The sequence below is a fragment of the Pseudomonas sp. YuFO8 genome, assembly GCF_035065025.1.
Lineage (GTDB): Bacteria > Pseudomonadota > Gammaproteobacteria > Pseudomonadales > Pseudomonadaceae > Aquipseudomonas > Aquipseudomonas putida_AE.
Genome location: NZ_JAXDEQ010000016.1, coordinates 1 through 57,671 on the forward strand (window position 1 = coordinate 1; position 57,671 = coordinate 57,671).

At 53.9% G+C, this 57,671-nt stretch carries 49 protein-coding genes and 4 pseudogenes (1 of these 53 running past the window's edge); 19 read left to right on the plus strand and 34 right to left on the minus strand.

Features of this window, described 5'->3' with window-relative positions; all coding sequences use genetic code 11:
* From SOP95_RS15945 to SOP95_RS15960, 4 genes are all read right to left on the minus strand, one after another.
* A partial coding sequence (locus tag SOP95_RS15945; RefSeq protein WP_323607560.1) for an MFS transporter occupies positions 1–332 on the minus strand: 332 nt, incomplete at its 3' end.
* A gap of 179 nt (positions 333–511) precedes the next feature.
* Positions 512–1,420, minus strand: a complete 909-nt coding sequence (locus SOP95_RS15950) for a formylglycine-generating enzyme family protein (RefSeq protein WP_323607561.1) — start codon at positions 1,418–1,420, stop codon at positions 512–514.
* Positions 1,404–3,125, minus strand: a complete 1,722-nt coding sequence (locus SOP95_RS15955) for an arylsulfatase (RefSeq protein WP_323607562.1) — start codon at positions 3,123–3,125, stop codon at positions 1,404–1,406. The genes SOP95_RS15950 and SOP95_RS15955 overlap by 17 nt, the downstream gene beginning before the upstream one ends.
* Positions 3,126–3,176: 51 nt before the next feature.
* Positions 3,177–4,598, minus strand: a complete 1,422-nt coding sequence (locus tag SOP95_RS15960) for an alginate export family protein (protein ID WP_323607563.1) — start codon at positions 4,596–4,598, stop codon at positions 3,177–3,179.
* A 318-nt stretch (positions 4,599–4,916) separates the two neighbouring features.
* On the opposite strand from SOP95_RS15960, the gene SOP95_RS15965 reads away from it, so the two are divergent.
* The 4 genes from SOP95_RS15965 (at position 4,917) to SOP95_RS15980 (ending at position 9,489) form a co-directional block, all read left to right on the plus strand.
* Positions 4,917–5,819 (plus strand): LysR family transcriptional regulator, encoded by a 903-nt coding sequence (locus SOP95_RS15965; RefSeq protein ID WP_323607657.1) that lies wholly within the window; start codon positions 4,917–4,919, stop codon positions 5,817–5,819.
* 130 nt (positions 5,820–5,949) lie between these two features.
* The gene (locus SOP95_RS15970; protein WP_323607564.1) at positions 5,950–7,845 is read left to right on the plus strand and encodes an oxidoreductase; all 1,896 of its coding nucleotides are present in this window, start codon (positions 5,950–5,952) and stop codon (positions 7,843–7,845) included.
* Complete coding sequence (locus SOP95_RS15975) at positions 7,842–8,384, plus strand: VOC family protein (RefSeq protein WP_323607565.1); 543 nt, start codon at positions 7,842–7,844, stop codon at positions 8,382–8,384. The genes SOP95_RS15970 and SOP95_RS15975 overlap by 4 nt, the downstream gene beginning before the upstream one ends.
* 178 nt (positions 8,385–8,562) lie before the next feature.
* Positions 8,563–9,489, plus strand: a complete 927-nt coding sequence (locus SOP95_RS15980) for a helix-turn-helix domain-containing protein (RefSeq protein ID WP_323607566.1) — start codon at positions 8,563–8,565, stop codon at positions 9,487–9,489.
* Here the strand turns inward: SOP95_RS15980 and SOP95_RS15985 are convergent.
* Both SOP95_RS15985 and SOP95_RS15990 read right to left on the minus strand, forming a co-directional pair.
* Positions 9,472–9,846, minus strand: coding sequence for a hypothetical protein (locus SOP95_RS15985; RefSeq protein ID WP_323607568.1), 375 nt, complete (start codon positions 9,844–9,846; stop codon positions 9,472–9,474). The two genes, SOP95_RS15980 and SOP95_RS15985, sit on opposite strands and share 18 nt — an antisense overlap.
* A 537-nt stretch (positions 9,847–10,383) precedes the next feature.
* Complete coding sequence (locus tag SOP95_RS15990) at positions 10,384–11,259, minus strand: LysR family transcriptional regulator (protein ID WP_323607569.1); 876 nt, start codon at positions 11,257–11,259, stop codon at positions 10,384–10,386.
* A 103-nt stretch (positions 11,260–11,362) separates the two neighbouring features.
* Between SOP95_RS15990 and SOP95_RS15995 the strand changes: the two genes are divergently transcribed.
* Positions 11,363–12,742: an MFS transporter gene (locus tag SOP95_RS15995; protein WP_323607571.1), complete on the plus strand. Its 1,380-nt coding sequence runs from the start codon at positions 11,363–11,365 to the stop codon at positions 12,740–12,742.
* 555 nt (positions 12,743–13,297) lie between these two features.
* On the opposite strand, the gene SOP95_RS16000 is transcribed toward SOP95_RS15995, so the two are convergent.
* Positions 13,298–13,801, minus strand: coding sequence for a cupin domain-containing protein (locus SOP95_RS16000; protein WP_323607572.1), 504 nt, complete (start codon positions 13,799–13,801; stop codon positions 13,298–13,300).
* A gap of 432 nt (positions 13,802–14,233) precedes the next feature.
* Here SOP95_RS16000 and SOP95_RS16005 point away from each other — a divergent pair, with 432 nt between their 5' ends.
* Together SOP95_RS16005 and SOP95_RS16010 are read left to right on the plus strand one after the other, a co-directional pair.
* Positions 14,234–14,458, plus strand: coding sequence for a hypothetical protein (locus tag SOP95_RS16005; RefSeq protein WP_323607574.1), 225 nt, complete (start codon positions 14,234–14,236; stop codon positions 14,456–14,458).
* A 363-nt stretch (positions 14,459–14,821) separates the two neighbouring features.
* Positions 14,822–15,613 (plus strand): IclR family transcriptional regulator, encoded by a 792-nt coding sequence (locus SOP95_RS16010; protein ID WP_323607576.1) that lies wholly within the window; start codon positions 14,822–14,824, stop codon positions 15,611–15,613.
* A 56-nt stretch (positions 15,614–15,669) separates the two neighbouring features.
* Here SOP95_RS16010 and SOP95_RS16015 read toward each other — a convergent pair whose 3' ends face one another.
* The 6 genes and pseudogenes from SOP95_RS16015 to SOP95_RS16040 all read right to left on the minus strand — a co-directional run bounded on the left by SOP95_RS16015 (position 15,670) and on the right by SOP95_RS16040 (position 23,029).
* Positions 15,670–17,016 (minus strand): OprD family outer membrane porin, encoded by a 1,347-nt coding sequence (locus SOP95_RS16015; protein ID WP_323607578.1) that lies wholly within the window; start codon positions 17,014–17,016, stop codon positions 15,670–15,672.
* Between the two features lie 141 nt (positions 17,017–17,157).
* Positions 17,158–17,928 carry an SDR family NAD(P)-dependent oxidoreductase gene (locus tag SOP95_RS16020; RefSeq protein WP_323607579.1) on the minus strand — a complete coding sequence of 257 codons (771 nt, stop codon included), beginning with the start codon at positions 17,926–17,928 and terminating at the stop codon, positions 17,158–17,160.
* Between the two features lie 37 nt (positions 17,929–17,965).
* Positions 17,966–19,279 (minus strand): MFS transporter, encoded by a 1,314-nt coding sequence (locus SOP95_RS16025; protein ID WP_323607580.1) that lies wholly within the window; start codon positions 19,277–19,279, stop codon positions 17,966–17,968.
* 141 nt (positions 19,280–19,420) lie between these two features.
* Positions 19,421–20,960: pseudogene (locus tag SOP95_RS16030) on the minus strand (3-hydroxyacyl-CoA dehydrogenase).
* 10 nt (positions 20,961–20,970) lie between these two features.
* Positions 20,971–22,206, minus strand: coding sequence for a CaiB/BaiF CoA transferase family protein (locus tag SOP95_RS16035; RefSeq protein WP_323607581.1), 1,236 nt, complete (start codon positions 22,204–22,206; stop codon positions 20,971–20,973).
* On the minus strand, positions 22,196–23,029 hold the full coding sequence (locus SOP95_RS16040) for an FAS1-like dehydratase domain-containing protein (protein WP_323607582.1): 834 nt from the start codon (positions 23,027–23,029) through the stop codon (positions 22,196–22,198). Before SOP95_RS16040 ends, SOP95_RS16035 begins: the two co-directional genes overlap by 11 nt.
* Before the next feature lie 308 nt (positions 23,030–23,337).
* On the opposite strand from SOP95_RS16040, the gene SOP95_RS16045 reads away from it, so the two are divergent.
* From SOP95_RS16045 to SOP95_RS16065, 5 genes and pseudogenes are all read left to right on the plus strand, one after another.
* On the plus strand, positions 23,338–23,757 hold the full coding sequence (locus SOP95_RS16045; protein WP_003411016.1) for a VOC family protein: 420 nt from the start codon (positions 23,338–23,340) through the stop codon (positions 23,755–23,757).
* A 230-nt stretch (positions 23,758–23,987) separates the two neighbouring features.
* Positions 23,988–24,185 (plus strand): annotated as a pseudogene (locus tag SOP95_RS16050) (hypothetical protein); the annotation flags it as partial.
* Positions 24,186–24,763: 578 nt separating this feature from the next.
* The gene (locus SOP95_RS16055; protein WP_323607583.1) at positions 24,764–25,654 is read left to right on the plus strand and encodes a hypothetical protein; all 891 of its coding nucleotides are present in this window, start codon (positions 24,764–24,766) and stop codon (positions 25,652–25,654) included.
* A 2-nt stretch (positions 25,655–25,656) separates the two neighbouring features.
* Complete coding sequence (locus SOP95_RS16060; RefSeq protein ID WP_323607584.1) at positions 25,657–27,981, plus strand: UvrD-helicase domain-containing protein; 2,325 nt, start codon at positions 25,657–25,659, stop codon at positions 27,979–27,981.
* 1,698 nt (positions 27,982–29,679) lie between these two features.
* Positions 29,680–30,114: a hypothetical protein gene (locus SOP95_RS16065; protein ID WP_323607585.1), complete on the plus strand. Its 435-nt coding sequence runs from the start codon at positions 29,680–29,682 to the stop codon at positions 30,112–30,114.
* Here the strand turns inward: SOP95_RS16065 and SOP95_RS16070 are convergent.
* A pseudogene (locus tag SOP95_RS16070) lies at positions 30,095–30,581 on the minus strand (heavy metal translocating P-type ATPase); the annotation flags it as partial. The gene SOP95_RS16065 and the pseudogene SOP95_RS16070 overlap by 20 nt on opposite strands.
* A 49-nt stretch (positions 30,582–30,630) precedes the next feature.
* A complete protein-coding gene (locus SOP95_RS16075; protein ID WP_323607586.1) occupies positions 30,631–33,003 on the minus strand; it encodes a phosphoketolase family protein in 2,373 nt (790 codons plus the stop codon).
* Positions 33,004–33,226: 223 nt separating this feature from the next.
* Here SOP95_RS16075 and fnr point away from each other — a divergent pair, with 223 nt between their 5' ends.
* Both fnr and SOP95_RS16085 read left to right on the plus strand, forming a co-directional pair.
* Positions 33,227–33,973 carry a fumarate/nitrate reduction transcriptional regulator Fnr gene (gene fnr / locus SOP95_RS16080; RefSeq protein ID WP_323607587.1) on the plus strand — a complete coding sequence of 249 codons (747 nt, stop codon included), beginning with the start codon at positions 33,227–33,229 and terminating at the stop codon, positions 33,971–33,973.
* A gap of 13 nt (positions 33,974–33,986) precedes the next feature.
* Positions 33,987–34,968, plus strand: a pseudogene (locus tag SOP95_RS16085) (zinc-dependent alcohol dehydrogenase family protein).
* Between the two features lie 37 nt (positions 34,969–35,005).
* On the opposite strand, the gene SOP95_RS16090 reads toward SOP95_RS16085, so the two are convergent.
* From SOP95_RS16090 to SOP95_RS16110, 5 genes are all read right to left on the minus strand, one after another.
* The gene (locus SOP95_RS16090) at positions 35,006–35,665 is read right to left on the minus strand and encodes a c-type cytochrome (protein WP_323607588.1); all 660 of its coding nucleotides are present in this window, start codon (positions 35,663–35,665) and stop codon (positions 35,006–35,008) included.
* Positions 35,666–36,019: 354 nt separating this feature from the next.
* Complete coding sequence (locus tag SOP95_RS16095) at positions 36,020–36,937, minus strand: universal stress protein (RefSeq protein WP_323607589.1); 918 nt, start codon at positions 36,935–36,937, stop codon at positions 36,020–36,022.
* A 102-nt stretch (positions 36,938–37,039) separates the two neighbouring features.
* A complete protein-coding gene (locus SOP95_RS16100; protein WP_323607590.1) occupies positions 37,040–37,555 on the minus strand; it encodes a hypothetical protein in 516 nt (171 codons plus the stop codon).
* Between the two features lie 74 nt (positions 37,556–37,629).
* Positions 37,630–39,015, minus strand: coding sequence for an MBL fold metallo-hydrolase (locus tag SOP95_RS16105; RefSeq protein WP_323607591.1), 1,386 nt, complete (start codon positions 39,013–39,015; stop codon positions 37,630–37,632).
* A gap of 98 nt (positions 39,016–39,113) precedes the next feature.
* Positions 39,114–40,034, minus strand: a complete 921-nt coding sequence (locus SOP95_RS16110) for a universal stress protein (protein ID WP_323607592.1) — start codon at positions 40,032–40,034, stop codon at positions 39,114–39,116.
* A gap of 298 nt (positions 40,035–40,332) precedes the next feature.
* Here SOP95_RS16110 and SOP95_RS16115 point away from each other — a divergent pair, with 298 nt between their 5' ends.
* Positions 40,333–40,758 carry a potassium channel family protein gene (locus SOP95_RS16115; RefSeq protein WP_323607593.1) on the plus strand — a complete coding sequence of 142 codons (426 nt, stop codon included), beginning with the start codon at positions 40,333–40,335 and terminating at the stop codon, positions 40,756–40,758.
* Positions 40,759–40,856: 98 nt separating this feature from the next.
* Here SOP95_RS16115 and SOP95_RS16120 read toward each other — a convergent pair whose 3' ends face one another.
* Together SOP95_RS16120 and SOP95_RS16125 are read right to left on the minus strand one after the other, a co-directional pair.
* Positions 40,857–41,741: a universal stress protein gene (locus tag SOP95_RS16120; RefSeq protein ID WP_323607594.1), complete on the minus strand. Its 885-nt coding sequence runs from the start codon at positions 41,739–41,741 to the stop codon at positions 40,857–40,859.
* 52 nt (positions 41,742–41,793) lie between these two features.
* Positions 41,794–42,699 carry a universal stress protein gene (locus SOP95_RS16125; RefSeq protein WP_323607658.1) on the minus strand — a complete coding sequence of 302 codons (906 nt, stop codon included), beginning with the start codon at positions 42,697–42,699 and terminating at the stop codon, positions 41,794–41,796.
* Positions 42,700–42,923: 224 nt separating this feature from the next.
* Between SOP95_RS16125 and SOP95_RS16130 the strand changes: the two genes are divergently transcribed.
* On the plus strand, positions 42,924–43,487 hold the full coding sequence (locus tag SOP95_RS16130; protein ID WP_323607595.1) for a GNAT family N-acetyltransferase: 564 nt from the start codon (positions 42,924–42,926) through the stop codon (positions 43,485–43,487).
* A gap of 53 nt (positions 43,488–43,540) precedes the next feature.
* On the opposite strand, the gene SOP95_RS16135 is transcribed toward SOP95_RS16130, so the two are convergent.
* The 4 genes from SOP95_RS16135 to SOP95_RS16150 all read right to left on the minus strand — a co-directional run bounded on the left by SOP95_RS16135 (position 43,541) and on the right by SOP95_RS16150 (position 47,209).
* The gene (locus SOP95_RS16135; protein WP_323607596.1) at positions 43,541–44,464 is read right to left on the minus strand and encodes a universal stress protein; all 924 of its coding nucleotides are present in this window, start codon (positions 44,462–44,464) and stop codon (positions 43,541–43,543) included.
* 104 nt (positions 44,465–44,568) lie between these two features.
* Entirely contained in the window at positions 44,569–45,807 is a 1,239-nt protein-coding gene (locus SOP95_RS16140; protein WP_323607597.1) for an MgtC/SapB family protein, read from the minus strand.
* A gap of 45 nt (positions 45,808–45,852) precedes the next feature.
* Positions 45,853–46,095, minus strand: coding sequence for a hypothetical protein (locus SOP95_RS16145; RefSeq protein WP_323607598.1), 243 nt, complete (start codon positions 46,093–46,095; stop codon positions 45,853–45,855).
* A gap of 40 nt (positions 46,096–46,135) precedes the next feature.
* The gene (locus SOP95_RS16150) at positions 46,136–47,209 is read right to left on the minus strand and encodes an NAD(P)-dependent alcohol dehydrogenase (protein ID WP_323607599.1); all 1,074 of its coding nucleotides are present in this window, start codon (positions 47,207–47,209) and stop codon (positions 46,136–46,138) included.
* A gap of 272 nt (positions 47,210–47,481) precedes the next feature.
* Between SOP95_RS16150 and SOP95_RS16155 the strand changes: the two genes are divergently transcribed.
* Together SOP95_RS16155 and SOP95_RS16160 are read left to right on the plus strand one after the other, a co-directional pair.
* Positions 47,482–48,402, plus strand: a complete 921-nt coding sequence (locus SOP95_RS16155) for a universal stress protein (RefSeq protein WP_323607659.1) — start codon at positions 47,482–47,484, stop codon at positions 48,400–48,402.
* Positions 48,403–48,515: 113 nt separating this feature from the next.
* The gene (locus SOP95_RS16160; protein ID WP_323607600.1) at positions 48,516–48,704 is read left to right on the plus strand and encodes a hypothetical protein; all 189 of its coding nucleotides are present in this window, start codon (positions 48,516–48,518) and stop codon (positions 48,702–48,704) included.
* Positions 48,705–49,123: 419 nt separating this feature from the next.
* On the opposite strand, the gene SOP95_RS16165 is transcribed toward SOP95_RS16160, so the two are convergent.
* The 8 genes from SOP95_RS16165 to SOP95_RS16200 form a co-directional block, all read right to left on the minus strand.
* Positions 49,124–49,315 (minus strand): hypothetical protein, encoded by a 192-nt coding sequence (locus tag SOP95_RS16165; RefSeq protein WP_323607601.1) that lies wholly within the window; start codon positions 49,313–49,315, stop codon positions 49,124–49,126.
* Between the two features lie 52 nt (positions 49,316–49,367).
* On the minus strand, positions 49,368–50,276 hold the full coding sequence (locus tag SOP95_RS16170) for a LysR family transcriptional regulator (RefSeq protein WP_323607602.1): 909 nt from the start codon (positions 50,274–50,276) through the stop codon (positions 49,368–49,370).
* 35 nt (positions 50,277–50,311) lie between these two features.
* A complete protein-coding gene (locus tag SOP95_RS16175; RefSeq protein ID WP_323607603.1) occupies positions 50,312–51,037 on the minus strand; it encodes an SDR family NAD(P)-dependent oxidoreductase in 726 nt (241 codons plus the stop codon).
* A 24-nt stretch (positions 51,038–51,061) separates the two neighbouring features.
* Positions 51,062–51,985, minus strand: coding sequence for an NAD-dependent epimerase/dehydratase family protein (locus SOP95_RS16180; protein WP_323607604.1), 924 nt, complete (start codon positions 51,983–51,985; stop codon positions 51,062–51,064).
* A 9-nt stretch (positions 51,986–51,994) separates the two neighbouring features.
* Complete coding sequence (locus SOP95_RS16185; RefSeq protein WP_323607605.1) at positions 51,995–52,825, minus strand: polysaccharide deacetylase family protein; 831 nt, start codon at positions 52,823–52,825, stop codon at positions 51,995–51,997.
* Positions 52,826–52,835: 10 nt separating this feature from the next.
* A complete protein-coding gene (gene speB, locus SOP95_RS16190) occupies positions 52,836–53,792 on the minus strand; it encodes an agmatinase (protein WP_323607607.1) in 957 nt (318 codons plus the stop codon).
* 62 nt (positions 53,793–53,854) lie between these two features.
* Complete coding sequence (locus SOP95_RS16195) at positions 53,855–55,279, minus strand: APC family permease (RefSeq protein WP_323607609.1); 1,425 nt, start codon at positions 55,277–55,279, stop codon at positions 53,855–53,857.
* Positions 55,280–55,644: 365 nt separating this feature from the next.
* Positions 55,645–56,556 carry a LysR family transcriptional regulator gene (locus SOP95_RS16200; RefSeq protein ID WP_323607610.1) on the minus strand — a complete coding sequence of 304 codons (912 nt, stop codon included), beginning with the start codon at positions 56,554–56,556 and terminating at the stop codon, positions 55,645–55,647.
* A 101-nt stretch (positions 56,557–56,657) separates the two neighbouring features.
* On the opposite strand from SOP95_RS16200, the gene SOP95_RS16205 reads away from it, so the two are divergent.
* On the plus strand, positions 56,658–57,671 hold the 5' portion of the coding sequence (locus tag SOP95_RS16205; protein ID WP_323607611.1) for an aspartate aminotransferase family protein. 333 nt of this gene lie beyond the right edge of the window; only the first 1,014 of its 1,347 coding nucleotides appear in the window; its start codon is at positions 56,658–56,660; its stop codon lies off the right edge, out of view.

Sequence of the window (57,671 nt, forward strand, 5' to 3'; positions counted from 1 at the left end):
GCCTCGGGGCTTTGTGCCAAGCCGTTGATCGCCGTAACCCCGCTGAAGATGGCGACGCACATCATGATGGTTTTGCGTCGGCCTATCCGATCCGACAATGAACCGAAAAACAACGCACCCAGCATCATGCCCACCAGCGCGCAACTACCCAGCGCACCCGCCTGCAATGAACTGAGGCCCCACTCGGCCATCAGTGAGGGCAACACGACCCCATAGATGACCAGATCATAACCGTCGAAAATGATGATCAGCGCGCACCAGAACAGCACGCGCGCATGGAAGGAATTGAAACGTGCCCCGTCAATCAGGGCTGATACATCTATCGTACGCATGGCATCGCTCTTCTTGTCATTGTTATAGAGCCGGAGGATCTGCCGCCTCCGGTTATTGCGCGGTGCCCAAGGGTTTACGCATTGCGTTCAGGAATGGGCATGGCTTCGATCATGGGCAAAGGATCGACCCCGATAAATGCAGCCAGACGCATACACACTATTTCGAGGCTGAATAAAGGTCAGCGGCGTATGCATCTAAAACCGATGTGTGAGCTGGTGGTATCCGCGGCTTGTGGTGAGCGAGCAGGTGCGCGGTAGCGCTGGCAGTAACCCGGGGCGCAAAGATGGGAACCGCCTTTGAGCACCTTCAGCGTTGTCCTGCCACCACCGCTGGCACAACAGGAAGGCTTCCCGCTGCCCTCCCCGGCATTACGAAATGGCGTGGTTGTCCATTCCCAGACGTTACCGATCATGTCCCGCAGACCGTAACCATTGGCAGGAAATGCGCCCACCGGAGAAGTTCGGTCGTACCCATCCAGAGCAAGGTTTTGCCAGGGAAACTCCCCCTGCCAGATATTGGCCATATGGCGTCTATCCGGCACAAGTTGATCCCCCCAGACAAACTCGCTGCCGGTATGACCTCCCCAGGCTGCAAATTCCCATTCTTCCTCGGTGGGCAGTTCGCAACCCACCCAGTCGGCATAAGCATGCGCATCCTCAAGGCCAACGTGGACCACCGGATGTAGGTCGAGGCCTTGCAGATTCGAGTCCGGCCCCAGGGGGTGGCGCCAGTCGGCCCCCGGGACCAACGACCACCAACGACTCACATAGTCCAGTTCAACGGGGCCGTTGGGCGGCGTGAACACGAGCGATGCTGGCTGCAACAGGCCCGGCGCCACACCGGGATAGTCTTCAGAGGCCAGACTTCGCTCTGCCTGAGTCAGATAACCTGTGTCAGCGACAAACGCTGCGAACATGGCATTTGTGACGGGAGTGGCATGTATGGAAAACCCTGCGACCTCCTCCCAGCGCACGGGGCTTTCTTCAGGGTAGTGATGTTGAGACCCCATCAGAAACCGCCCTTCAGGTATTCTGATCAGCGCGGCCCCATTGCGATCAACCACACAACTATCAATGTGACTGTTCATCTGCCGTCTCGTAATGTTTGATCTCATTGCCGAATCGTATTTTTGTAGCCAGATCCGTATCCCATTCGATCCCGTTGCGCGCCTGACAGTCTTGCCATTGGCTCAAGAGCGAGCGAGTGACCTGAGGCTCTTGTGCCGCAAGGTTGTGTAACTCGGTGGGATCTCTTCGGATGTCAAACAACTCCCATTTACCTGTGCCCCAGGGCGCATTGCTGAAGGTCATCTTCCAATTCCCCTGGATCAACGAGACACGGCCAAACAACTCAGTGCACTGGACTTCGTCTGCAGGGTGAACGGTGGCCTGGTTTTTTCTCAGAAAGTCCAATGCGGAGCGTCCCTGCATCTTCGCAACGCTCGCATCCTCAATGGATGGGTGCTTGATCTGCGCAAGCTCGAGAAACGTGGGAGCGATGTCTTTGACACTCATGTAGGTATCGGAAATTTCTCCGTGACGCATGCCTGGCCCCATGATGAAAGCAGCAGTGCGAATGCCACCCTCATAGGTGAATGCCTTGTACATTCTGAAAGGTGTGGAACCGACACGTGCCCAGTTAGGGCCGTAACCGCTGAACGAGCCGGGTTTGCCAATGTTGTCGAGTGAGTTGTCGAAGTTTTCGGCAATCCACTTGGCATTGTTTGGCGTCACGTCTTCGGGGTTGCTTCCTTCCGCACCGTTATCGGAAAAAAACACGAACACAGTGTTTTCGTACTGGCCGGTGTCTTTCAGATGTTTGACCAGGCGCCCGATGTTGTCGTCCAGATTGGCGATCATGCCAGCGTAGATTTCCATCCGGCGAGCTTCCAACTGTTGCTCCTTGGTCGACAGTTTCTCCCACCCTGGCCAGACATCGGGTCCCGGGTTGATCTGCACATCGCCAGCCACCAGGCCCTTGGCCTTCATCCGCTCAAGTCGGGCCTGCGCGACAGATGCATACCCTTTATCGTAAAACCCACGATACCGCTCCTGATAAGCCGCTGGCACTTGCAATGGCCAGTGGGGCGCGGTGTACGCCAGATAGGCAAAGAATGGCTTATCGTTTTTTTCTGAGCCGATTTGTTTGATAGCCGTCGAAGTGAAGTAATCTGACGAGTAACCAAAGTCCCTTGGCAGTTCTATTTCTTTGCCATTGAGTCGATAGGTCGCCTTGGGATTCTTATCCGTTGTTCCGCCTTGGGTGAAGTGATCGGCCGAACCTTCAATGAGGGCGAAGGACTGGTCAAATCCGCGCGCCAAGGGGCTGAGTTCCGGGGTTTTGCCCAGATGCCATTTGCCGACCATCATTGTCCGATAGCCGTTTGCTTGCAGTAATTTGGGAAAGGCAACCACTCGATCGGACAGATAGCCCTCATAACCACGCTTGCCCTTTTGTTCAGGGAGAACCAGCTCAGCCATGGTACCGACACCGGCAATATGGTTATCGGTTCCGCTCATCAGCATGGAGCGCGTGGGTGAACAGGTAGGCGCCGTGTGGTAATTGCTGAGGATGACACCCTGGTTGGCGATGGCATCGAGATTAGGCGTCTGAATCTCACTGCCAAAGGCGCTCAGGTCTGAATACCCCATGTCATCGGCAACAATCAAAAGGATGTTCGGCCGCGGAGTTTTATCGATTGGAGCGGCGTGACTTGCCGCAACCGTGAGAAGGCTCAAGCCGCCCGCCAAAGCCAGTGAGCAGATTAAATTTGGTTTGAATACTTCACGCATTGCATGTCTCCATTGTTATTTTAATTAGGTTGTTCAGCGCCTGGACGACTATCAAAATACAAACTGGGTGTAGACCCCGAAATAATCAGAGTTTTTGCCACCCACATCCTCCAGTGCCCGGCCCGCCTGCACGTGGGTATACATGGCATGCACCGTAGTGAATCGATTAAGCCGCCAATCGAGAATAAAGTTTGTATTCGTAGCCACGTGCCGCGCATCACCTTGCGTAGGCGCGTAAGGTGCGCTGGTCGGCAAATAATAAATGCCGTCCCTGGTACTCTCGCGCATCAAGTAGTCAACATTGATTTCTGCTTTTACGTTCGAGGAAAACTTTAGAGAAAATACAGCAGGTGCGATATTGATCATGTTGGTGGCCGTGAACCAATTCGCATCGGTGAACACAAGACCGGAGGCAAGCGCAGGCGCCACGAAGTCGCCCAATGTGTTGTCCTTGGGATCATCATCACCACTGAATGCATTCGCCCGGAAACCGAGTCGTGGCGAATACTTCATGTCATTGAAGGTATACCCGGCTTGGGACATGACGCCCCAAGCGCGAATGCTTTGCCCGGCGCTGCTCCCCCCTTGCACTACTGCCTCTACGTCATAATCCCACTGAGACTGTTGGCCATAGAAACGCGCGCCATAGCTATTGCGTCGTTCGCTACCGGAGGTGCTGGTGTAGGTCGCTCTGTCGCGCCCGAATGTGTAGGTATACAAGTCGACCTGGCCACCTGCCGTGCTCCATACCTGGGTGCCATACAACCCGGAGAAGTCCTGGGTTTTATCTCGTTGATCGTCGAATTCCAGCGGATCAATCTGCGTAGGGCTGACGGAGAACAGCTCCCAACGCGATTTGCTCGGAGTGGTCCAGGTGACCTTGGCCCCGTCATAGGTGTATCGAACGTTGGCCCCCTCACGCAGACCGACCAATCGAATGCTTCCAAGAGGCATCACGAATCGGCCGGCTCGCAGCTGAACGGTACCGTAGGCGGAGTCACCTGAAGTGAGTTCGACAAACATCTGCTGAACATCCGTCTTGTCCCGGTTGAATCGACTGACGCGCTCTGCTTGAAACTCGCGGTTATCGCCAAGTTCAGCAAACACCCGCAAGCCATTACTCAAGTTGAGATCACCGCTGATTCTCAAGCGTTGCTGAAGCATGCTGTTGGGGTTACTGACGCCGCCAACGCCTAACAGGGCATGTTCATAGTCCTGATATTGGTAGCGAATTTCTCCACCAATGGACAGGTAATCCTTGGCGTTATGAGAAAGAGGGATATAGCGAATTTCACCGAGGAAATCCGAGTCACGTATTTCAGGGTCGGCGAGATAAACAGGGTTGTCTGCCCATGGAATACTGGCTGCAGGCGGCAGGACTACTTTGTTATCGGCTTGTGCAATCGCCGCTGAAGCAGCTACGAAAAAGCAAGGAATTGAGCGGTGAGCTAAAGCTCTTGTTAGTATATGCATACAAAGCCTTTATTATTTTTTTTATTGCGTTTTGGATGTCCGAGTCCTTTCATTCAATCAATGTGAATATCGATCTGCGCTCCTGTATCTCTGATAATGGCCAAACCATCTTCAGTGATAAATGCAGCGAACCGAATACCCTTTATTTCGATCGTGAATAAAGATCGAAAATGGCTCCCCTCCTTGGCTCAGGTGATGGACGCGACGGTGCGGCACTTGTTAGGCTTTGGCGCTTGCAGCGGGTATTTCAAAGCGGTGCAGCCCCATCCACGGGCGAAAATTTTCGCCCTCATGAGCGCGCAATCTGCACGAGGCAGTATGGAATTACGTGAACTTGATCTCAATCTTCTGCTGGTCTTCAACCAACTGTTGATTGATCGTCGGGTATCGACGGCGGCGGATAATCTGGACCTGACTCAACCCGCTGTCAGCAACGCGCTCAAGCGACTGCGTGTCACGTTGAACGACGAGCTGTTCGTTCGCACCTATCAAGGCATGGAGCCCACACCTTATGCCCAGCAATTGGCAGAGCCGGTTGCGATGGCTATTCAGACCTTGCGAGATGCGCTCAGCCGTCAGGACACGTTTGACCCGCTCAACTGCAATCGTCGATTTACGATGGCGATGACCGATATTGGTGAAATCTACTTCATGCCGCGGCTGATGGACGCGCTGGCTGAACGCGCTCCGGGTTGCTCGATCAGCACATTGCGAAACACATCCGATACCCTGGCCGAAGGCTTGCAGAACGGGGCGGTCGATCTCGCCGTTGGATTACTGCCGCACCTGCAGGCCGGATTTTTTCAGCAGCGCCTGTTTCACCATCGTTATGTCTGCATGTGCCGCAAGGACCACCCCGCTACCAGGGAACCGCTGACCCTGGAGCGCTATTGCAGTTATGACCACGTTCGCGTGGTAGCGGCGAACACCGGGCACGGCGAAGTCGATACGTTCCTGGCGCGGGCCGGCATCGAGCGAAATATACGCCTGGAGGTCCCCCACTTCGTCGCAGTAGGCCACATCCTGCAACGCACCGACTTGATGGCAACGGTGCCTGAACGGTTCGCCAGCAGTTGCGAACAGCCCTTTGGGCTCACGGTGCTGCCAACGCCGGTGGAACTGCCCAACATAGAAATCAACCTGTTCTGGCACGCTCGCTATAACAAGGACCCGGCCAATCGCTGGCTGCGCCAGCTGATGTTCGAGCTGTTTTCCGATTAAGTCACCTGAGCGAGTAGCGCTGCGGCGCTAAAGCAGGATTCTTCAACGCCTGGGTATGAACGTTCAATACTCATGCCGGCTGTCATTGCATGCTGCAACCTCAAACAAAAAAAATAATGAGGAGATGGTTATGGCACACCCAGACATCCGCAATCTTGTGGTGACAGACAGCCCGGCTGCGGCGCTATACCAGCCCGGGCGGATCGGCACCCTGCAATTGCGCAACCGCTTTGTGCAAGCGCCGATCTTCACGCAGTTCGCCAGCACCTTCGGTGAGGTTGACGACAAGCTCATCGAATACCATCGGGCCCGCGCCCGTGGAGGCGTTGGTTTGATCATTACCGAGAACACCTCGATCGATTGGGAAGTCGGGCGCACGGCCGGCCACCCGATGCGCATTGACCACGACAGGTTCATTGGCGCACTCAGCAATCTGGTAGACGCCGTCCACGGCGAAGGCGCGAAGATTGCGGTGCAACTGCACCACACCGGCCGCCAGAACTCCCAGAGCAATACGGAACGGAACGAACCGCCACTCGCGCCAACGGCAGGCATCACCAGCGCCTTCGGCACCCCACCGCGAGCCATCGAAGAACATGAAATTCCCGGATTGATCGACAAGTACGTCCAGGGTGCCCGGCGCGCTGTCGCAGCCGGCTTTGATGCCGTTGAGCTGCACGGTGCGCATGGTTATCTGCTCGGTCAGTTTCTCTCCCCTTTCACCAACAAACGTACCGACCGCTGGGGCGGCTCCCTAGAGAACCGTGCCCGTTTCGCCCTCGATGTCGTGCGCGGGATACGCGAGCAGGTCGGCGCAGATTTCCCGATCCTGTATCGCCTGAGCGTGATGGAGCCTTACGAGGGTGGCCTCTCATTGGAAGATGGCCTGGCCTTTTGTGAAATGCTCGAACCTTACGTTGACGCCCTGGATGTCAGTGCCGGAAACTACGACACCGCGATGACGTTGCTGCCCATGGTTCCGCCTGGCTCCTTGGTGGATTACGCCAAACTGGTGAAAAAGCGTGTTTCGATCCCGGTGATCGGCGTCGGTCGTCTCACCTGGCTGTTCGATGAGATGGCGCAAGCCGTGTCTGATGGCGAACTCGATTTTGTGGCCTTGGGTCGATCGGGTCTTGCCGACCCCGAAACGGTTAACAAGACACGGCGCGGGCAACCGCAGAGTGTCCGCCGCTGCCTGGCGGTCAATGAATGCATCTCACGATGGATGTTCAACGGCAAGGGCACCCAGTGCGTGATAAACCCTACTCTCGGCCAGGAACGCCGCGCGAGTGACGCTCGCCGCCTTGCTTCGAAACAGGAGCGCGTGCTGATCGTCGGTGGCGGGCCGTCTGGCTGTGAAGCCGCGATCCTCGCCGCCGAGCGCGGACATCACGTGCGGTTGGTCGAGAAAGCGGATCGCATCGGCGGTCAGCTCCATGCCTGGGCCGCTGCGAGCCCGTTTCGCATGGAGGTCAAGAACATGATCAACTTTTACGAGACCGAACTCGAACGCGTGGGTGTCGACGTACAACTCAACACCGATGCCGCTGATTTCGACTTGACCCCGTGGGACACCGTACTCCTTGCCACGGGGACCGTTGCCAAGGGCCATGGTTCGGATGTTGCTGACATGCTGGCAAACGGAACTCTTCCGGAGGCTGACGAAGTCACCGTGTTTGGTGAAACCGAAACGGCAATGTTCGCTGCCCTGTGGATGGCCGAGCAAGGCAAAAAGGTCAGCCTTGTTTCACCCGCTGATGCGGTCGGTGTCGATACCAATGATATGCAGCGCGACCATCTCACCGGTCTACTAAAGGGCCTGGAGGTATCGATCCGCACAGCAGGCGCGAAACCCGATAACGGCTACGTGGTGATGGCGACCGCTCGCATCGCTTCGACTGTCCTGGAGTCGTCCGTCGATGACATTTGCGTCCATAGCATCGGAACGAGGTCCCGTGGCGGGCGGATGTATGAGGCGACCCAGTCCGGCTTCTGGGCAGCAGCGAAAATAGGAGAATTGGCATGAATGTTCGTGCGATCGAACACGTAGGTATCACCGTTCCCGATATGGAAGCGGCAACCCGATTCTTCGTCGATGCCTTCGGGGCGGAGAAGCTTTACGACATGCTTGATGCGCCTTTGGGGGGACCGGAGGTTGAGGTGGGATTGGGCATCGCACCTGGTGCGGTGATAACCGCGATCCGCATGCTTCGCCTCGGTAACGGCCCCAACCTGGAGCTGTTTTCCTATACCGGGGTGCAGCAGTCGCAGCCTGTGGTTCCAAGTGACTTGGGAATTCAGCACATCTGCATCTACGTTGACGATATCGACGCCGCCGCCGATCGCCTGACGAAAGCCGGTGGCGTCCTGCTCAGTCGCCCTGGCGACCTCCCGGGCGGTGACGCGGGAAAAGGTAATCGTTACGTCTACACCCGCACGCCTTGGGGAAGCACGATAGAACTGGTGACCTACCCATCGGCGCAGGCCTACGAGCGTCACACTCACCTGCGCCGCTGGCGACCGGGTTTTACCGAGCCGAGTGACCACGAAACCCAGGCGGAGTAAGGAAAGGTTTGCCAGACGATCGGGTGGAAATCCCCCGATCGATGGCAAGCCTGTTTTGCGTAAAAACTTGAAGGATGTGTTAGTTTTTGAATGTGAGAACACTACGCTATCAACACCCAAAAACTGCCAAGTACTGATAAAAAACTCCACGGCCCATACAAATAAAAAGGGAGTTGTGATGAGTGCCATCCTCCTAACGCCAGAAAAAATGCTCGACGTTATCCCTGGTGAAATAACGATCAAAGGTACCGTTGGGACTGCACCCGATAACGGCATGACGATCCGGGGCTATCGCTTTGACAAAACCGAAGTAAGCATCCCCTGCATGCGCGATTACGAGTTAGTGAAATGGAAATCAGGAACATCAAATCTGGGTTTTCATGATGGTAAGCAATGGCAAAAATGGTCCGTTGGCGATAACGATGTCACCATTTTGACCCGAGGCGAATCATCCAGGTGGTACTGGATGAACGATATCGAAGTCAGTCATATCTACATCTCGCAGGGGATGATGGCGAAGGTCGCCAATGAAGTTTTTGAACAGGATGTTGACGGTGTCTTTGTCGACCACTATCCCATCGTCAACGACGCGAAGCTCTCCAGGCTCATGGCAAGCTATGAAATGGAATGCTTGAGTGACGAACCGGGTAGCAGCCTCTTCGTCCAGACACTAGAAATTCAGATATGCATTCATCTGCTGCGCCAGTATGTGCGCTGTGACCTGAGAGACAAGGATCAAGCGTCTCGCCTGACAAACATGAAACGCGACCAGCTTCAACAATACATCGATTCACATCTGTCCTGCCCGATTTCGGTAAAAGACATGGCCGCCATTGTCGACCTGAGCCCGTCGTACTTTGTACGAGTGTTCGGAGCTGTGTATGGGGTCTCCCCCCATCAGTACGTACAGTCGCGTCGCTTGAAAAAAGCAGAGCGGATCCTTTCTACGGTGCGAGATGTTCCGTTGAAAGCTGTCGCCATGGATTGCGGGTTTTCGGACCAAAGCCACATGACCCGACTGTTCCAGGAAAAACTGTCCATGACACCCAAGCAGTATCGCGAGAAATACGTTTGCAGGATTTTTGGCTCATTGGCCTTGCAGTAACGAGCGCCAACAGACTCGAAGAATGAGGCTACGAAGTGCATCGCGGTATCCGTGCTTGATCGATCCCGTACCGGTAGTGGCCAGCTTGATCAATGCGATCAAGACGTAGAAATCGCCCAGGGCCATGAATACGCGTTCGGCGTCAAAATCGAACTTGAAGCCACGCAACTGGCGATAGCGCTGGTTAATACGGCTACGGATACAGAGATGCTTCGCCAGAGCTTGGCGCCGCTGTTCAAGCCCGGCCACTTGTTGCCGCATGCGGCGAAGATCATGGCGACAGAAGATTTCGCCTGGATGCTGACTGAAGTGGCCGGCTGCTACTTCTTCCTGGGCAATGGCGAAGGCGAGTTTCATAGCCGCTCAGTGCATAACCCCCTTACGACTTCAATGACGAACTGATTCGCATCGTCCGACTGCTGGCTGAAACTAGTGAAGGATTTTTTCAACTGATGTCGCAGACTTAGGTTCCACCTCAACGATGTCTGATGACGTCGAACGGCTCGAGCCGCTAAACCGACAACCCGATTGATGAACGACCACCATCAGGCCGCTTGCGGCCAGATGGGCAAGTCGAGCCACGTCCTGCCCGCGAAAAAATCCATATCGATAATTCGGCGACTTACTTGTTATTTGCCCTAAAAAAACAGGCAAGGTCTATGTATCTCTCAGGTAATTTGGCGTTATTCACCGTCGGATTGCTGGCGGCCGCAGTATTTACTTCCCAGGTCCATGCCCAGGAACAAGGTTTTCTGCAAGACGTTGCGCTTGAGTCTATCTACCCGCATCACTGTCAATAAATTACTTGATTCAACCATGGTAGGCTGCGGTGACCGCGCCTAGGGCATGTGAAGAGTTAAGGTCGAGCCGGGCTCAAATCCGAGCAGCCTAGTCTCACCTATTATTCGAGGGCAAGCCCAAACCAAGGGGTTCAAGTAACTGAAAAATTGCATCTGCAGTCTTGCGCACCACCGTGTCGTTGCGACGGTCAGGGTGCATGGCGATCCAAATATCGAGATCGAGCATAGGAAGATTATTGTCGAGCTTTTTCAACCGATCATCACGATCACCGATAAAGCAAGGAAGGCCTGCAACGCCGATTCCGGTACACGCTGCTTCGTATTGGTGGCTCAAATCAGTGACTTCGCAAGCAACCCGCTTCGAACCAATTATTTCGTATAGCCAACGCTTATGCGCAAAGTCGCCTTGTCGCTCGGTGTAGCCGACGAATTCCCATTTTTGCTCATCCAGTGCATATGGATAGTCTTGCTTCGCATAGAGAGCAAACTGCATCAGGCCTACCTTTTTGACAATATCCGTATCTTCAATAGGTGGCGAAAGGCGCAACGCCAAGTCTGCCTCGAGACGCGACAGGGATGCGAAATGAGGCTCACTGAGAATTGAAAGCTGCACCATTGGAGACTTTCTGGTTAGCGTAACCAGGTTTGGGGTTAGAAAGTGCCTGGCTAGGATAGGAGGCGCAGTGATCGTCACCTTTGTCCGCACAGCCGCCCTGGACGATGAGCACTTGCGCTCAATGGCGAAAGCCTTTCCTTCAATGTCCAAAACGTCCTGCAATATGAGCTGGCCTATGGCAGTCAGGCGAGACTCTCGCGTGAGTCGATCAACCAAGCGTACGTTTAGTTGAGCTTCCAAAGCGGCCAGACGACGGCTTACCGTGGCTTGGTTGACGTTAAGCGCACGAGCAGCTCCCGACAGACTGCCTGACGTTGCAATAGCTAAAAAGAATCGCAGATCTTCCCAGTCCATAACTCATGCATTTTTGCATTGAATGTGTGCGAATTCTAATATTTACGCATGGCTTGTCAACCGTTACCGTTTAGTCATTGATATAACACTGCGATGCCGAATTATGTCCAACACTGTATTCAAAACCCCATCCTTGGCCGCGATCCAGATCGCGGCTTGCCTAGGTTTTCTAGTCGTCCAACTCGATGTCAGCGTCGTCAACGTCGGTCTAGGTGCTTTAAAAACCGAATTCGAGACAAGCCTGACCGGTCTGCAATGGGTCATTAACAGCTATGCACTAGCGTTCTCTGCACTACTGATTCTGGGGGGGGCGGGGGGTGACAAATTCGGCGCCAAAACCGTGTTTGCATCGGGATTTGCACTATTTACCGTTGCATCCATAGGCTGCGGTTTTTCAAACAGCATGAGCATGCTCATAGGTATGCGTATAGTCCAAGGGGTGGGCGCAGCCCTGTTGGTGCCTACCTCACTGACGTTGATAAGACTGTCGTTCGACGATCCTGCCAAACGGAGGTCAGCCGTGGCAATGTGGGGAGCTTGTGGAGGCATCGCTTTGGCTGCGGGGCCGGTCATTGGCGGCTTGCTAATCGAGTCGCTCGGATGGCGGAGTGTTTTTCTACTCAACGTCCCCATCGGGATTCTCGCCATTGGATTGATCATACGTTACGCGCCGGCCTCCCCTCGCATCGATAAGAAAGTCGACGTACCGGGCCAGATCAGTATCGGTATTTGCCTGGCCTCGTTGACCTACGCCCTGACCGAATCAAGTTCCAGAGGCTGGGTGGCTGAAACCATCTCGACTATGGCAATTGCCGTATTATGTGCAATTGCGTTCGTCTTGATTGAGCGCCGAGTAAAGCACCCCATGCTCCCAAGTCGATTGGCACGAAACAAAACCTTGGCGACCACTGCATTGGCCGGCGCCGCCATCAACCTCACCTTCTACGGCACGGTGTTCGTATTCAGCATCTACTTCCAGTCCTTCCTGCATTATGATGCCTTTAGAACCGGCCTGGCATTCATACCGCTCACTGCAGTGCTGACGATCTCTACTATGATCTCGTCTAGGATTGCCAAGCACGTCAGTGCACAACGTATCATCACCATCGGTTTTTTGATTCAGGCAGTTGGCTTTCTCGCGCTGGCTCGTGTCACACCCGAGACGTCGCTTTGGTACCTGAATATCGCCTTGATGGTAGTAGGTATCGGTAGTGCATCGTCAGTGCCCTCGATCACCAACTCGATGCTGTCCTCGGTTTCTTCGCATGACGCCGGCATGGCCTCTGGCTTAATGGCGTCAGCCAGACAACTGGGAGGCGTGATTGGTGTTGCTGTGTTTGGGGCAATGATAACCAGCACCGAACCTGATGCTTTTTCCCAAGGGTTATCTACTGCAATGATCGTCTCGGCAGTGGTTTTGGTGCTCTGCATCGCAGTGAACCATTACGTCAGCCGCACGGCCCAACTGCCAGTCAGCACCTGATTACAGATCAACCTCTCAAACATAAACTTGAGTTTACAGTACCGTCTTTTTGCCACCCCAACCGGATTGCTCAGGCTGCTGTCGCTCGTCAGGATTAGTTCACGGCTAATAGAAGAGAAATCTTAAATAACCAAAATATTTTCAAGGAAGCCTAACGTATTCTCCTACAATTCGGTCTAGCGATGGTCGAAAAGGGTAACGTCCAAGGAATTCTTTGCAAACACGCCCAGGAGTATTTTTCACTTCAGGATTAGTGTTGCAACTGGGTGCTACGAATACTTTCAGGTTATATCCAGACTTTAACTATCACTTTTGACAGGCAAGAGAATGGGGGCAGGATCACAGATACTGTGCGAGCCAGAGCATAGGATGCACATCTGTATGACGGGGGAGATAATGACAACTTCGATAATCGCTTTATTAAAGCGAAGTATCATTATTTTTTCGAAGGGTTGGTACTCGTAGTACGGCACCAACCCTTAATTACTCCAGGCACTATGAGCCAAAATACTCCGACGGTAGTTTTTAGATAATAGTGTAGGCGGCCATTAACATCTATTCGAGGTGTTCAAATTCCGCCTTTTCGTTTTTGTCTGGCACGGATAATGGTACGCCCTCAACCCCCGCATACGCTACGATTACAACTGCTTCTTGTTCTCCGGTCACACCACGATGGCTTGATCCCACCGACTCAGGAAACGCCTCTCCGGACTTTACTTTAAGCGTCTTTTTACTCAACCTGTCTTCGATAGTAAGTTCCCCTGAAATTACATAGGCAATGTTTACAATAGGGTGATGATGCCAAGGGAGTGCAGTGTGCGGGGGAATAGTGATCTTCAGTAATGTAAGTTTTGGCTGGCCCGAAGGATATGGTTCGTATTTAACGCCTTCCCAAGAAGCAGTGCTGTCTACTACAATCTTAGCCCTTGGCGCTGGTGGTTCACCTGCCAAAGCATTATTGGTGACCGCTAAGACCAATATTGCGGCTGCTACAGTTGATTTGAGCGCGCTCCCAACGGAGCTTCGAACAAAGGGAATGAGACTTAGCATTTTTTTCATGGCCTGACTGCCTATTTTTTTATTGTGAGCGCCTATCCTGCACCGAGGTTAGAGTGCAGTATTGAACACAGCTACCTTTGTATATAATGAAATTGCGCATGGGCGCTCAACCCAATAACGTTTGATAACGTCTCAACCAGCTAAATGTGCTACTCACCTGGCTCCGTCCGGCTGCTGACGACAAAGTCAGCCTCACAGCTCGCCCTCAAAGCCCGAGCCATTGACACTGGCCTGCCGGCTCGATTGTCCTTGTAATATGGGTGAAATCGCCCCGTACGAGGTTCGGCAATCATCCTAGCCGGATGATTTAACGCGCAGCAGGTCGGCAAGTAGCGCTAGAGATTGATGCCGCGCGAGGGGACAATGGTGTCGATCAGTCGATCAAGCCGCACTGATCTGCGGCCTCTACATGCGTGAGCGTGTTGAGGTGCGATGCCCGAGCGCTCAGTCGATCCGGTACCGGTGGTGGTCAGCGTGATCTGTCGTCCAGACAGCAAAGTCGCGCAATCTTTACGTCGATGGCACGCCTTGATCAGCATCAGCATGGTCGAGGCCATTGGCTGTGAGTTCATCGCAATGACCCAAGCTGAAAAACTTAAAGTTATCATGACTAGGAATAATGAACATAAAGACCTCCAGCCTATTCAGCAATACTGATACAGGATCGACACTAATTTCAATGGCCGTTTTGGCTTCAAACTGCAGATGAAAAAACGAGGATTCCAGATGACAACGTAGATATCAACCGCTCGCTTATAGTACTCAAGAGATCCGCAAACATAAAAATCAAATAGCAGCCAAAAATTAGAAGCATCTATTTAACGCACAATTTTTTCTCAGCCCATGCTACGCTCTCATCTTATAGAGATATCCCATTCATAATTCACTGCACCTCCGCCCCCTAGGAACGATATAAACCCACGATTAGATGACATTCTGGCTTCCGCGCACTCACTAAAAATGTATAATGACCTCTTGGATTAGCCCAATCGCTCCAGAGAGAAGCCCTAGGCGAAAACAATGAAAGACGACGACGCGAACAAGAACTCAGAATCTGAGAGCAAAGCCTACGCAGCCCCCGCTCTCGAGAAGGGTCTGGATATCTTGGAGATGCTCTGCGAGACAGAGCAACCTTTATCTCAGCGAGAAATTGCACAAAGACTAGGTAGAAGTGTTGGTGAAGTCTACCGAATGATTAATTGCTTAGTTGGCAGAAATTATGTCGCCCTGGTGGAAGACACCTACAGCATCACCAATAAGATTTTTGAATTGGCCCACAAGAATCCTCCAACTCACCGGTTACTAAACGAAGCCAGACCAATTATGCACAAGCTTTCCAGCGAACTTGACCAGTCCTGCCACTTGACCCTATATGGTCAGGGCAAGCAAATGGTTATAGCTAAAGTAGACGTGCCAAGCGGGATGGGATTTAGTGTACGTGTCGGCGCCGAACTCGACGTTATTATTTCTGCATCAGGGCGAGTGCTTTTAGCATTCCAAGATAAAGGCGTTCGGGCGTTGCGTGTTCAAGAGTCCCTATCCCGTAACCCAGATCATGCCGACCCTCAGTTAGACCATATCCTTGATCGCATTGCTGCAAATGGATATGAATCTGCGCATAGTATCCAGGTACGCGGGCTGTACGCAGTTAGCTTTCCAATCCTGAACTCGCAAAACCATGCTATTGCCGCCTTAACTGTTCCCTATGCAGAACGAATCGACCAGTCAAAACGAAAATCCATAGCAGAGGTTCAAAGTGCGCTGGAATCTGCCGCGCTACTGCTATCGAATAGAGTGGGTGGGATTCACTAAGACCAATCTGGACTCCGCTGCGTCGGTCAATGAAACCGACGCAGCTTGTCAGCCAGCTATTTAAAAGCGTAAGTATAGTTTACGTACAAACGGGTCTGATCATAATCGATGCCACCCTGAGAGTTCGGCACCTCAGTTCGGAAGTTACCTCGACGCAGAGAAAACGCAAGATTTTTGAGCGGGCCGCTTTGCAAAACATAGTCTAAGCGCATGTCCCTTTCCCATTCGCTATACTCCTTGTCACTCCCCTGTGCGTCCTTGATGTCATCTCCCCTGAGGTAGATAAAATATGCCTTTAGTCCCGGCACCCCAGCACCAGCTAAGTCATATGAATACTGGCCATAAGTAGTATTTTCGCCTGCTCTGACAAACGCATTGATCAATGAATCAGTGAACAAGTAGACACTGGCGCCCCCTTGCCCTTCTAGGCTGCCGTTCCCACCACGGACATTTCCACTACTAACATAAACCATCGCACCATCGCTACTTACCCTCTGGTGACCTAACATAAAAGCGTGCGAGCCTAGCGAGTATGTGAACATTGCCGACCACGTATTGTTGTCGACTTTGCCTGGAGTATCGGCGTATCCTCCAGCATTATTGAAAAAATACCCGGCTGAGCCATTTTTTCCATCCGAGTCACTCTTGAAATATCTTAGATCTGACTTAATAGATTGATTCTCGGCAATATTATAAACGTGCACCAGACCAAAGAAATCTTGCGAGTAATAGTTTTCCAAATTGGAATGGTAATACTGCAGAAGTAGATCCTCTCTTGGCTTCCAATCGCCTCCGACGAAAGTAAAGTTATTCGAACCTTTACTGCCGCCACTGACAGCAAGCCCCGAATAGTTACTGGAAGCCCGACTTGCACCTTGCGCAAGCTTACCCCCGGTCAATGTCAATCCATCCCATTCCTTGGACGTTAACATTCCACCCTCGAAATTTTGGGGCATAACCCTAGAATCGTTGGCGACTAGGATCGGTAGATTTGGAGCGAGTACCGTCCCTACTGCAAGCTCAGATTTAGAGTATTTGGCTTTGAGATTTCCGCCCGCGCGCGTCCAACTAGGCACGGGCGAACCGTCTGAATCCACGGGAGTTACCGTATTGACTGTCGCCGAAGACTGGTGATCTATAGCACCGCCGAGGCTTAACCCCAAGAGCCCTTGGACATCCAACCCAAAGCCTACTGTGCCTTGTGTAAAACCCGAAACGAAATCAACTCTCGCTCCTTGGGCAGTTTGCCGCTGATCGGCACCTCCAGCTTCTCTATTATCATTTTCGAAATACATGGTCCGCAACCCGACTGAAGACTTTGAATCCTCAAGAAACCCCGCCGCCAAACAATTCAAGCTCAGCAGAGAGATGGATGCGGCCACAACGACCTGGTTACTTTTCATTCGTGAAGCCCCTTGACCATTATTTTTATTTTCAGGCGACTCTAGTTTGACTATTACGCAGACAGGCATACGCCATCGCAATAGTCAAACTATTGAATTAACAATTAATAGGAAGCGTTATTAAACTATGGAAGCGACCTATTAGTGAATGTGACTTCCACCATTGACATCTAATGTTGCCCCCGTGATATAGGAGGAAAAGTCAGAGGCGAGGAATAGGCAGGCGCCGGCGATATCTTCAGCATGCCCAGCACGCTGCAATGGAATGGCCGAAACGATCTCCTTATATTTTTCCGAACTCATGCCATCAATCATCCCTGTTTCGGTCATTGATGGGCACACGGTATTCGCCCTAATACCGTCAACACCAAACTCCCTCGCAATCGTTTTGGTGAGACTGATGACCCCCCCTTTAGAAGCCGCGTAGTGAGCGCCACCCACTAGGCCACCGCCACGCTGAGCGGCAACAGAGGCAACATTCACTATCGAGCCGAAGCCTTGAGGTTTCATTACTCGCAACGTCTCTTTAGCAAGATTGAAAGCACCTTTTAGATTCACACTGATCATTCGGTCAAAATCGGATTCGTTTATCGACAGCACTGAAAGCGATTGCACGATTCCAGCACAGTTAACCAAAGCATCTACCTTACCGAACTGACTAGCTACACTGTCCATAAGATCAGCGCACTCAGCTGAACTAGAGATATCGCACTTACGCCCTATCAACACACAATCAATCCCATACTTCTCATCAATGGAATGTTTGATGATTGATGCGACATCGTCATTCATCGCCAAATCAACAGCCACAACTATTGCGCCCTGACTTGCGAAAAGGCCTGCAGCCGCGTAACCAATTCCTCGTAAAGATGCGGCTCCGACGATTACACATACCTTATGTTTAAGGATCATGATTGAAGCTCCACTAGTAAATTATCGTTAAACAGAACTATCGGGACATTTCAAGATGGCGAGTTTCCGGACTACAGATAATCGCAACGAGTGCCAGACAGATGATTACCCCGCAGAAAATAGTCACGGGTAACGTCGACCCACCGCCGTTTTGTAGCAACCAGGCCACAACAAAAGGTGTTGGGCCGCCGGCTACTAAATTTGCGCCTGTATAGGCAGCTGCAGATCCAGAGTAACGAACCTTCGTAGGAAACGGTTCAGCGAAGAAAGCAGGTTGCACGCCCGACTGGATTTGCAGGAAGCCTACAAACATTGCCATAGCGGCAAAAATCACATACCAGTTCTTCGTATCCAGCATCGAGAAATAGAACATAGAAACGATCAGCATCATGACTGACGACATTAACATAATGGGCTTACGACCGAATTTATCGCTCAATGCTCCACCAGAAATCACCATAACAACGGCTAACAGGTTTACACCAGCCAAGCACAAGAAAGCGCTCTGACTGTCCATGCCTAAATTTTTAGTCAAGTAGCTGAGTGAGAAAACGGTAATAACATAGAAGCATGCAGTTGGTGCACACCAGATAATCAAAAGTCGCAGAATGGTTTTTGGATATTGTTTGAAAACATCGAATGCAGAAACCTTTTCAGTGGCACCCTGGCTCTGAGCTTTCTGAAAGGCTGGTGTTTCCGTAACACGCATACGAATGTAGACTCCGACGATAACCAGGAGAAAACTCATCCAGAACGGGATACGCCAGCCCCAAGACTCAAACTCGACAATACCCATTATGGCGATAAGAGCGAACATCATCCCGTTGGCGCAGGCTGAGCTGAATGATGATCCTATATTAATGAACGACCCATAGAGGCCCCGCTTCGACTTCGGAGCATGTTCCATCGTCATCAACTGCGCCCCGGTGGCCTCACCTCCTAAAGCAAAGCCTTGGAAGAAACGTAACGCCACCAAAAAAATTGGTGCCGCTATTCCTATCGTTTGATAAGTAGGAAGACATCCTATTAAGAATGAAGCACCACCCATCAGGCACAATGTATATAGCAGAATATTCTTGCGCCCAATTTTATCTCCGAGCATTCCAAAAAAAATCCCGCCCAACGGTCGAGCGAAGAAGCCAATACCAAATGTAATGAAGGCTGCCAGGATCCCCATATTAGGATCCATTGCAGAGAAAAATAGCTTAGGAAAAATTGTTGCGGCAACAGCACCATATGCTGCAAAGTCAATCCACTCCAACGCGGCACCGACTGAGCTTGCAATCGTAGCTCTTACAGCCATAGAACTCTCTGGTTTGATTTCAATTTGATCCAACGTAGCTTCTCTCATAAAAACCTCTTGTAATTATTTTTCGTTTTTACAGTATTTCGTTTATAAATTTTCACGATAAACAGGCTGCACAAAGCCTTTGGAATGCACACTCCTCCAGTTCAGTTAACCCCTTGTAAACACCGTCACATTCGCAACGTTTCAAATAACTCTTTCAACATGCCGGAGCGGAATATTCAACATTGCTCGCCTAGCAAGCCAGGGAGATGGTCGATAACGGGGATCGCCAAGCCCTTGCTGGATATTGTTCAAGATCTCCAGGATGACCTTTGGCCCGAAATTGTCTCCAAGCTCGAAGGGGCCCATCGGATATCCGAGCCCAAGTTCTACAGCGAGGTCAATGTCTGAGGGAGAGGCAATGTCTTGCTGAGCAATGTCACACCCGACATTCACAATTAGCGCTACGATGCGTTGAGCCACAAATCCTGTTGAATCATTGATCACTGTGACCGGTGACTCATCATGAGCAAAAAAGTGCATGAGCCTCGTTTATCGCTGATCGATGAGTCGCCGGTGTGGTCATCAGAGTGCGCCGTCGTCCTTGTTTAAAAGGAAACAAAGCGTCCACGGCGATAACACGAGTCGCATCCAATCCCTCCTCTACGGCGGAGGTGGTGGCATCAGCACCAAACGGCGTAACGACGATGAGTGATCCAAGCCCAGGACGCTGTCCGTCATCGACCTCTATCCCTGCCCCCTCAACAAGGGCTCGTACTTGAGCCGCAGCCTCAGGATAGCGATTACTGACCCACACAATGCGTGGTAACACCGAGGGGACCGGCTGATCATCAGAAACTACCTGCCTACCCTCTTCATAGCGGTAGAAGCCTCTACCACTTTTACGTCCGAGCAGTCCTCCAGCAAGCCTGACCCGGGCAATGGGCGATGGACGGAAACGAGGTTCCTCGTAAAACTGATGGTAGATCGATTCCATCACTGGCTGAGAGACATCGAGCGCTGTGAGGTCAAGTAACTCAAACGGCCCCAGCTTGAACCCAGCTTGTTGGCGCATGATCGCATCAACCTGCTCACAGGTAGCTACGCCCTCTCCCAATATCTTCAGCCCTTCCGTATTCATCGCTCTCCCGGCATGGTTCACGATGAATCCAGGCATGTCCTTTGCTCGCACCGGCGTGTGGCCGAGACGTCGAGCAAAAGCGATGAGATCGCTGGATACAGCCGGATTGGTATGCACTCCATCGATGACCTCAACTACCTTCATCAACGGCACGGGGTTAAAAAAATGAAACCCCACGACCCTAGCAGGATAGGCGCAAGCACTGGCTATCTCAGTGATGGAAATGGATGAGGTGTTTGTAGCCAAAATGCAGGCTTCAGACACAACCTTTTCCAGGTTCTGAAAAATTTCCTGCTTTACATTGATGCGTTCCACCACAGCTTCGACGACAAGGTCACAGTCAACCAACTCAGCAATCGAGGTCGATTGGCGCAAGCAAGACTTGGCAATTTCCGCGTGTTCCGCATCCAACTTGCCCTTGTTTGTGAGCTTATCGAGCATCAAGCACACCTGGTCGTAGGCTGCCTGCACCGTGTCAGAATTGGTATCGAACATCAGTACCTTGACACCTGCCAGTACCGCAATCTGAGCAATGCCTCGCCCCATTGCGCCGGCACCGACAATACCCATTTTTCTGATATTTCCGGCCCTTGATTCGTTCATTGCTTCACCTTTACGCCTTGTTGTTTTCGGTTCCCACTAACCCCCGTTGAGCTACCAAGGCCGCCCGGGTCGAGACCAGATCCTCGATAGCCTCAGAATCGAAGCCCAACTCCTCAAGCAGCTTTCTGGTCTCCCAACCCCTCGGCTGGCTCGGAGCTCCGGCATCCAAATAACTACCGTTGAAGCTGATCGTGGAACGTATGCAAGCGACCTTTCCTTCTGTGGGGTGGATCTGATAGTCGATGAGCCCAACGGCCTGGAGATGAGGATCGTTAGGGAGCGTCTCGAGCGTATGACAGGGTTTTGCTGCTAGGTCTGCAGTCCGAAAGTCGGCCAGCCATTGCGCTGTCGTCTTATCGGGCAGAGGCGCCCCTCGGATCTCAAACCACTCCTTCACGTTTTCCGCTCTCCCTGCGACCGAGGAGAACCGGGGATCACCAATCAGATCTGCTTTCCCAACTGCCTCTAAAAAGCCGATGACCTGAGCGTCGGTATTGACCGTAAATGAAATCCATCCGTCGGCAGTCTGTACTGGCTTGTTGTGGGGACTCAGGAGCCTCTGATCACCAGCAGGCCCAACAGGCGGATCAAAACTCTGTTGCGCCAAGTGCTCTTGCAGCACAAACGCGGACATGGTTTCGAACATAGGAATTTCCAGACTAGCGCCCAGACCAGTTTCGCGGCGGTGATAGAGTGCAGAGACAATCGAACCTGCCGCTATTTCGCCTACAACATGGTCGCAGATCAACATCGGGACATACCGTGGCACCCCATCACGAGCGAGCGAGAGACCGGTCATGCCTGTAGCCGCCTGGATCACGCTGTCGTATGTCGGCTCACCTGCGTAGGGGCCGTCGGTGCCATACCCTGTTATCAGGCAATAAATTTTTTCAGGATACTGCTGCAGAATACTCGCCGAATCGATTCCGAGTTTAACCAGTGCCTGAGGCCGCATATTGGCAATGATCACATCGGCTGATTCAATCAGCCTATCCATCACTTGACGTGCGCCGGCCTGCTTCAAGTTGAGGCAAATATTGCGCTTACCGCGATTCAAATGAAGGTAGGCACCTGAGTGTTGGCCGGTAGGTGAAGTACCACCCAGCCCCCTCATTAGGTCACCCTCTGGGCTCTCCACCTTAATGATCTCTGCGCCGTACTGCGCAAGCCGAGCAGAGCACGCCGGGCCGACGACGACACTGGTGAGATCCAACACGCGGATACCTTCAAGAGGCTTAATACTCATAAGCTTCCACCTCCATTTCCGCAGCCACCTTTCCGTAGTCATTGAACACCTTGATGTTCAGCACATCGCCTTGGCTGTCATCCGCGATGGTCAGGGAGCGGCCACTGAACAACGGGGCCGTGTACTTTATTTTCAGCCGCCTCGGCGTGACCTTAAGCTCGGTTCGCAAATACTCAGTCAGTAACAAGGTTGTCAGGCCCCCATTCACAACAAGATCTGGAAACCCTTCGACCTCCCGCGCATAGGCCTTGTCGAGGTGGATTTTGTGCGAATTGAACCCTAAGGCGGAGTATTGGAATAACAGCGTGTCATCTGGGGTGATGGTCTTCTGTTGGCTTAACGTAACGGGCTCTATGTCAGCCGCATACGAGGGCCGCTCGGAGGTCGCGGGCAACAAAAAGAACGTTTGGGTTTCGTTGATAGCTGGCCCTGACTCACCAACAACGACCAAGCGATGATCAACCACGACGATAGCGATTTCACCCGACCGTGTTGACCTCCTTTCGAGGCTGGCTATCGAGCTATGTCGAGTGATATTGGCGCCAATGGGGATGTCGCCATGAAATGTCACAGTCCGTCCTGCTTGGAGCAAGCGGGGAAGCCCCAACTCTGGAAGCGGAATCCCTAATCCAGGAAAGCCATCTCCACGCAGCTGAGACCTCATGGTATCGGCTCCCAGCAACGTGAAATGCCAACCACGAGGCAGAGCCGTACCTTCTACAAGTCCCTCAGAAGGCAAATCCAGCATTGCAGCTACACGACGCGCGTTACTAATGGAGCAGGTTTCGAGTCGACCTGGTGCCGAGTTGATTTGTTCACGCATGGAGTATTCCTCCTCTACCTAACGATCGTAAATCACGATGCGCTGGTGAAATTGGTGTTGTGTGGGCGCATCCTATCACGCAAAAACCCGAGACTGTAAAGCGCAATCGACAACAATTTTTCACAAGCGCATCTTTTAATTCATATATGAATCTGTTTAATATGAGCCTGTCGGCAGCCATTGGCCCACCTCTCAAGGAGGTATCAAGGCTGTCAGCAGAGCCATAGCCGTCCCACAAATGCCCTACTGGCGCGGGATGTACCAAGGCATGAGCCCCTTACTTCCAAATACAATTCGAAGGATCAGCCATGAAATTTCATTTCCATCACATGAACCTCTGCTCGGAAAACGTCGGCCGCCTTTCGTCGTTTTACCGCTCTATCTTTGACCTCGATCGCATCGAGGATGAAGAGCACGTGCGTTGCAACACCGATACGGCCCATGGCTATAGTGCGGAAGTTGATTTCGTGACTGACGGGGCTGTTGAGTTTCACCTGGCGACCAAGGACATCGACCTCAGCTTCCGCATGAACCAGGCGATTAACCCTCTTCACAGCGGCCATTTCTGCTTCCGAACGGACGATATCGAAGGCTTCAAAAAGCGCCTGGAAGAGCTGAAGATTCCGTATGCGGACTACGGTGTTTGGGCCATGGCGAACTGGTACCAGATCTTCTTGCAAGACCCGGACGGCAACATCATTGAAGTGCATCAGCCAATAACCAAATAAACTCTACCAGCCATACCAAAGAAAGCCCGTTGTGCCCCTTCACTTATGAGTGCTTGGGGCATCACGGGCTTCTTTGTTGGTGCCACAAACTCGGTCTACGGTGCACAAGGATGCCTCCCTGAAGCAGCTGCCCCATATCGCTCAGGCAGAAAATTGATCGGCACCCAGACTCTGGTCGCCGAGTGCTTGCGGCTGGAATAGACCACGTAGTTACCCAGTTCGACGGACTGGTAGCCGCTCTGGCGATAGCTCAACTGTTAGTTGCCGCGACCGCCCACTCCGGCAATGGCTGGAGCTTCACCAACGCCAATGGCGCCTGGGAATATCCCGTGGCGACAGCACTGGTCGTCGCGTTGCTGGGGTTTCGGCCTGCAGCGATGGGCCCGCAAACGGCCGATTCTGTTGAAAAAGTCGGCCGTGTTTTCTAAAGCAGAAAAGTACGCGTCGGAGATTGAAATCCTCAATGTCCGCAGAGCCTTTCAGGCTGAGATTTCACGTAGAAGCGTGCTGAAGAGGCGCTTTCACCGATCCATCATACGGCATTCTGAAAAAACCGACTTTTTCAACAGAATCGGCCAAAAGCAGCCGCTTACGAGCGACTGCTCTCACGACATCGCAGCCCGTCGCCGGGTGCGATATCTGGTGGTCCGCCCAACTTAGCTAGAGATAGACCGCAACAGCACAAAACAGCGATTTAGCTTTTGCCCGACTTACGCTCGGCCTTCGTCCCTCGCCGCGTCAAAGATTCTCTGAGCGCCGATGACTTGCCAATTCAAAGGTTTTCCCGTCTAGGTCATACCCTCCAGCGCTCTCTACAGAATCCACCCCCGCGAGGCCCTCGCAACGCCCACCAGGGCGTATTTATGGCATTATGATGGCTAAGCCAGCAGCCAGCAGCCAGCAGCCAGCATATGATCGGAAAAAAAGATAATGCAGCGTTGCCTGGTGATCATGACGCACGTCTCTGCTGCCTTACCTTAAAGAAATATTGTTAAGTGCATTTAACTTGGACGTTAGAAAAATGCCATCAGCTCCACAAATTGAAGCTCGAGATTTCTACAAAAACATGCCCAGCCTTGACCATGAGACTGGAGACATATGGCGCAACCTCCCCGGATTCGGTCTTCCAAACAACGTAATGACCACTGGGATTGTAATCTCTCCAGCCTGCGACCTAAGTCAAAAAAAGACTGAAACAGCAACCGTAATCCCCATTATTCCTATTCGCGAATATCTTTACACTAAATCATTTTATGGCGAAATCTGGAATGAACTGTCCAATCGCTTAAAACCTTATGGTGCAGACGACCATCCACCTTCTAACCGATTTTCTCACCCACCAACCCACCTCATAGAGAAAGCGCTTCAACAGATTGAGGATGATAAAAAACAGACCGATTTACACACTCGCCTAACTGCCTATAAAGAATACATTCAATATACGCAAACGCCTCTTGATGCAAGAGGTGATAAAAAACCAAACATTGAAACTATTCTTACAGGAAAAAAGTACCGCGAGATTCTAAAGAAGATATTTTGCAACTCATTTAAAACAGATGTACATTTTTTTCCTGCTTGCGGAGTCCAAAGTGACTTCGCGGCAGTCCCACACCACTCTGTAGCTTTGTTTCGATACGTATATTCCATCCCTCTTGAAATTCTCGACGCAGCACAGTGTTCGCGAGAAGAGTGGTGGAAAGAAGATTGTCAGCGCATGAACGGAATCACTCCTCTAATTGAGCACTTCGATGCATACCCGTTAAAGGTTTCCACACTGAAAGATGACTTTCTTACCGACTTAATTTCTAGATACCTCGGTATGTTCATGCGATTGGGGTCGCGAGATTTTACCAATGCTTCGCTTGATAGCTTCGTAACAGAAATGAAGGAGCTGTAATTATGTACTTAGCTTTAACCCAAGGTATGGCTGAATGGTTACTCCCTAAAATTGGAGTAATTGAAAGAATTCACAACGTTCTACTAGAGATCGTTCGCAATCCTAAAGCACTCGCTGGGGCAATTTTTTTGGAAGGTCCTTTTCGATTAGCTGCAAACTCGGAAGGAACACTTATATGCCTATGGCACTCAGACTACCTTAGTGGAACTGGCGAGGAATCACTCGCTCTAATAAAACTATCTGGTGACACATCCCTTTTCTCAGAACTGGAAATCAGCAAAGAGTCATTTGAACGTTCCATATATCTTGCAAATCAGCGGTTGCAAGGGCTCCTTGTCGAAGGTGCATTTATGCACCGAAAGCATGATGAGAATATACACACCCTTTTAGCCGGTCGCGGAACAGATGCCAGGCAGTACAGCCTCGGATACTTCGATGTTATCAGTGGCGTGGATGAATCCTCTACTCGCACACTAATTTCGGCCGGTCCGAGCGACAGTTTCCGAGCCGTGGTACAATGTATTAAAAATGAAATAAAATTCCTAGAACCACTTAGACAGCAAGCCAACGCCTTAATAAATAACAGCAAGCTCGATAAATCCAAAGCAAGCGACACTCTTGACCTTCTGGCAGCAAGCGTTAAGAGTTACTTCGAAGAAACCATAAGGCAAGATGACTTTTTTCATGCACAAGTGAATACAAGCGAATCCTCGATTACAAGTGATGAGGTCTATAAAACATTAAACTTCACCTTGAAGGACTGGGTTAAGATCGATAGCCCATTGACCGAGGCCCAAAGAAAAATCCTTACCCCTGATGCACTCGACAAAAACCCTATCCGAATCCTAGGACCGGGCGGTTCCGGAAAAACCCTACTAATGCAGCTGCTTGCACTCTTCAAGGTGGTTAATTGCAAAGGCCGGGGTCACGAATGTAAGATTTTGTATATTGTCCATAGCGATGCGATGCGTGCAAAAGTCATTCAAAAATTTGAAACATTATCAAACGAAACCCCCGAGCTTTATCAAGATCATATATCAGTTACGACACTGTCAGAATATTGCAGAAAGAAACTTGGCTTAGAGCTAGAGTCCATTCTAGATCCTGATGCCACAGATGCTAAATTATACCAACTCCAGCAAATACTTGAGGCATTAGCTCAGGAAAAATCGTCATATGAGAAGCAAATAGCCTCCAGCAGCCTGCTAACTACAGTCTACCAGAACAAAAATTTAACTGATGTCTTCGCAAAGCTTGTTCTTGCCGAAATTTCAATTGCCATTAAAGGTCATGGATATGAGCAAGATCGTCGACGCTACGTCGAGTCCGAACGAAGTCTTAGTAGATTTCACGGAGTTCTGACACGCGATGAAAGGGACTTCGTCTTCAGTCTGTTCGAATGGTATCATCGTGAAGTCTTTGAAAAATATGGAGCTTTAGATCCAGACGATATTGCGCTTTCATTGTTTGGCTCAATCAAAACACCAGTATGGCGATTACGCCGAAAAAGCGAAGGCTTCGATTATATCTTTGTAGATGAAGCACAATTATTTAATGAAAACGAGAGACGTCTTTTCTCCCTTCTTTCCAATGAAAAAATGCCTCATGTTCCAATAGCTTTAGCGCTAGATGAGGCTCAATCTTTCTATGGGCAGTCAAACGCTGGGCTTGCAACGCTAGGCATTAAAGACATATCAAATCAGAGCCTTGATTCTATTAGACGTTCTACTGTAGAAATTGCTAAGCTAGCATTCTTTGTCATCCAACGAAGCACCAATCTTTTCAGCAGTGACTTCCCTGATTTCACATCAATTGAAAGCTTTCACACGCCTGCAAAGGATAAGAAATTTGGTAGGCCTGCTCTAGAAAAGGAGACTATGGACTCCCGAGACTTCGGACGATTCATTTTCCGCCGCGTCCGTGAAATGCGCGCCGATAACATTCGGCAAATTGCCATCATCAGCCACACCGAGAGCTATTGGAATGAGATCGAGGGTGAGCTATCCAAATCCGATTTGCCGTTTCAAGTATTGCGTGAAAGAGGAGAGAAGATCAAGACAGATCAGCCAGTAGTAGTGCTGTGTCGACCTGCTCAAGTTGGCGGCCAAGAGTTTGACGCTGTCATTATTGTCGGATTAGAGAAAGGCGCTCTAACAGTCAAGGAAAACCCAGCCCTTGAATCTGCAATTGAGCAACAGATGATCCGCGAAACTTACCTCTCAATTACCAGGGCAAGGTACAAAGTGATATTCGCGATATCAAAATCTGCAACAGAAAACGAAATTCTGAGCGACGCTGTGACTGCTGGCTTAATCACCAAGAAATAAGGAAATGAAAACAACACTCAGCTCTCCATCACATAAGAGCTGAGTGCTTTTAGAAGAGTGAAATGCCATTTCAATCTACGTACCAAGTATTGTTGGTTTTCGAATAATCCCCCGTGATAGTCAACTATGGGTCGACTTCTGCCGGTCACGACCGGCAGCGAACAGCCAAAAGCAGCCTGTACCTCTGAATGAGCAGCACTCTTTTATTTTTGATCGCACTACTGGTGCAGGGCTCCAACATCTATTAGCGACAGCTTTCTTGGGGGAATACAAACGTAGGGCAAGGAATATGGCACTTTCCCGCTCAGGCACTCAATTCACTTGTCAGAACGCCTCCCCTTTCATTAGTCAAATCATCCACCATAAGAGGGGTTCACGACTCTTGAGCCGTACAATATCTAGGAATGTCAGATGACTGCGATGAGGTCTACCACTTCGAGCCATTTTGTTACTGATCGAACGGCTGCCATACAGTTTCCGGCTGTGCGTTTCCTTTGCCGATGCTTGTTAGCTCCCAAGTCTTGCCACTTTGAGTATCCATCAAAAATGTGAATCTAATGGCTAGCCCAGAGGTAAGTAATACAAACCGGGGTCCAGTTGTGCCATCCACCTTAGGCAGACCGATTACAGTCATAGACTCCCACGCACTTCCTCCGGATGCTGTCTGTACCAACTGCCCGATATCTCCAGTGTATCGATCTAGACGAAAAGTCCACTTGGCTGCTAGCGGCGAATGAACTATCTCAAACCTTGCATTCGCTGGCGTGGTGGTCATTTGATGGACGCTGGGAGCGTCGTCTTGCGCGACAGCTAGAAGTGGCGATTGCACCAAGCAAAAAATGGACAGATAGCGAAGCGTTTTTGTCATAAAATCGACCTTAGATTCTTAGACTACGGCATGCTGAGCATAGACAGCCAAGGCGCTCTTGCAAATATCGGCAAGGATTCGACGGAGCAGACATAGCTATGGCTGCTTTGGGTCGATTCTGTTGAAAAAGTCGGCCATGCTTTTCGCAGCAGAAAAGTATGCGTCCGAGATTGAAATCTTTATTTTCGACAGAGGCTTCCGGGCTCAGATTTCGCGTAGCGGTGCGCAAAAAAAACGTTTTCAGCGTTCAGTATCCGGGCAGTCTGGAAGAACCGACTTTTTCAACAGAATCGGTCGACTTCTGCCGGTCACTACCGGCAGAGAGCGGCCCAGAAGCGGACATTCGAGTCTACGTTCGCTGCGGGTCGTCGTAATTCGGCAACTCGATCGCATCAGACTTCGGAGGAAGGATTTTTCCGGATAAGGCCTTTAATCCTGGTGCGGTGGCCCTCCTCAAACCTCGTGACCGAGCGAGATACCAAATCGCGAATGCGGCGATGCCAGTCTAGGAGCGAACTTGGGTACGCTTTGCGCCTGACCGACGTAAGGACGCATCAGTTTTTCGTAAGCCGCAAATGCGCGCGCGTGGTCGGCGTGGCGCTCAGTCCGCCAACACATAAGCGCCGCACAGTCCCAGACTTGCGCCCAATCCGCTGATAGACGATGCACAATAGGCTGCGTCACCCACTAGCTCGATGCGCCTTTTGCTCCAGGGTCATCTTGACCTAACCTAACGCGTCCAGATAAAGGTCTGTCGCCTCCTCCAGCGCAACGAGCACGCGAGACGTATCATAGCCGGCGTCGGCAAACATCTGCTTGAGTAAGGTTTTTTGTTCGTCCTACGCGAGATTCTCGTATCCGCTCGGCGCCTGCTGAAAAGACAAAAAGGCGAGCGTGGTGCCCGAGCTATCAGGGCGCAAACAGACACAGCGGCCGCCGGGAATATTGTACCAGCGTATGACCTGGCCATCGCTCGGTTGTCAAGGCTCGGAGAAATAGGCAGTGTAGAGATTAAGAGCCCGCCGCTGGACTTCGTTGCCGAATACCTGATTGCTCGTAGTAGAGCCAATCACTTCAGCCACGATCACCAAATCGTAAATTTGCTCGCCTCTCTGCTCGAAGCTCATATGAACCTGCTCGCCATCGTCATCCATGGTGTTGGTGCTGATGTGGTTTTGACCCAACTGCTGACTTCAGCTGACCCATTGGCGGTCTATGAAGATACGAAAAAGACCATCAATTACAGAGGATGGCGGCAGCGCTGAGCAGGCGGCCGTCGACCGGCACGACTTCTCCCAAGCGTACCAGCAAGGTTTGTCGTGGCTGGATCTGCTCCACGGGGATCTCGCGTAAGCTGCCCTCTTCCTGCAACCAGGCATAACGTGGCGCGCGGTCGATGAGGGCTCGCAGTTCGCGCTCGGCGCGTTGTGTGGTAGAAAACTCCAACGTACGTCCGGATGCCAGCATCAAGGCGATCACCGCCGCCACCAGTGTCTGCTGGAACGTCAGCGCGGCGACTATCGACAGCAATGCGATCAGATCTACACCCGCGTCCCCTCGAACCAGGCGCCTGGCAATCTCGACGAGCAGGATCACCGCCATCACCCGGCTTCCTGCAGCCCAGCATATCGACGCCCAGTCAGGTTTTTGCCCAAGCTGCGCAACGCCCCCAACCAGCAGCGTCAAGGCGGTGAGCAACAACAGCACGGGGTCCCAGCCATTTACCGGGCATCAAGGCAGTACCTCATACAACGATTGGCCTCCGATCGCCCCCGCGTCAATCAAGGATGCGCTTGCGTCCATTGCCAATACAGGACCTCGGGCATGTCCTGCCCGTGCTCGATGAGATAAAGCTTGTGCCGCTCCATCGTCGACCAATATCGCGCCTTGGCGACCGGGACCTGATCCTGCAGACGAGGTACACGTTCAATGACGTCCAGCGCCAGCTGATAACGGTCCAGATGGTTGATCACCGCCATGTCGAAGGGGGTCGTCGTCGCGCCCTCCTCCCTGAAGCCTCGCACATGGAAATTCTCATGATTGGTGCGTTTGTACAGCAAGCGATGAATCAGCGCCGGGTAGCCGTGAAAAGCAAAAATCACCGGTTTGTCCAGCGTGAATAAATCATCGAATTCTCTGTCCGGTATGCCGTGGGGATGCTGGTATGACGGCTGCAGTACCATCAGGTCCACGACATTGACCACCCTCACCCGCAAATCCGGTGCGTACTCACGCAACAAGGTGACGGCGGCCAGCGTTTCCAGGGTCGGCACATCACCGGCGCAGGCCATTACCACGTCGGGGTCGTCATCATTGCGACACGCCCAGTCCCATCGACCGATACCCTTCTGGCAATGCCCAATGGCTGCATCGATATCCAGCCACTGCCATTCCAGCTGTTTGCCTGCGACGATGACATTGATGTAATTGCGGCTTCTGAGGCAGTGGTCCGCCACCGACAGCAGGCAATTGGCATCGGCAGGCAAGTAGATACGTACAATGTCCGGTTTTTTGTTGGCTACCAGATCGATGAACCCCGGATCCTGGTGGGAAAAACCGTTGTGGTCCTGACGCCAGACGTGGGATGTCAGCAAATAATTGAGCGAAGCAACGGGTTGACGCCAAGGCACTTCGGCGGCGGTCTTCAGCCATTTCGCATGCTGGTTGACCATCGAGTCGACGATATGGATGAAGGCTTCGTAACAGGACAACAAACCATGGCGTCCAGTCAGTAGATAGCCCTCGAGCCAGCCCTCGCAGACCTGCTCACTCAGAATCTCCATCACCCGACCATCGGTGGCCAGATTGAGGTCGTCCGGTTCCAGTGGCTCCATCCAGGCCTTGGCGCTGACTTCATAGACCGCATCAAGGCGGTTCGAGGCGGTTTCATCCGGGCCGAACAGGCGGAAATTACTGGCGTCAAGGTTGTTTTTCATCACATCGCGCAAATACGAACCCATCACCCGCGTAGCCTCCGCGCGCAGGCTGCCAGGTGTTGCAAACTTCACGGCATAATCGCTGAATCGCGGTAAATTCAGGGGCCGCAACAGCACACCACCATTGGCGTGGGGGTTAGCGCTCATCCGCCGGTGTCCGGTCGGTGCCAGTGCCGCAATCTCGGGCAATAACGCGCCATTTTCATCAAACAGTTCATCAGGGCGGTAGCTGTTGAGCCACTCTTCCAGTTGGTGCAGGTGCAGCGGCTGCTCGAAACCGGCCAATGGCACTTGATGCGCGCGGCACGTGCCTTCGACCCGTTGACCATCGACGAATTTCGGACCGGTCCAGCCTTTGGGGGTACGCAAGACCAACATTGGCCACAGCGGCCGTTGCGACGGCGCGGCTTGCCCCGGCCGGCGCGCGTCGAGCTGAATGTCACGAATTTTCAGAACCATCGTGTCCAGTGTCTTCGCCAGCGCCTGATGCACCTGCGGCGGGTCATCGCCTTCAACGAAGTACGGATCGTATCCATAGCCATACATAAGCGCTGACAGCTCTTCCTCACTGATTCTGGAAAGTACCGTGGGATTGGCGATTTTGTAGCCATTGAGGTGCAGGATCGGCAATACCGCTCCGTCCCGCGCGGGACTGAGAAATTTGTTGGAGTGCCAACTGGCCGCCAGTGTCCCGGTTTCAGCCTCGCCGTCTCCGATCACGCAAGCGACGATCAAATCCGGATTGTCGAACGCGGCACCGTAGGCGTGGGCCAGGCTATAACCCAGTTCGCCACCTTCGTGGATTGATCCGGGAATCTGTGCCGAGACATGACTGGAGATGCCGTAGGGCCAGGAGAACTGCCGAAACAGGCGTAGCAGACCGTTTTCATTACACTCCACAGAGGGGCAGAACTCGGTGTAGGTGCCCTCTAGGTAGGTTTGGGCCACCACCGCCGGTCCCCCATGGCCGGGACCAGCAATAAATATCATGTTCAGGTCATACTGGTTGATCAATCGATTCAGATGGGTGTAGATCAGGTTCAACCCGGGCGTCGTACCCCAATGGCCCAGCAGCCGTGGCTTGATATGCGCCAGGGTCAGGGGTTGTTTGAGTAGCGGGTTGCTTTTCAGGTAAATCTGCCCGACCGCCAGATAATTGGACGCCCGCCAATAAGCGTCCAGACCCTCCAGTTGCTCAGCATTCAGGAAATCGCTCATGAACTTCTCCGCCGAAGGAACAGGCTATAGATAGGCTTTGAACGAGTCTGGGAGTCTGGGACGCTCAAGACTTGACCTACATCAAATTCCCGCACCGGTATTCGGGTAAAAGGGTGCAAAGGGGGTCCATTCGTCTATTACACCGGTTGTTCCGGGAATCCGGTGAGTCCGGGTCCCCCTGGCGCCTATCCTTAGTGAGTCATCCCTATTGACGTCACTTCTCATGCCAGACGTTCGCGCTTTGCAAGTACATGTCCTGAAGGCTGCGTGCTCGAGCTGCAGTGTGATGGAGTTGTGCCTACCCATCGGCATGACCGGCAAGGAAGTCGAGCGTCTGGACACGTTGATCGTACAACGCTTCAAGGTCAAAAAGGGCGCGACGCTTTACCGGGCAGGCGATCCGCTACGCTCGCTGTATGCGGTGCGCATCGGTTCGTTCAAGACCAGCATTCTTTCCGTCGATGGTCGCGAGCAAGTCACGGGGTTCCAGATCCCCGGCGAAATGCTAGGTCTGGACGCTATCAGCACGGATTTGCATGCGTGCGATGCAGTTGCCCTCGAAGATAGCGAGGTCTGCCCCATCCACTTTGCTCACCTGGAAGAACTGGCCCATGAGCTGCCATCCCTGCAGCACAACCTGAACAAAGTCCTCAGCAGGGAAATCGTCCGCGATCACGACATGTTGATGATGCTGGGCAACATGAGCTCGGAGGAGCGTCTGGCAGCCTTTCTGCTGAACTTGTCGCAACGTTTGAAAACCCGTGGCTATTCATCGACGGATTTCGTGTTGAAAATGCGCCGCGAGGAAATCGGCTCCTACTTGGGGCTACGCCTGGAAACCATTTGTCGTGGCATCGCCCATCTGCGGGATCAGGCACTCGTGGAGATTTCCGGCCGTGACGTCAAGATCCTTGATCTGGAAGGCCTCAAGCAGTTGATTGCCGGCTGCCATCGCCCTCCTGCCTGTTGATCCCGGTCATCCTATGCGCGCCATGGTTTTACACCTCAGGGTCAGCCGCTGCAACGCGAAGAGCGGCCCGTTCCGACACCCGGTGCCAATCAACTGTTGATCAAAGTCCTCGCCTGCGGCGTCTGCCGCACCGATTTACATTTGGTAGACGGTGAATTGCCTCAAGCGGTGCTGCCCCGGGTGCCGGGGCATGAAATCGTCGGTGAAGTCATGGCTGTGGGCAGCCATGCAGACCTCGAGCGCATCGGCCAGCGGGTGGGAGTGCCCTGGCTTGGCTGGACCTGTGGTGAGTTCGCGTTCTGTCAGTCCGACCGGGAAAACCTCTGCGATCAGGCCATGTTCACCGGATGTCATCTAGACGGTGGTTACGCCGAATACGCCGTGGCTGACCAACGCTTCTGTTTTCCAATCCCTGAGGCCCTCTCCAATACTGAGGCCGCACCGTTGCTGTGTGCCGGGTTGATGGCTTTCGCGCCTTGCAAATGGCACAAGGCGCCAGCCACCTCGGGTTTTATGGTTTTGGGGCCGCAGCGCATCTGGCCATTCAAGTCGCACGGGGACGTGGCCAGCAGGTATACGCCTTCACTCGACCGGGCGACACTGAAGGTCAGGCGTATGCCCTATCCTTAGGGGCGAAATGGTCCAGTTCGTTGGACCAGACTCCTCCTCACCTGCTCGATGCCTGCCTGATTTTCGCTCCGGTAGGGGCGCTGGTGCCGCTGGCGCTGGCCGCCACCGTCATGGGGGGATGCTTGGTTTGCGCCGGCATTCACATGAGTGACATCCCGGCCTTTCCTTATCGGCTGCTCTGGGGCGAGCGTAGCGTGCGATCTGTGGCCAACCTGACCCGCGGCGACGGCACCGCGTTTTTTAAAGAGCTGCAACACACGCCCGAGCACTGCGATACCACTCAGTTTTCCCTCGACGATGCCAATCAGGCACTGGCGCTGTTGCGCAGCGGTCAGTTCAACGGCGCGATTGTGCTTGTGCCGTGAGACGCGTTCGGCTCCTCTCTGATCCCACCGTGCATGATCATTGCTTTGCACCGAGCGCCGCCATGTATCGGGCGACGGATTCGGCATCAGCTAGGGAAAGTGCATGCTCCACCGGCAACATCGGTGCACCGTTGGGGCGTTGCCCGGTCTGCTGAAGAACCATGATCTGATGGCTCATATAGCTGGCATGCTGGCCCGCCACCCGTGGAATCACCCCATTGCCCCCGCCGTCCTTCCCGTGGCAAGCGCTGCACGGTGGGACACCCCTTCCAGGCAAGCCCTGGCGAAAGATCACTTCACTTCGCGCATCTGGCGTCCCGGTGTCAGCCTGCATGGCTCGCTGACTCGCAAAATAGTCGGCCAGTTCGGTAATCTGAGTTTTGGTCAAATGGGACAATCCCGCCATGTACCGGTTGTCCGTAGCAGCGCTACGTCCATGGTTTTTGAAGTCGGTCAGTTGCAACTGCAAATACTCGTTTTGCTGGCCAGCCAACTTGGGAAACTTGGGCGAGACAGACTCCCCCGTCAGCCCATGGCACAGCGAACAAACGCTGTCCGCCATGGCGATCCCCGACAGGGTGGACGTTTGCTGAGGCTCCTCTTCGCTTGTACCCGTGCAACCCATAAGCGTGGCCAGGCAAAGGGCCAGAGCATGAAGTGACCGGCTATCCGTAGATCGCATGCTGGATACGTTCATGGCTGTTACTCCGGGCGTTAGCGGATCACAATCATCGCCTGCGCGATGGCGCTCATTGTTGATAAACCTCAACCAATCCTCCTCCTTGTTCTCGACGCCGCGACAATCACCGCCATTGCCCACGCCTCCCAGACCCTGTTGAAGTCGTTGACCGATTATGTTGAAGCGCCGCCGCGAGCGCCGCGTTCGCATGGTGAAAACCGATCCTCCATCACCGGGCGATGATCGGTGCGGCCACCTATACCTGAGCTTTGCCCAAAGGTCTGTTCATTCAGGGAAAGGGGATTAGGCAGGTGATTTTTTTTCAGGAACATCGGTCATGGTCGTCCAACTATTGAACGCCCAATTGCCCCGTCATACGGCAATGTCCCGAAGCATTTCCTTGCGCTGTTCCCCAAAGCCTGGCGCCTTGATTGCCAGGACGCTGCAACCGGCATTTTCGAGAATCCCTTCAGCGGTCAACCCGATGCCGGAAGGCATCAGATGGTGATTGGCCACGCCGATAACCAGCAGGTTGTAGGCACTGCGCTGCAGATAGGCACAAATGGCATTCGCTGGAGCCCCGGGAATGAAGTGTCGATGTTCACGGGCAATCCCATGCTGAAGGGCGAAGTCTTCGAAATCCTGCTTGCGGGCGTCGTACCGGGACAGGTCACCCTGACCTGGAGCATCGCTGTCGTAAACACTGATCACATGCAATGCAGCACCACAGGTGCTCGCCAGGTGCCTAGCGGCCTCGATGATTGCATGATTGTCGCTGTCGCCCTCTTTCGCCTGAAACTCCATGTCGATCGCTGCCAGAAACTTGCCGCGTATTTGCATCGGGCCCGGCTGGACGTAAAGCACGGAGACTGGGCTGACGCTCAAGAACTCCCAATCCTGTGGTAACAATCCACAATGCGCCAACCCCGGCCGCGCCTGCATGTCCTTGATAACCAAGTCTGCCTCGATGCGATGTGCATAGGCAGCGAATTCAGCTGCAGAGGAGCTGGCTCGGACGACTTCGGGATGGACCTCAACGCCCTTCTCCTGCAAACGCGCGCTTTCGTCTTTCAGCCACTTTTGACGCTGTGCCAATGCGCTTTGGCGAACGACGTTGGGGCATTCGGCACCCGCCGGGCCGGCCGACTCTACGCCGTGGGGATCGGTGAAGGCGGCAATATGCAAAGGCCTACCCAAGGCGCGCGCCAGACCACCTGCGTATTCAAGGCCGGGGCAGTGAGCCGCTTGGGAAAAGGGGGCGAGGAACAGCAAACGCAATGGACGGATCATTACACACCTCGGCGCATGGAGAAAAAAGCACGGTGGTTTGGGGGGACGGTTTGCGTGAATATCTGCCGCATGCAGCGAGGCTATGGCGCAGGTTCAAGGGCATCACCCCTTAGCCAGTTCGAAAGTGGGCAGCCCTAGAGCGCTGATGCAGGCCTCTTTGTCCTTTTCGGTAATGGGTTCAAGGGCCATCGGATCAAGCATGTGCTGGTTAAGCATGGCCAGACGCACCATGCCGTTTTTGTCGAGGAGAGAATGTGCCATGCATTCACACAACGACCGAGGCAGGGCTTGCGGAAGGGACTCCATCTCAGCATTTTCAAACTCGATCACTAAACGCGCTGTACACATATCCACCAAATCCTGCACCGCGTGAGAGGCGAAGTTAAACGCCGTTAGGTAGCCCGCCATCAGCGCCATCGAGACCGATAGCAGGAGGGTTGCCTCACGCTTCCAGGAAAGGGTGCCCGTCCAGTGCAGGTATTTGTGCGCCGCTTCCCTGCTCCCGTGCTGAACACTTTGATACAAGCTTAAAAGCTTGTGGTTTGACATGACTGGATCACTCGCCGTCTTTATCCAAACAATGGCGCCCACTGAAAAAAGTCGTTTGATCTGGATCAAACCAGGCGCAGCTGAGTCCCGTCTTCTTGACCTGCAAGCAACCCTGCCTCAAACGGTGATGGCTTTTGGGGTGATTATGATGAACCTGCATTGAGGTCAATGCTTGAGAGTTCGACACTATCGCGGTACTCCGGCACCGACACCGACCACCCTAACTCCAGACTGATGCGCCGGCGCAGTACATCCGACGCGTTAGGTTCCCCATGGACGACAAAGGTATGTTTTGGCGGTCGTTTGAACCCACGAAGCCACTGCATGATTTCATCGGCATCGGCGTGTGCGGACAGTGTTTGCATCGGTACCACCTCGGCGCGGATCGGAACATCCTTACCGTGGATACGCACCGAAGACACTCCCGCAACAATTTGCGCGCCACGGGTGCCACCGGCTTGGAAGCCAGGCATTAGCAGCGTGTTGTTCGGATTGGGAGCCAGTGCCTTAAGGTGATGGACCACCCGCCCTCCTGTCGCCATGCCGCTGGCGGCAATAATCACCGCCGGGGTGCGTTGCTGATCAAGCGCTCTCGACTCATCGACCGTGTGTACGAATTGCGCCACATGGCACATGCCTTCGCAGTCTTCCATCGATAATCTGTGCTCGCTCCGGAAACGCTGGTACAACAGCGTGACATCAGTGGCCATCGGACTGTTGAGGTAGATTGGAATATCGGGAATCGCCCGTTTGAGCTTCAACTGATACAGGTGATACATCAGCAGTTGAGCGCGCCCAACAGCGAACGATGGCACAAGGGTAATCCCTCGGCGCAGTGCCGTGCGGGTGATGATGCCGGCCAATTGCGCCTGTGGCGCCTCGACCGGATGTTGACGATCACCGTAGGTAGACTCCACCAGCAGGTAATCCGCCTGTTCGACAGTTTCAGGAGCCAACATCACAGGATCGTCTGGCCGCCCCAAATCCCCTGAAAACACCAAGGTCTGGCCGCCAGCAATCACCTCGACCGTCGCGGCACCTAGGATATGCCCGGCGCCGCGCAACAGGATGGTCATGTCCGCGGCGATTGCCACCTTGTGGTGCAACTCCACCGGCCGCAACAGTTTGAGGGCTCGCTCAGCATCTTGCTCGGTGTAAAGCGGCAGCGCCGGGCTGTGCTTTGAGAAGCCATGCCGGTTGGCGAACTCCGCTTCCTCTTCCTGCAAGCGGCCACTGTCCAACAGCAGGATTTTCACCAATTCACAGGTGGCAGGCGTTGCGTAGACCGGACCGCGATAACCATTGCGCACCAGTACGGGCAGATACCCGCTGTGATCAAGATGGGCATGGGTCAGCACAATGGCATCGAGGTCGTTGACGGGAAGCTGGAACAGGTCGCGATTGTGCAGTCGCAGTTGCTTGTAGCCCTGGAACAGTCCGCAGTCGATCAGCAGATGTTGATTGCCATGTTCCAGCAGATACTTGCTGCCCGTGACCGTCCCCGCGGCACCTAGAAATGTGATTCGCATGGCCGTTGCCCTTGAACATTCAGAGGAGCGTTATTGATCGCTCCTTTTGGCCCAGGGTCAGTTGATTTTTATCAACTGCTGGCTCGATGGGGCCTTGTTCAACCGAATGAGCGTAAAGGCTTGACGATCATCAAACTGCACGGGGCCCGGTTCAACAGGCTCTCGACGGTATCTCCAATAAACCGTTCAGGTGCCTGGTGATAAACCGTGCCCAGCACTACGATGTCGAAGGCATTTTGTTGGGCGAAAAGCCCGATGACCTTGTGGGGGACGCCAGTCAGTGAGTGTCGCCGCGTACTCTTGATGCAATAGCGCTCAGCCAACACATCGAAAGCCTCTTGCTGGGCATCCTCAATCGCGTCCCTCAAACTCGCATCAAGAGTGCCAGTCGGCACACTCATCGGCGCCTCGCTTATCTCTGACCAACGACAGACGTTAAGTAAGTGCAGCGAGGCACCGCAGCTGGCTGCCAGGGTCGACGCCAGATCGAGTATTCGGTCATTTAAACCCTGAGTCAGCTCCTCCAAATGGGACAGATCGATCGCGGCAAGAATTTTCAATGGTTTGGGATTTCTGGCACTGGTCACCAGGTGCAGGTGGGTCGGACACTCGCGCAGCAGGCGCCAGTCCAGGGGGCGGTGAAAGGCTCGGTCGAGTGCTGGCACGTAATGGGTGTCTTTGATCACCAGGTCCGGATGGAAGTCAGTCACGTATTCCAGCAGGTTGGTCAGGCTCGACTTGGCCCAGACCACTTCGGTGCTCACCTGCAGGTCGCCGCATCGGTAAAAACGGGCCTGCTGCTCCAGCCAATGACGGTGCACTTGCAAATAGCCTTCTCGTGCCTGGGCCATCGCTTCGTGGTCCAGCAGACCGGCTACCGCCAACGCTTGAACATAATCGAACGCGACAATGTGCAACAACGCACCGGTTGCACACGCCAGGGCATGTGCACGCTCAAACGCCGGGGTATGGGTCATTTCGCTGGGGGCTATCAATAGAATGCGTTTGAGCTTGAGCATCACGTACCTCGCCTTGGGTCCTGTCTGCCAGCTGATTATTGGGTGTCATGCCGAGGGGAAACCTGACTTTTGTCAACGAATCAGCCGCTGTCGACAATGGAAGGACTCGCAATCGGTTAGTCAATCCATGGTTGATTCAGCTCAACCTTTTTCTGGCTTTCAGGTGTAGAACTGGATTGACCCGGAAGCCCGTGCGCAGCTGCTGCTTGAAAAGAAATGCAGGCATCTATGTCATTCCGCTGCTCATGCGCCATGCAGCGTGCCCCGACTACCCGCCCCTTCTCGCTGGAGCTTTGCCATGTTGGCAGTTACGCTGATCAATATGCTGGTGGTCATCATCGCGGTCGTGATCCACTACGAATGCCTGCTACGGCTGAACGATTGGCTGCCCCGGCTCAAGTTGTGGAGCCGCTTCAGGATTGTCGTTGGGGTATTCGGCGCTCTGCTGGCCCACGCAACAGAGGTCTGGTGCTTCGCGTTGGTCTACTACCCCATGGTGCACACCCGTAAATGGGGTAGCTTGACAGGCAACTTCGACGGTTCACTGATGGACTGCGTTTACTTTTCCTTCACGACCTACACGACGATCGGCTTTGGCGATATTTCACCCGTGGGCGACATCAAGTATTTGACCGGGCTGCAAGCCCTGACCGGGTTGGTGCTTATCACCTGGACCGCCTCCTTTCTGTTTCTGGAAATGCAGAAATACTGGAAACGCAAATAGTCGTTATCCCGGTCGAATCAGCCTCAACGGTCGTCTGCCTCCGAGTGCATCGATAAGCTGTCGAGCTGAGTTGTGCCATAACGCTGTACACATTCGAGCTAAACCGCCAAAACGCAGCATGGCGCCTGATACAAAATATGCTCGGTCGTGCTGCCCAGGAGTTTGTCCAAACCATGGTACTGGACCCTGCCCATCACGATCACATCCACGTTGTGTTCCTCAGCAAACTCACTCAACACCTTGACCGGGTGTCCGTCTATGAAATGTCGACGATCCGGGGGCACACCGAACCGTCCTGCCAACCGAAGGAAAGACTTTTCCAGGTCCCCGCGAAGCGCTTTAGTCAGGTCAGCGAGCGTGAGGCCGTCCATGTCCGCCAGAAAAACAGCCGAGATCTCGCAGGCAAAAAGCAAATGCAGCTCAGCATTGCACTGCATGGCAAGACTGCAAGCCTGCTTGATGATTCGGTCATTAAGTTCGTCGTCAGCTGACTCGACGTCCGATACTTCGACTGCCGCGACAACCTTACGCGGCAAGGCCAAGCCACTGCCGCCCACAAGATAAACCGGCACCGAACAGTGACGTAACAAATGCCAGTCCAAAGGCGTAAAGAAGGCCCGCTTGAGCACCGACGCATGGTCAATTTCCTTGATCAACAAGTCCGGTTGCATGTCCGTGACGTGATCGATGACGTCTTGCTTCATGTCCTCAGCCCACGTTACCTCCGAGGTCACCTCAACCCCCCGGCCACGCAGGTTCTGCGCCTGAGCCTCAAGCCAGCCGCGATGGTCCTGCAGGTATTGCTCGCGGGCCAACGTTCGATCCCCCTCTTCAAGCAGCGATAACCATTTAATCGAGGGAATCAGCGCGGCGATATGCAAACTCGCGCCGCTGGCCTTGGCAAGTGATGCTGCATGATTCACGGCTGGGGAATGACGCAGCGCCGGATTGATGATCAGTAACAGACGTTGATACTGGCTCATGATCAATCTCCAAATGACGGGAAATACGACGCAAACCGCTAATGGTCAGGCGTCAGCGATTGGCCCTGACTGCCAGAATGCTGCCAGGCACAGAGTACAGTGCTCGCTCCGTGTTACTGCCGATTAGCCGGTCGACACCCGTGCGATGCACGGTGCCCATCACCACGACGTCGGCCAGGTATTGCTCGACAAACTCACTGATCACCGGCACCGGCAACCCCATGACGAAATGCCGACGTTCCGGTGGCACGCCATAGCGCTCCGCCAATGCAATAAACGCCTGGTGCAAGGATTGGCGCAGTTCCTCGATCAAGTCCACGCCCCAACCGCCACCGGCCAGTGGTGCGTCGCTATTGAAAGCGGGTGATAAATCGTAGGCGTAAAGCAGGTGTAACGGCGCATCGCATTGCAGGGCCAAGGCGTTCGCCGTCTGGATGATGGTGTCGTTCAATCCGCTGATATGTGTCGAAGGGTCGAACGGGTCGACTGCCGCGACAACCCTGTGAGGCAGGCTGTAGCGGACTTGGTTGACCAAATGCACAGGGATCGGGCACTCACGCAACAAGTGGCAATCAAGTGGGGTAATAAACACCCGCTTGAGCACGGGCTCAAGGCTGACATCTTTGATCAACAGTTCGGGTTTGAGATCTTCGACTGTCCTCAGAATGTCCTGCAGCGGATGAGTGGTAAAGACGGCTTTGACCGTTACCTCAAGCCCCAGCTCGCTGAGCCGATCCAACTCTTCGACCTCCCAGCGGCGGTAGCGACGCAAGTAGCGCTGATGCTCTGCGTCGTCGACTTTTTCTTGCCATAAATGCACCGCCGGCGCCGGGTCGACAAAGGCCCGCACATCCAGCACGGCCCCGGCCGTCTTAGCCAATGCGACGGCACGCAACTGGGCAGGAGACTGATGCAGGGTTGGGTCAGCGATCAGCAGAAAACGTTGATATTGCCCCATCACACACCTCCGCTCGACACCGGTCATAGATTGCCGGCATGGTTGAAGACTGCGCGTCATCCCTTCGTGCGGTTTGATTTACATCAAGCACAAGCAAATCAATGCCACCGACACCGGTGTCTGATCCAGATCAGATTCAAGCATCGACCGCGGTGTAGAAAGGATTCAAGCGTGGCTCTTTTGCCGCGAGCCAATCTTTCAAACCGCACTGGAGGAAACACCCCATGCTTACCGTCAAAGACCACAATGATCGGGCTGCAGCCGCCTACGCTGCGGTCCACGGCCAATACTGGATCGAAGCACTCAGGGACGGTCGCCATGTGCTGATTCGACCGCTGGCGGAAAAGGATCGTGACCGTGAATATGCCTTCATCAAACGACTGTCTCCCGAATCCCGACACATGCGTTTTCTCGCGCAGATCAATGAACCCGGCGCTGCGATGCTCAATCAATTGATGGACACTGACAATAAACAGCGTGTGGCCTATATCGCCCTGGTCCATGACAACGGGCAACTGGTCGAAATCGGCGTCAGCCGTTTCGCGGCTACCCACGAGCATGAGTGTGAATGTGCCGTCACAGTCGCCGATGAATGGACGCACCTGGGGTTGGGCACATTACTGATGGAGCATTTGATCAAGACAGCCCGCAAAAACGGCTTTCGCCAAATGTATTCAGTGGACTCGTCCAGCAATGCCCCCATGCGCGACCTGGCCAAAGCGCTCGGATTCGAAACGCACAACGATCCAGACGACAGCCGTCAGGTGATCCATCGACTTTACCTGTAGAAAGCCGCCCCGCAATGTTCCGGTCAACGGCTCATCGCGGGGCGATCAAGCCCTCACGATTTCAGCATTTTTCCCGGTTTGATCGCCAGTACACTGCACGGCGCCCGATGCAAAAGTTGTTCGGCCGTAGTGCCCAGTAGTTTGCTCAAGCCCTTGTGCTGCACCGTACCCATGACAATGACATCCATGCGGTACTCGGAGACAAATTCACAAATACTCGGCACGGGGGCGCCCTCTATGAAATGACGACGCTCCGGTGGCACGCCGTGGCGTTCGGCAATGGCCGCAAATGCTTCATGCTGAGCCGATCCCAACATTTCATAGATACCGGAGGCCAGAGGCAGCGCGGCAAAGCCCATGTCCTGGGCGTATATGGCCGTCCAGTCATACACATGCAGCAGTTCAAGAGTGGCACCACAGACTGCGGCCAGTTTCGTCGCCGCGTCGATAATCTGATCGTTGAACACATGGTCCTGATCCTCATTGCGCAACACATCAATGATGGCCAGTACGTTGCGCGGCCGGGCATTCAACGGAGTCGTCACCAGATGCACCGGCACAGGACAATCACGCAGCAGCTGCCAATCCAGCGGTGTGAAAAACACACGCTTGAACGACGACTCTTCCTCTGCGTCCTTGATGATCAGCGTCAGCGGCATCTCATTGATGAAGTTCAGGATCTCCTCGTAAGGATGCTGTACCCACACCACTTCGCTGCTGACCTCGACGCCATGCTTGCTCATCAATCCGGCCTGATCGGCTAGCCATTGGCGATGTGTTTGCAGATAGCCGTCCCGGGCCAGCGCGAATTGTTCCGGGGCGAACAACCCGGCCACTGCCAAGGCCTGTGAATAGTCGAACGCCACGATATGCACTGGCAATTGCATCGCCAGCGCCAACGCCGCAGCCCGGTCGAATGCCGGTGTCCGAGTCATGGCTGAAGGAGCGATCAAGAGTAAACGCTGAGATTGCGACATGGGGTACCTCGGCACTCGGCCATTTCAACTAAGGAGAAGAACCTCAGATTGATTGCTCCCTGTTCCGACCACTTGATCTTTATCAGTTAGACGCACGATCTCAATCAGAGCAAAACCATCCCCGCCCACAACGCCAGGGTCAGCAACACTTGGCCCGGGATCACGTAAGCGGCGAAGTGTCGCCCGCCGCTGACCCACGCCACCACGCATTTGCTGATGGAGTTGCTGCTGATTGCAATCAGCACAGGCCCGACAATGGCATCGAAGGGCAACTGACCGGACTTGGCCAGCGTAGCAATCGACGCCGTGGAGGCGTGCGCATCAGCAAAACCGCTGAACGTGGCCGTCAACATCACGCCCACCTGGCCGAAATGGCTGAGCATCACAGACGAAACAAAGGTGATGCCGGTCATGGTCAATGTGACGATTAGCGCCAGTTTGAGGTTGAACGCCCCACCGACTTCGATCGGCTGGTTGGTCACGGCCGCTGGTTTGGGAAACATCAGGCTTATTCCATATAACGCCGTGGCGGCGGCTCCGGACATCAATGGCCCCCACATATGGCGCAGCAAACCGGGGTCGACCGCCCCCAGGATCAGGCCAACCTGCGTAACGGTAGCCAAATTGGACAGGATCGCGGCCGCGCTCAGGATCTTGATATTGTCCGGCTGCCGGGCGACGAGATGGCCCATGGCAGCGATCGTCATGGTGCTGGAAGCGAACCCGGAGGCGATGGCGCTGATCGCATATCCATAACGGGTTCCCAAGGTTCGAACGGCGATATGCCCAACCGCTCCCACCGCCATAAGCAATACGGTCAGGCTGCAAATAGTGCGCAGATTGATCGCAGCATAGGGGCCGATAAAACGGTCAGGCACCAAAGGCAGCACGACCAGTGCAGCCGTCAAGAGGATGAGGCCGTCACCTAGCTCCGCATCAGTCAATTGGCTGCGGGCAAAGTGGTGAAGCTTCTCTCGATAAGTCAGCAGTCCCGCCAGCACCACGCCGACAGCAATCGCCAGTTCGGGGCTCGTGGCGCACAACGCACCCAGCACTAACACCGTCAACAACGCCACTTCGCTGGTGACCCCGGGATCGTCGCTCAGGCTTCGCCAATAAGCTACGGTGACGAGCAATCCCAAAGCGATGGCCACGATGCCCACCAGTAAACCACCACCGACCTGCATCGCCACATAACCCAGCAACGCCGTAATGGCGAACGTCCGTAAACCGGCACAAGCTCGGGTCTCGCCCTGCCCCTTGTGCCGTTCGCGTTCAAGACCGATGAGCATGCCAATCCCCAGCGCTGCAGCTGCACCTGTCAGCCCAATGGCTGAGTTCATTGGGTTGTCATCTGCTTGAACTGCGCCCTGAAATGGCCCACATCGTTACTCCACGGGGTCGGCGCAAACACGCTTGCCATTGGCGTTAGCCGTTTGACGGCCGGGCATCTGTCTTGCGTCATTTGCCAGACCAGCGCCACTTGGCCAGACATGTGGTGCCGCGATACGTGCCTTGAGCAGGCCCACAAATGCCTGCGCTTCTCCCAGGCTGTTGAAGTTCACTTTAAAGGCATCCATGCACACGACCCAGCAATGGCTTGCCGGTTTCTCCGCGATATCAATGATCATAGAGATCTCCGTATTGCTTCGAGAATCAGCGCGCACAGCCTCACGGCGTAATCGCGACCTTCATGACACCGTCCCGTTGGTGGGCAAACAATTCATAGGCCGCTTCAATATCATCGAGTTTGAAGCGGTGGGTCACCAGCGGCGACAGGTCCACACCACCGCTCTGCACCACCGCCATCAAGCGACGCATGCGCTCCTTCCCACCCGGGCACAGGGTAGTAACAATGCTGTAATCGCCCAACCCTGCAGCAAAGGCGCCAAGGGGAATGCGCAGATCGCTGGAGTAGACGCCGAGGCTCGAGAGTCGACCACCCGGACGCAGAACCCGCAACGCGGATTCGAACGTGCCCTGCGTACCCAGTGCCTCGATGGAAACATCGACACCACGGCCATCGGTCAGCGCCATGATTTGCTCGACCACGTCGCCGTCCCTGAAATTGACGACATGGGTTGCACCCAAACTTCGTGCGACGCTCATGCGCTCGGCCAGAGTATCCACGCCAATGATCGTCGTCGCGCCTTTAAGCCGCGCACCCGCGACCGCGCAGAGTCCGATGGGCCCCAGGGCAAACACCGCAACGGTATCGCCAATATTTACCTCACCCCGCTCAGCCCCGGAAAATCCGGTGGACATGATGTCCGGGCACATCAATACCTGCTCGTCACCGAGCCCATCGGGAATGGGGCATAAATTGCCAAGTGCGTCCGGTACCAGCACGTACTCGGCCTGGCAACCGTCGATGATGTTGCCGAACTTCCAGCCACCGGTGGCGCGAAAGCCGTGGCGGGTATCTGGACCATCCTGTGAACCGCAGCCACACAGGCACGCGTAACTTTGTCCGCTGGGAGTGATGGCACCGGCGATGACCCGCTGCCCTTCGAAAAATCCGCGCACCTGCGATCCCAGCCGCTCAACAACGCCAACCGGCTCGTGGCCCACGGTCAACCCTTTGGCCACTGGATATTCACCGCGCAGGATGTGCACATCGGTTCCGCAAATCGTGGTGGTGGTAATACGGATCAATGCGTCCAGAGGACCGACCTCAGGGATAGGCTTGTCTTCCAGTACGATCCGGTTCTTTTCGACGAAAACAGCCGCTCTCATGGTTGCCATGGTGATCCTCCTTTTCTTATGTATGCCAAGGTCTGTAAGAGCCCAAAGACTGCGCCGGGGAGCCAGACGAAAGATTGATAATGGTCAACAATTTCGACACTGGACCAAGCCCGGACAACCGTGCGTCGGGCAACACCATCCTTTCCCCTCCCTTTGATAAAGATCAAACCCGATGCCCTGCACTGCGGCAGGCTAGGTTCAAGGCTTCACTGCTCAATAACGCCGCAGCCATTGGGGCGAGCGATTGCACCATTACCTACCGGAGATTTGTCATGACTGATCAATCACGTTTCATGCTGGTCGCCTCGCCATTGATGGAAAACAGCCCAGCCTTCGACCGTGCCGCCGCATTGGCCAAAGCTTCGGGCGCCGCCCTGCACATTGTGGCGTTCGATTACCTTGAAGGACTGGCGACAGCCGGAATGGTCAACGAACAGGCACTGGAGCAGATGCGACTGGGCTATGTCGAGCGTCATCGCCAGTGGCTCGAAGACCAGGCCCGCCCCTTGCGCAAGATCGGTGTGCATGTCACCACTGAAGTCGTCTGGGTCGAAAGGCCGTTGCAGGAGATCCTCATTCATCTCAAAGAACAGCCGATGGACGTATTGATCAAGGCCCTGGAGCACGAATCTCTGTTGTCACGCCTGATGTTCACGCCACTGGATATCCACCTGCTTCGCGAATGCCCGGTGCCCCTGCATTTTGTCAGTCATTTGCACAATGTCTTGCCGCGCAAGATCGTCGCCGCCGTCGACCCGTTTCATTCTGATGACGAATACCAAGGCTTCAACGACAGAATTTTGCGTGAGGCCTGCAAACTGGCGAGCACCTGTAATGCAGAACTGGACGTGATCTACGCGCATGACCTCTCAAGCATCAGTGCGGACGAATTCGGTTTCAGTAATGGCTCAGGGTGTTTCTCCTCGGGAAAAGCCAAAACCCTGTTCGACGCGCAGGCTGATGCGTTTCGAAACCTTTCTGAGCGCAACGGTATTCCGCCGGAACACCAGCACATGATCATGGGCAATCCGGCCAAAGTGCTTTCCAGTTACGCGCAGGCCTACGACATCGATGTGATTGTCATGGGACGTGTTGGACATCGAGGCATGGAGCGTTTAATTGGCAGCACGGTGGAGCATCTGCTGTACAAGTTGCCCTGCAGCGTGTGGGTGGTTTCCCCAGAAAAAATCTGAACGATGGATAAAGCCGTATAAAAAATAGGTCATGGGAGAATGAGGAATAAACGCTCAACTGACCGAACCGGCCAAATTGTTTCTTGTGTGCCTGCTGGCATTGGTGCCACGTTATGGCAGCGGAGACAGAAATACCTACTCAATCCTCCTCTAGCCAAGTTACTGCTTCGAATGAGGCGGACGCCAAGCAGGCTTTCCATCAGCGACTGATCAAAGTCCTCGATAAATTCCCTAAAAAATGGGACAGGATCGAGATGCTTGATGGGGGAAAAACCGATGTGCGAACGGCGCTCTACTACTGAGAAGATGCCACGCTGACCAACTACGACGAGGTTGCCAAAGACACTAGATCTGTCGTCAGAGCGATTCTGAAAATATTGTTGGAGGACGGGCACGACCCGTCGAAAGAGTACTACTTCATCGTGACCCATGCTTATCAACCGGCGGGTACTGGCGAGACAGGGAAACCATTGACGCGCAAACTCGGAAAGTTGAGCTATGACCGGGAGGGCGATCAGATCAAGTACCGCGATCCGACTAAATACTAGGTATCAACCGAAATTGGCCGAATTCTGCCAGCGCCGACCGGCTGCAATGGGTCGATTTCGCTAAGTTTCGACAGGCAACAATCGGCCATAAGCAGACTTTCATCAAATCATCGTTTAGATCGACACCACGCAAAATCTGCCCTTACTTCGGCCCAGTCATGCACTCTGCGGAGCTAGAAAACAACGTCCCGGCTTGCTGAGCGAGCTTGAGCCACCTCGTTGCTGGTAATCAGGCCTTCGCGCTCCATGTCGTCAGCAGACCTCAACAGTCTGTAGTACCTGTCCTCAGCGTCGATGCGATTTTCGGACAGAGTAAAGAGCTGTCGCCAGCCGGTAATGGCCAGCTTTCTTTGCGCTTCTTTCATCATGCCACCCACAATTTCTATAGTCGAACGATGGCAGGCCTTGGTTGGAGGCCTACAAATGAAGTTCCGCATGTGCAGTAAGGGCATCGAGAAACCCGCTCACGGTGCCTTTTTGTTCTACGCCTTGGCGGGTGATGCAATGAAAGGCGGACCGATAGCCCAACCTCTGCGGCATGATCGACCTAAGCCTACCACGCTCGACCCAGCTCGCTGCATAGTGGGTGGGTAGGTAGCCAATGTAGGTGTCCGACAATATCAGGAGTGCAATGGCCTCCATGGAAAAGGCACTGACCGCGCTGGCGAACCTAAGCTCGCAAGGTCGTTTATTCTCCGCGACATAGCCTCTATCGACATAGTCAGCCGCACTTAACTCTTCAAAGGTCAGGTTCTGATCCGAGCGCAGGAAAAAAGGGTGGCCGCTGCTGCAGTAAAGATTCTGCTCTTCTTCGAACAGCGCCTGATAGTGAAGTCCGGACAATCGGTGGTGGAACGCACCAATAGCAACCTGTATGCGCTCTTCGAGCACAGCCTGCTCAAGCTCATCGGGACGCATGACATGCAAGTCGATATGGACGCTAGGCTGCGCGGCGCGTAGCTGGGCAATAACAGCAGGTATAGGGCTGTGTGTAAGGGTGATCAGGCTGTCAACCGTGCCGATACGTAACAAATCTCGATGACGCCCACTGAGCACAGCGGTTCTCTGGCGGAAATGCCCGATGTTAGAGAATAGTTCTTGGGCCGCGGCGTATGTTTCTTCGCCTTCTTCGGTCAACTGGAAGCCGCTTTTCCCGCGTTTGCACAATGAGTAGCCGAGTCTGACCTCAAGGTCTCGCACTAGCACGCTGAGGCGCGACAAACTGGTGTTCAAGGGGACCTGTGCGGCAGTAAAGCCTCCGGCATCTACGATCGAGCAGAAAATCCGAAGCATGCGCAGATCCACGTCCGTCAAATTCACCAGCATGCCGCTTCCTCCTCGTTTATGTCGTCCGACAGCAATCAGCCGTTCATCACGCCGCCGCCATTGACGCCGAGGATCTGTCCAGTCATAAAGCTGGCATTATCCGAGGCTAAGAACACCACAGCCGCAGCTACTTCTTCGGCCGTTCCCAGCCGAAGCATTGGGTAACGCAAGGCTTCTTCGCGAATATAAGCTTCGCCCAAGCGTTCGACCATCGGCGTCAATGTGCCACCCGGCGCCACCCCGTTTACCCGAACGCCATCAGCCGCCAACTCTCTCGCCAAAGACTTAGTCAGCGCAATAATCCCACCTTTTGCAGCAGAGTAATGGCAAAGATTAGCGCACCCAAGCTGTCCAAGATCAGACGCTATATTGACGATGGCACCGCTGCCTTGTCGTTTCATCAAGGTCGCCGCCGGCTTGCAGAATAAGAACGCACCATAGAGATGAACACGGATCATTCGATCCCATTCCTCGAAACTCAGCTCAGTCAGAGCTGACTCCTGCAAGAACCCTGCATTGTTAATCAAAACGTCCAGTCGTTCGAGGCCTCCAAACGCGCGTTCTGCGGTTTCGGGGTCCGACACATCGCCTATGGCAAGACGCACCTCCACACCACGCGCCCTAAGCTCATCGGCCAAGGTCAAAAGTGCCGGGCTTTCCTGCAGGTCGTTTAGAACAGCAAGACTACCGCGCTCACCAAGCATATGCGCGACCGCAAAGCCGATCCCTTGGGCAGCACCGGTTACCAGATAAGTTTTCATGAACGTCCTCAAATCTCAGGCAATTTAGTATGGATGCTGCTCAAGCCACTGCGCATACATAGCAATGCCTTCATGCAGGTCAAACCGGGGGCGGTAGCCCAGTTGTTCGATTGCCGCCGAAATGTTGAAACGAGCATTTTCATCCAACACGTCCAAAGTCCCTGGACCGATGCTGAATTGGGAATTGGGGTAGACCTTTTGGACCCGAGCCGCGACCGCGCGATAACTATCCTGTTCACCAGCTGTTACGTTAAATACTCGTTGGCGTAACTGCTCTTCCTGAACAGTTGCGGCCAGTAAGCAGGCATGAGCGACATCCACGACGTGCACGTACTGGAAGCAGTAATCACCACCTTCTTCCTCATGCCAGGGCTCGTTGTCGATTGCGCTTCTCAGAAGGCTTTTGAGATAGCACTGCATAAACTGACCGGGACCATAGATCCAGCCTGGGCGCAGGGACACCACGCTGACCTGGTACAGATCGCTGTAAACCTGTCCCAGCTTTTCAGTGAACACTTTGGTACAACCATACGGAGTGGTCGGTTCAAGAGGCGCTCGTTCATCGACCACGTTCATGTCCCGGTTGGGACCATATGCGCATTCGGAACTGAGGTTGACCACCCGAGAGATATCACTGAGTCGGGCACATTCAAATACATGGGTGGTGCCCAGTACATTAGTCAACACCGTCTGCAGGGGAATGCGCCGCGAGTCGACTGGGTGCGAGATGGCCGCTGTATGAATGATCGCGTCGACTGGACGCCCTTGACAGGTCTCCAACAAGCTCGCCAAGTCGGCAAGGTCACCCTGTACATAGCGATAAGCAGTATGCTCAATGGCGCAAATCAGGCTGCGGTCGTAGCCCACGACTTCATGGCCCTCATTCAAAAGTTGACGCACGACTTCTTGGCCAAGAAATCCGTTGGCCCCGGTTACCAATATGTTCATGAGTCATCCTCAATATGGATGCAACGGCAGTGTTAGATCGCCCGCCTGCCATCGCAAGTAGACATCTTCAGGTGTGCAGATCCAGACGTCGTCATAACAGAGAATTTGTTGGATCAGACGCTCAAGCATGGCGATGCGGGATGGGCGGCCGATCAACTGCGGATGCATGGTCAAAATGAAATGACTTTTGTAGTGGCGCACCCCTTCCAACTCCGCCAACCACATGCGATAGACCTTTTCCGGATCCTCGATAACACCGCCCACTGCAGGCTCCGCCGAATAGGCGAACTGCTCCCAGTCGTCTAGCAACCAGCTAACGGGCAATTCCAGCAGGCTCTGCTCCGCGCTACCTACACGGTACGGCCGGTCATCCCCCATCAAACTGCTATCGCTGTGAAAACCCAAGGCGATGAGCGATTCAACGACGTCCGGAGTTAACTCCCACAATGGCGCACGATAGTCGGTGACGGGGCGATCGATAGTCGCTTCCAGAAGCGCCTTGGAGTCTTTGAGGATCTGCAGATTGTGCTCAGGCGTTTGCTCATCGACACGCTCATGAAAGTAACCGTGGCAGCCAATTCCGTGGCCCGCAGCGGCTATGCTGCGCACCACATCGGGGTCGATCTCCGCTACCCGGGCAGGAATGTAGAACTGCGCCCGAATTCCGTAGCGCGCAAGCAATTCCAAAAGGCGCGGCACACCGACACGGCGGCCATAGGCTCCCATGGATAGCAGTGAGAGCCGGCGGCCGTTAAGACTAGAAGGCTCCCAGCCGCTTTCGGCGTCCAGGTCAAAACTCAAGGTCACGGCAAAACGTTTGTTCTCAGGCCAGGTAGTCATCCCAACCCTCCTACGATCGGCGCTTGATCGAGTCGGCGAGGATGCACAGCAACTCGAACATCATGGTCGCGCCTACCAGCGATGTAGCTCCTCCCACGTCGAAAGGCGGCGAAACCTCGACTACATCTGCGCCGATCAGGTTGAGGCCCTGAAGGCCTCGAATCAGTTGCTGTGCCTCCAGCGTGGTGATGCCACCGATCTCAGGTGTACCAGTCCCCGGAGCAAATGCCGGGTCTAATACATCGACATCGAAGGTGACGTAGGTCGGCTGGTCTCCAACCACACGCCGAGCCTCAGCAATGGTTGCGGCAACGCCAATGTCCGCGAACTCTTCCATATGGATGACACGAATACCGCAATCCTTGGCAAAGTCTTCGTCTTCGGCCGAATAGATCGAACCGCGAATACCAATCTGAACCGTACGTTTAGGGTCGAGCAAGCCTTCTTCGATCGCCCGACGAAAAGGTGTGCCATGGGTGTAAGGGTTGTCACCGAAGTACCGGTCATTGGTGTCTGAGTGGGCATCAAAATGCACCATGCCGATGGGCCGGTCCTTTGCGATGGCGCGAAAGATCGGCAGGGTCACCAGATGATCGCCTCCGACAGACAACGGCACCGTGCCGACTTCATGGACCTGTCGATAGAACGCTTCGATACGCTCGAGCGAGTCAACCAGATCGATCGGATTGACCGGCGCATCGCCTAGATCGCCGACCCGCACCAGGTCATAAGGGGCGATATGGCTGACGTGGTGAACCTTGCGCATCATGCTCGACTGGTTGCGCACCTCGCGTGGACCATGCCGGGCGCCTGCCCGGTTGGTCGTTCCGCCGTCCCACGGTACGCCTAGCAAGGCGATTTGTACGTCCGCCGGATTGGTGAAGATGGGCAGACGCATAAAACTCGGGATGCCTGCAAAACGTGGAATGACGGAGGCATCCATTGGTTGCGGGAAATCATTGGCCATCAAAATTACTCCTGGCTACAAGCAGATTAACTGACGATAAAAGAAGGGATTTCTGGGTAGGCTCATGCCTTCGCCGGCATCGCGCCAACGGTTCTCCGTCGGCGTTTACCCGAGAGCACAATCAGCACGCCGCTAACCAGCGACAGCCCACCGAGGTACCAAGCGGTATAGAGATCCTCCGGGGAGACCGGATTGGCCCCAGCGGTGTAACCGATGTAGGCGAGCACACACAGCGCCAGCAATGCAGGGATAGAAAGCAGCGTTGCGGTGAGCGCCTTGTGTTGTTTCCAGGTCATGACCATGAATGCCGCCAGCGCCGAGATGTAGGACATCACCAGGGTGATCGTGACCACCTCGTAGTACCAAACGATCTTGTCCAGCGGTTTCCACCAGAGCAACGCAATGCCGGCGAGTGACACCAGGCCGAGGGTGAACCACGGCGCCTTGAAGCGGTTGACCACGCGAAATGCACCTGGAAGATGCCCCTCTTCACTCATCCGATAGAGGGTGCGCGCCGACGAGTTGGAGGATATCTGCAGGCCGGCGCACGCTGAGGTAATCACTACGAACAGTGCCAGCCACGCCATGGCCGGTGGCAGGTAGACATTAGCGACAGCCGCGATAGGCCCCCCGTTGCCGTTTTCAACAATGGCAGCCAGTTGCTCCACTGGAACAGCGTATTGCCAGCCGATGGCCGCCAGGCTGTAAATAACGAACGCCGAGGTCAGAACGATCAACAGCGAACGCTGCACAGTGCGAACCGGCACGCGCGCCTCTTCTATGTAGTTGATGGCCGAATCGAAGTTCGCCAGCATCCACACGCCGAACAGCACGCCCGGGCCAATCGCGGCCAGACCCCCGGCGCCTTGCAGGGAATACATCGAGGTAAGCGACAGGTTCTCGACCTGAGGATGGATCAACCCCATGAAACCCAGTCCAGCTACCACGGCAATTTCAAAGATCAGAAAGGTACTGGCGAGCTTCGCGGTCACGCCGACACCGCGCACCGATACCGCGAAGAAGGTCACGATCAACAAGGTGCCGATGATCTTCGCGTTAAGCTCGCCACCCAGCGAAGGAAATAGCGCCTGGATATACTCAGTACCTATCAACGCACACATGGGCGTTACCGCGATGCAGGCTACGGCATAGGTCCAGCCCAGAATGCAGCCGATATCCGGATGCAGGAAACGCGAACAAAAAGTAAAAATGCCCCCCGCCGAGGGTGCCTGGCGCGTCAGCGACACCATGCACACGGCAAGCACCAGCATGGGAAAAAAAAACGCAATCAAGATCGCCAGCGGCGCCTGATGGCCGGAAATCGAATAGAGAATCGACATCGACGAGGCGGCCACCCAGGCCGGTGCGTTGAAGCCCAACGCGGAAAAACTGACGTCCTTGGTGCTGAGCTTTCCCTTATTGAGTGCAGTGTCGAGAACGGTGACTGTACCGTGACGGTCGTAACCGAAAAGTTCGTGAAGTTTCATGATTGTTCCCAGGCTCGTTTTTTATTGGCAGGTAGCGAAATCGCTTCTTGTAGGACAGAGCACTTGAGCAACGCCCGATGGTTGTCGGGTGTTAACGCCAGTTCAAGATAGGCGGCCGGTTGCGCTACACCAATTACCAAAGACGAAAGCTAACTTTTGCAAAACAGCACGGATGAAGTCGCGACTTCGCCGCATCTTTCGGTGCAACACCCAAGCAGCACCGGACTGACCAAGGCCAATCTGTTGAAGATGGGTGAACGAAGCGGCGGATATCTCAGGAATTTTTTGGTTCGATGCGCCAGGATTTACATCCAGTGGCTGGAGGAGAGTTTTTTCAAACAAGGATCGGTGAGGTGTACAGCGTTTTAATCAGCGTTCTGTAGAGACTCGAGAAAGCTATCGAGTATCTGGTTTTGCCTGCGTCCTTTGCGGGTGGCTACGGCCAGTTTGATATCGAAGAAAAGCCGATCAGGACTCAAAGCGACCATAAGGCCCTTCTCTACCCAGGTCGCTGCATAGTGATCTGGTAGAAACCCAATGTAGCTGCCGGTCAAAATGAGAAAAGCAATTCCCTCACGATCAGTTGCCGTAGCAGCACAGTTCAGCAACTGGTGCCATCCAATGGCCTCAGCGGTCATACGATAGCTGGGTACCACAGCATCCGTCTTTCGAAGTTCATCATTGCCCACCTCGCTGGAGTGGCCGAATAGGGGATGCTCGCGACTGCAATACAGGCTTGAGCGTTCCTCGTAGAGCAGGCTGTAATCCAAACCTGACAAGGGTGTGATCAGGGGAAGAGCCCCAATATGCAACCGGCCATCTAGAAGCCGAAGTTCGATTTCGCTGGGTGTGCTCATACAGATGTTGATCTTGACCCCTGAACCTTTGGCGCGAATCGCCTTGAGAGCACGCGTGATGAGCATCCTAGGTTGAGTTACCAGATTGTTCACGATGCCGATATTGAGGTCGCCGCGGAGTTGCTGGTGCATCTCGTTAACTTCGCTACGAAATCCCTCGATGGCTGCAAGTACGGTCTCACTTGCGCGCAGAATTTCTCTCCCTTCGTCCGTCAGAGCGAATCCAGCGCGTCCGCGCTGACACAGCCGCATACCTAAGCGCTTCTCCAAATCGCTCATGTGCAGGCTGATCGCAGATCGAGTGATACCCAGAATACTTTCCGCCGCTGAAAAGCTTCCACACTCGACCACAGTCTTGAAAAGTCGTAAGAGCCGCAGGTCGAAATCACTTACCTGGCTCAGGGGGTTTTTCTTGGGCATACGCAAGTTTTTTCTTAACTGAAGACAAGTACCTATAGCTTTAACTCATCAATAGGTTGGGCGCAAGCTTACGTCAACATCCCACACCCGAGATTTGCCCCATGAATCAATTCTCACTTGTTACCCCTGAGGCCACTCACCAGCTAAAGCTAAATGCTCACTGGATGCCTTTCTCCTCCAATCGCAACTTTCGACGCGACCCACGTTTCATCGTTGGTGCTGAAGGCAGTTATCTGATCGACGATCAAGGTCGCCGAATCTTTGACAGCCTCTCTGGCCTTTGGACCTGCGGTGCCGGGCACAATCGCAACGAAATCCAGGATGCAGTGGCCAAGCAACTGGGCAACCTCGATTACGCTCCAGGATTCCAATACGGTCACCCGCTTTCTTATCGACTGGCCGAGAAAATTACAGAGCTGACCCCGTCTGGACTCGATCATGTGTTCTACACCGGATCTGGTTCAGAGTGCGCTGATACCGCAGTGAAAATGGCGCGCGCCTATTGGCGCCTGAAAGGCCTTCCGAGCAAAACAAAATTCATCGGTCGTGCACGTGGTTACCACGGTGTGAACATCGCTGGCACTAGCCTTGGCGGTATCGGTGGCAATCGCAAAATGTTCGGTCAGATGATGGATGTCGATCACTTGCCACACACCCTGCAACCGCACCTGGCATTTACAAAAGGCATGGCCGAAACGGGTGGCGTCGAGCTGGCAAACGAGTTGCTGAAGCTGATTGAACTGCATGACGCCTCTAACATTGCGGCAGTGATCGTCGAACCCATGTCCGGTTCCGCTGGTGTAATCGTACCGCCAGTCGGCTACCTACAGCGCCTGCGTGAGATCTGCACGCAGCACAACATCCTGTTGATCTTCGATGAAGTCATCACTGCTTTTGGACGCATGGGTAAATGGACAGGCTCGGAATACTTCGGCGTCGTCCCGGACATCATGAACACGGCGAAACAAATTACTAACGGAGCGATACCGCTGGGCGCAGTCATTGCTTCAAGCGAAATCTACAACACCTTCATGAACCAGGCGATTCCTGAGCACATAACTGAGTTCGCTCATGGTTACACTTATTCCGGACACCCGGTGGCCTGTGCCGCCAGC

What these genes read in the sequence shown, in the direction of transcription:
- SOP95_RS16035 (WP_323607581.1), bottom strand. Translation starts at nt 22,206, where the DNA reads ATGAGTATTAAGCCTCTTGAAGGTATCCGCGTGTTGGATCTCACCAGT.
- SOP95_RS16000 (WP_323607572.1), bottom strand. Translation starts at nt 13,801, where the DNA reads ATGAAAAAAATGCTAAGTCTCATTCCCTTTGTTCGAAGCTCCGTTGGG.
- SOP95_RS16160 (WP_323607600.1), top strand. Translation starts at nt 48,516, where the DNA reads ATGGCAGCGGAGACAGAAATACCTACTCAATCCTCCTCTAGCCAAGTT.
- SOP95_RS15955 (WP_323607562.1), bottom strand. Translation starts at nt 3,125, where the DNA reads ATGCGTGAAGTATTCAAACCAAATTTAATCTGCTCACTGGCTTTGGCG.
- SOP95_RS15950 (WP_323607561.1), bottom strand. Translation starts at nt 1,420, where the DNA reads ATGAACAGTCACATTGATAGTTGTGTGGTTGATCGCAATGGGGCCGCG.
- SOP95_RS16130 (WP_323607595.1), top strand. Translation starts at nt 42,924, where the DNA reads ATGCTTACCGTCAAAGACCACAATGATCGGGCTGCAGCCGCCTACGCT.
- SOP95_RS15990 (WP_323607569.1), bottom strand. Translation starts at nt 11,259, where the DNA reads ATGGACTGGGAAGATCTGCGATTCTTTTTAGCTATTGCAACGTCAGGC.
- SOP95_RS16015 (WP_323607578.1), bottom strand. Translation starts at nt 17,016, where the DNA reads ATGAAAAGTAACCAGGTCGTTGTGGCCGCATCCATCTCTCTGCTGAGC.
- SOP95_RS16185 (WP_323607605.1), bottom strand. Translation starts at nt 52,825, where the DNA reads ATGACTACCTGGCCTGAGAACAAACGTTTTGCCGTGACCTTGAGTTTT.
- SOP95_RS16165 (WP_323607601.1), bottom strand. Translation starts at nt 49,315, where the DNA reads ATGAAAGAAGCGCAAAGAAAGCTGGCCATTACCGGCTGGCGACAGCTC.
- SOP95_RS16155 (WP_323607659.1), top strand. Translation starts at nt 47,482, where the DNA reads ATGACTGATCAATCACGTTTCATGCTGGTCGCCTCGCCATTGATGGAA.
- fnr (WP_323607587.1), top strand. Translation starts at nt 33,227, where the DNA reads ATGCCAGACGTTCGCGCTTTGCAAGTACATGTCCTGAAGGCTGCGTGC.
- SOP95_RS15995 (WP_323607571.1), top strand. Translation starts at nt 11,363, where the DNA reads ATGTCCAACACTGTATTCAAAACCCCATCCTTGGCCGCGATCCAGATC.
- SOP95_RS16150 (WP_323607599.1), bottom strand. Translation starts at nt 47,209, where the DNA reads ATGGCAACCATGAGAGCGGCTGTTTTCGTCGAAAAGAACCGGATCGTA.
- SOP95_RS16020 (WP_323607579.1), bottom strand. Translation starts at nt 17,928, where the DNA reads ATGATCCTTAAACATAAGGTATGTGTAATCGTCGGAGCCGCATCTTTA.
- SOP95_RS15975 (WP_323607565.1), top strand. Translation starts at nt 7,842, where the DNA reads ATGAATGTTCGTGCGATCGAACACGTAGGTATCACCGTTCCCGATATG.
- SOP95_RS16140 (WP_323607597.1), bottom strand. Translation starts at nt 45,807, where the DNA reads ATGAACTCAGCCATTGGGCTGACAGGTGCAGCTGCAGCGCTGGGGATT.
- SOP95_RS16110 (WP_323607592.1), bottom strand. Translation starts at nt 40,034, where the DNA reads ATGCTCAAGCTCAAACGCATTCTATTGATAGCCCCCAGCGAAATGACC.
- SOP95_RS16200 (WP_323607610.1), bottom strand. Translation starts at nt 56,556, where the DNA reads ATGCCCAAGAAAAACCCCCTGAGCCAGGTAAGTGATTTCGACCTGCGG.
- SOP95_RS16025 (WP_323607580.1), bottom strand. Translation starts at nt 19,279, where the DNA reads ATGAGAGAAGCTACGTTGGATCAAATTGAAATCAAACCAGAGAGTTCT.
- SOP95_RS16095 (WP_323607589.1), bottom strand. Translation starts at nt 36,937, where the DNA reads ATGATCCGTCCATTGCGTTTGCTGTTCCTCGCCCCCTTTTCCCAAGCG.
- SOP95_RS16175 (WP_323607603.1), bottom strand. Translation starts at nt 51,037, where the DNA reads ATGAAAACTTATCTGGTAACCGGTGCTGCCCAAGGGATCGGCTTTGCG.
- SOP95_RS15965 (WP_323607657.1), top strand. Translation starts at nt 4,917, where the DNA reads ATGGAATTACGTGAACTTGATCTCAATCTTCTGCTGGTCTTCAACCAA.
- SOP95_RS16045 (WP_003411016.1), top strand. Translation starts at nt 23,338, where the DNA reads ATGAAATTTCATTTCCATCACATGAACCTCTGCTCGGAAAACGTCGGC.
- SOP95_RS15985 (WP_323607568.1), bottom strand. Translation starts at nt 9,846, where the DNA reads ATGAAACTCGCCTTCGCCATTGCCCAGGAAGAAGTAGCAGCCGGCCAC.
- speB (WP_323607607.1), bottom strand. Translation starts at nt 53,792, where the DNA reads ATGGCCAATGATTTCCCGCAACCAATGGATGCCTCCGTCATTCCACGT.
- SOP95_RS15970 (WP_323607564.1), top strand. Translation starts at nt 5,950, where the DNA reads ATGGCACACCCAGACATCCGCAATCTTGTGGTGACAGACAGCCCGGCT.
- SOP95_RS16135 (WP_323607596.1), bottom strand. Translation starts at nt 44,464, where the DNA reads ATGTCGCAATCTCAGCGTTTACTCTTGATCGCTCCTTCAGCCATGACT.
- SOP95_RS16005 (WP_323607574.1), top strand. Translation starts at nt 14,234, where the DNA reads ATGCCCGAGCGCTCAGTCGATCCGGTACCGGTGGTGGTCAGCGTGATC.
- SOP95_RS16075 (WP_323607586.1), bottom strand. Translation starts at nt 33,003, where the DNA reads ATGAGCGATTTCCTGAATGCTGAGCAACTGGAGGGTCTGGACGCTTAT.
- SOP95_RS16125 (WP_323607658.1), bottom strand. Translation starts at nt 42,699, where the DNA reads ATGGGGCAATATCAACGTTTTCTGCTGATCGCTGACCCAACCCTGCAT.
- SOP95_RS16115 (WP_323607593.1), top strand. Translation starts at nt 40,333, where the DNA reads ATGTTGGCAGTTACGCTGATCAATATGCTGGTGGTCATCATCGCGGTC.
- SOP95_RS15980 (WP_323607566.1), top strand. Translation starts at nt 8,563, where the DNA reads ATGAGTGCCATCCTCCTAACGCCAGAAAAAATGCTCGACGTTATCCCT.
- SOP95_RS16090 (WP_323607588.1), bottom strand. Translation starts at nt 35,665, where the DNA reads ATGAACGTATCCAGCATGCGATCTACGGATAGCCGGTCACTTCATGCT.
- SOP95_RS15960 (WP_323607563.1), bottom strand. Translation starts at nt 4,598, where the DNA reads ATGCATATACTAACAAGAGCTTTAGCTCACCGCTCAATTCCTTGCTTT.
- SOP95_RS16170 (WP_323607602.1), bottom strand. Translation starts at nt 50,276, where the DNA reads ATGCTGGTGAATTTGACGGACGTGGATCTGCGCATGCTTCGGATTTTC.
- SOP95_RS16105 (WP_323607591.1), bottom strand. Translation starts at nt 39,015, where the DNA reads ATGCGAATCACATTTCTAGGTGCCGCGGGGACGGTCACGGGCAGCAAG.
- SOP95_RS16040 (WP_323607582.1), bottom strand. Translation starts at nt 23,029, where the DNA reads ATGCGTGAACAAATCAACTCGGCACCAGGTCGACTCGAAACCTGCTCC.
- SOP95_RS16120 (WP_323607594.1), bottom strand. Translation starts at nt 41,741, where the DNA reads ATGAGCCAGTATCAACGTCTGTTACTGATCATCAATCCGGCGCTGCGT.
- SOP95_RS16060 (WP_323607584.1), top strand. Translation starts at nt 25,657, where the DNA reads ATGTACTTAGCTTTAACCCAAGGTATGGCTGAATGGTTACTCCCTAAA.
- SOP95_RS16010 (WP_323607576.1), top strand. Translation starts at nt 14,822, where the DNA reads ATGAAAGACGACGACGCGAACAAGAACTCAGAATCTGAGAGCAAAGCC.
- SOP95_RS16195 (WP_323607609.1), bottom strand. Translation starts at nt 55,279, where the DNA reads ATGAAACTTCACGAACTTTTCGGTTACGACCGTCACGGTACAGTCACC.
- SOP95_RS16145 (WP_323607598.1), bottom strand. Translation starts at nt 46,095, where the DNA reads ATGATCATTGATATCGCGGAGAAACCGGCAAGCCATTGCTGGGTCGTG.
- SOP95_RS16180 (WP_323607604.1), bottom strand. Translation starts at nt 51,985, where the DNA reads ATGAACATATTGGTAACCGGGGCCAACGGATTTCTTGGCCAAGAAGTC.